This window comes from Larkinella sp., from assembly GCF_965227735.1.
Lineage (GTDB): Bacteria > Bacteroidota > Bacteroidia > Cytophagales > Spirosomataceae > Larkinella.
Window position 1 is genome coordinate 115,344 of the sequence record NZ_OZ245776.1, and the last position, 57,671, is coordinate 173,014.

General features: G+C 52.2%; 50 protein-coding genes (2 of these 50 cut by a window edge). 28 read left to right on the plus strand and 22 right to left on the minus strand.

The window, feature by feature from the left end:
- The 3 genes from ACO064_RS00415 to ACO064_RS00425 form a co-directional block, all read left to right on the plus strand.
- On the plus strand, positions 1–270 hold the 3' end of the coding sequence (locus tag ACO064_RS00415; RefSeq protein WP_421825455.1) for a hypothetical protein. It extends 384 nt beyond the left edge of the window; 270 of the gene's 654 nt are visible here — the last part of the coding sequence; its start codon lies off the left edge, out of view; it ends in the stop codon at positions 268–270.
- Positions 271–387: 117 nt separating this feature from the next.
- Entirely contained in the window at positions 388–642 is a 255-nt protein-coding gene (locus tag ACO064_RS00420; RefSeq protein ID WP_421825456.1) for a DUF2442 domain-containing protein, read from the plus strand.
- 65 nt (positions 643–707) lie between these two features.
- Complete coding sequence (locus tag ACO064_RS00425; protein ID WP_421825457.1) at positions 708–1,790, plus strand: Gfo/Idh/MocA family protein; 1,083 nt, start codon at positions 708–710, stop codon at positions 1,788–1,790.
- Positions 1,791–1,797: 7 nt separating this feature from the next.
- Here the strand turns inward: ACO064_RS00425 and ACO064_RS00430 are convergent, their stop codons facing one another.
- Positions 1,798–2,742, minus strand: coding sequence for a YihY/virulence factor BrkB family protein (locus ACO064_RS00430; protein ID WP_421825458.1), 945 nt, complete (start codon positions 2,740–2,742; stop codon positions 1,798–1,800).
- A 329-nt stretch (positions 2,743–3,071) separates the two neighbouring features.
- Between ACO064_RS00430 and ACO064_RS00435 the strand changes: the two genes are divergently transcribed.
- Both ACO064_RS00435 and ACO064_RS00440 read left to right on the plus strand, forming a co-directional pair.
- Positions 3,072–3,590 (plus strand): thioredoxin family protein, encoded by a 519-nt coding sequence (locus ACO064_RS00435; protein WP_421825459.1) that lies wholly within the window; start codon positions 3,072–3,074, stop codon positions 3,588–3,590.
- Positions 3,591–3,655: 65 nt separating this feature from the next.
- A complete protein-coding gene (locus ACO064_RS00440) occupies positions 3,656–4,444 on the plus strand; it encodes a hypothetical protein (protein ID WP_421825460.1) in 789 nt (262 codons plus the stop codon).
- Positions 4,445–4,623: 179 nt separating this feature from the next.
- Here ACO064_RS00440 and ACO064_RS00445 read toward each other — a convergent pair whose 3' ends face one another.
- On the minus strand, positions 4,624–5,853 hold the full coding sequence (locus tag ACO064_RS00445) for a DUF4374 domain-containing protein (protein ID WP_421825461.1): 1,230 nt from the start codon (positions 5,851–5,853) through the stop codon (positions 4,624–4,626).
- 239 nt (positions 5,854–6,092) lie between these two features.
- On the opposite strand from ACO064_RS00445, the gene ACO064_RS00450 reads away from it, so the two are divergent.
- Positions 6,093–6,893 carry a carboxypeptidase-like regulatory domain-containing protein gene (locus ACO064_RS00450; RefSeq protein WP_421825462.1) on the plus strand — a complete coding sequence of 267 codons (801 nt, stop codon included), beginning with the start codon at positions 6,093–6,095 and terminating at the stop codon, positions 6,891–6,893.
- A gap of 74 nt (positions 6,894–6,967) precedes the next feature.
- Here the strand turns inward: ACO064_RS00450 and ACO064_RS00455 are convergent, their stop codons facing one another.
- The 4 genes from ACO064_RS00455 to ACO064_RS00470 form a co-directional block, all read right to left on the minus strand.
- Positions 6,968–7,345, minus strand: a complete 378-nt coding sequence (locus tag ACO064_RS00455; protein WP_421825463.1) for a hypothetical protein — start codon at positions 7,343–7,345, stop codon at positions 6,968–6,970.
- Between the two features lie 147 nt (positions 7,346–7,492).
- Entirely contained in the window at positions 7,493–8,260 is a 768-nt protein-coding gene (locus ACO064_RS00460) for a LytR/AlgR family response regulator transcription factor (protein WP_421825464.1), read from the minus strand.
- Positions 8,260–9,288 carry a sensor histidine kinase gene (locus ACO064_RS00465; protein WP_421825465.1) on the minus strand — a complete coding sequence of 343 codons (1,029 nt, stop codon included), beginning with the start codon at positions 9,286–9,288 and terminating at the stop codon, positions 8,260–8,262. Before ACO064_RS00465 ends, ACO064_RS00460 begins: the two co-directional genes overlap by 1 nt.
- Before the next feature lie 96 nt (positions 9,289–9,384).
- Complete coding sequence (locus ACO064_RS00470) at positions 9,385–10,458, minus strand: endonuclease/exonuclease/phosphatase family protein (protein ID WP_421825466.1); 1,074 nt, start codon at positions 10,456–10,458, stop codon at positions 9,385–9,387.
- Between the two features lie 231 nt (positions 10,459–10,689).
- Here ACO064_RS00470 and ACO064_RS00475 point away from each other — a divergent pair, with 231 nt between their 5' ends.
- Positions 10,690–10,929: a hypothetical protein gene (locus ACO064_RS00475; protein WP_421825467.1), complete on the plus strand. Its 240-nt coding sequence runs from the start codon at positions 10,690–10,692 to the stop codon at positions 10,927–10,929.
- A 74-nt stretch (positions 10,930–11,003) separates the two neighbouring features.
- Here ACO064_RS00475 and ACO064_RS00480 read toward each other — a convergent pair whose 3' ends face one another.
- Positions 11,004–11,702 (minus strand): endonuclease III domain-containing protein, encoded by a 699-nt coding sequence (locus ACO064_RS00480; RefSeq protein WP_421825468.1) that lies wholly within the window; start codon positions 11,700–11,702, stop codon positions 11,004–11,006.
- 97 nt (positions 11,703–11,799) lie between these two features.
- Between ACO064_RS00480 and ACO064_RS00485 the strand changes: the two genes are divergently transcribed.
- Entirely contained in the window at positions 11,800–14,166 is a 2,367-nt protein-coding gene (locus tag ACO064_RS00485; RefSeq protein ID WP_421825469.1) for a TonB-dependent receptor, read from the plus strand.
- 335 nt (positions 14,167–14,501) lie between these two features.
- Positions 14,502–14,726, plus strand: coding sequence for a hypothetical protein (locus tag ACO064_RS00490; protein ID WP_421825470.1), 225 nt, complete (start codon positions 14,502–14,504; stop codon positions 14,724–14,726).
- Between the two features lie 107 nt (positions 14,727–14,833).
- Here the strand turns inward: ACO064_RS00490 and ACO064_RS00495 are convergent, their stop codons facing one another.
- A complete protein-coding gene (locus ACO064_RS00495) occupies positions 14,834–15,229 on the minus strand; it encodes a DUF983 domain-containing protein (RefSeq protein WP_421825471.1) in 396 nt (131 codons plus the stop codon).
- A gap of 220 nt (positions 15,230–15,449) precedes the next feature.
- Here ACO064_RS00495 and ACO064_RS00500 point away from each other — a divergent pair, with 220 nt between their 5' ends.
- A complete protein-coding gene (locus ACO064_RS00500) occupies positions 15,450–16,742 on the plus strand; it encodes an acetyl-CoA hydrolase/transferase family protein (protein WP_421825472.1) in 1,293 nt (430 codons plus the stop codon).
- A gap of 284 nt (positions 16,743–17,026) precedes the next feature.
- Positions 17,027–18,937 (plus strand): sensor histidine kinase, encoded by a 1,911-nt coding sequence (locus ACO064_RS00505; protein ID WP_421825473.1) that lies wholly within the window; start codon positions 17,027–17,029, stop codon positions 18,935–18,937.
- A gap of 15 nt (positions 18,938–18,952) precedes the next feature.
- Here ACO064_RS00505 and ACO064_RS00510 read toward each other — a convergent pair whose 3' ends face one another.
- From ACO064_RS00510 to ACO064_RS00520, 3 genes are all read right to left on the minus strand, one after another.
- A complete protein-coding gene (locus ACO064_RS00510; RefSeq protein WP_421825474.1) occupies positions 18,953–19,690 on the minus strand; it encodes a pseudouridine synthase in 738 nt (245 codons plus the stop codon).
- Positions 19,690–20,835 carry a cellulase family glycosylhydrolase gene (locus tag ACO064_RS00515; protein WP_421825475.1) on the minus strand — a complete coding sequence of 382 codons (1,146 nt, stop codon included), beginning with the start codon at positions 20,833–20,835 and terminating at the stop codon, positions 19,690–19,692. Before ACO064_RS00515 ends, ACO064_RS00510 begins: the two co-directional genes overlap by 1 nt.
- 75 nt (positions 20,836–20,910) lie before the next feature.
- Entirely contained in the window at positions 20,911–21,126 is a 216-nt protein-coding gene (locus ACO064_RS00520) for a DUF2945 domain-containing protein (protein ID WP_421825476.1), read from the minus strand.
- Positions 21,127–21,339: 213 nt separating this feature from the next.
- Here ACO064_RS00520 and ACO064_RS00525 point away from each other — a divergent pair, with 213 nt between their 5' ends.
- Complete coding sequence (locus ACO064_RS00525) at positions 21,340–23,922, plus strand: phosphocholine-specific phospholipase C (RefSeq protein WP_421825477.1); 2,583 nt, start codon at positions 21,340–21,342, stop codon at positions 23,920–23,922.
- Between the two features lie 101 nt (positions 23,923–24,023).
- On the opposite strand, the gene ACO064_RS00530 is transcribed toward ACO064_RS00525, so the two are convergent.
- Complete coding sequence (locus tag ACO064_RS00530; protein WP_421825478.1) at positions 24,024–25,478, minus strand: T9SS type A sorting domain-containing protein; 1,455 nt, start codon at positions 25,476–25,478, stop codon at positions 24,024–24,026.
- 21 nt (positions 25,479–25,499) lie between these two features.
- Entirely contained in the window at positions 25,500–26,117 is a 618-nt protein-coding gene (locus ACO064_RS00535; protein ID WP_421825479.1) for a hypothetical protein, read from the minus strand.
- 413 nt (positions 26,118–26,530) lie between these two features.
- Here ACO064_RS00535 and ACO064_RS00540 point away from each other — a divergent pair, with 413 nt between their 5' ends.
- The 4 genes from ACO064_RS00540 (at position 26,531) to ACO064_RS00555 (ending at position 30,266) form a co-directional block, all read left to right on the plus strand.
- The gene (locus ACO064_RS00540; protein WP_421825480.1) at positions 26,531–28,333 is read left to right on the plus strand and encodes a serine hydrolase domain-containing protein; all 1,803 of its coding nucleotides are present in this window, start codon (positions 26,531–26,533) and stop codon (positions 28,331–28,333) included.
- 141 nt (positions 28,334–28,474) lie between these two features.
- Complete coding sequence (locus tag ACO064_RS00545; protein ID WP_421825481.1) at positions 28,475–28,879, plus strand: T9SS type A sorting domain-containing protein; 405 nt, start codon at positions 28,475–28,477, stop codon at positions 28,877–28,879.
- 166 nt (positions 28,880–29,045) lie between these two features.
- The gene (locus tag ACO064_RS00550) at positions 29,046–30,005 is read left to right on the plus strand and encodes a sugar phosphate isomerase/epimerase family protein (protein WP_421825482.1); all 960 of its coding nucleotides are present in this window, start codon (positions 29,046–29,048) and stop codon (positions 30,003–30,005) included.
- Positions 30,006–30,266, plus strand: coding sequence for a hypothetical protein (locus tag ACO064_RS00555; protein WP_421825483.1), 261 nt, complete (start codon positions 30,006–30,008; stop codon positions 30,264–30,266). It begins immediately after the preceding gene.
- 25 nt (positions 30,267–30,291) lie between these two features.
- Here the strand turns inward: ACO064_RS00555 and ACO064_RS00560 are convergent, their stop codons facing one another.
- From ACO064_RS00560 to ACO064_RS00575, 4 genes are all read right to left on the minus strand, one after another.
- A complete protein-coding gene (locus ACO064_RS00560) occupies positions 30,292–30,612 on the minus strand; it encodes a cupin domain-containing protein (protein ID WP_421825484.1) in 321 nt (106 codons plus the stop codon).
- A 276-nt stretch (positions 30,613–30,888) separates the two neighbouring features.
- The gene (locus ACO064_RS00565; RefSeq protein WP_421825485.1) at positions 30,889–32,349 is read right to left on the minus strand and encodes a Gfo/Idh/MocA family protein; all 1,461 of its coding nucleotides are present in this window, start codon (positions 32,347–32,349) and stop codon (positions 30,889–30,891) included.
- 602 nt (positions 32,350–32,951) lie between these two features.
- Positions 32,952–34,376: a tetratricopeptide repeat protein gene (locus ACO064_RS00570; protein WP_421825486.1), complete on the minus strand. Its 1,425-nt coding sequence runs from the start codon at positions 34,374–34,376 to the stop codon at positions 32,952–32,954.
- Positions 34,377–34,484: 108 nt separating this feature from the next.
- Positions 34,485–34,787 (minus strand): rhodanese-like domain-containing protein, encoded by a 303-nt coding sequence (locus ACO064_RS00575; RefSeq protein ID WP_421825487.1) that lies wholly within the window; start codon positions 34,785–34,787, stop codon positions 34,485–34,487.
- A 225-nt stretch (positions 34,788–35,012) separates the two neighbouring features.
- Here ACO064_RS00575 and ACO064_RS00580 point away from each other — a divergent pair, with 225 nt between their 5' ends.
- Positions 35,013–35,843: a hypothetical protein gene (locus ACO064_RS00580; RefSeq protein WP_421825488.1), complete on the plus strand. Its 831-nt coding sequence runs from the start codon at positions 35,013–35,015 to the stop codon at positions 35,841–35,843.
- A 12-nt stretch (positions 35,844–35,855) separates the two neighbouring features.
- Here the strand turns inward: ACO064_RS00580 and ACO064_RS00585 are convergent, their stop codons facing one another.
- Together ACO064_RS00585 and ACO064_RS00590 are read right to left on the minus strand one after the other, a co-directional pair.
- Positions 35,856–37,682 carry an alpha-L-rhamnosidase C-terminal domain-containing protein gene (locus ACO064_RS00585; RefSeq protein WP_421825489.1) on the minus strand — a complete coding sequence of 609 codons (1,827 nt, stop codon included), beginning with the start codon at positions 37,680–37,682 and terminating at the stop codon, positions 35,856–35,858.
- Between the two features lie 39 nt (positions 37,683–37,721).
- Positions 37,722–38,327 carry an HAD family hydrolase gene (locus ACO064_RS00590; protein WP_421825490.1) on the minus strand — a complete coding sequence of 202 codons (606 nt, stop codon included), beginning with the start codon at positions 38,325–38,327 and terminating at the stop codon, positions 37,722–37,724.
- A gap of 428 nt (positions 38,328–38,755) precedes the next feature.
- Between ACO064_RS00590 and ACO064_RS00595 the strand changes: the two genes are divergently transcribed.
- The 7 genes from ACO064_RS00595 (at position 38,756) to ACO064_RS00625 (ending at position 44,905) form a co-directional block, all read left to right on the plus strand.
- Positions 38,756–39,124 (plus strand): MerC domain-containing protein, encoded by a 369-nt coding sequence (locus tag ACO064_RS00595; protein WP_421825491.1) that lies wholly within the window; start codon positions 38,756–38,758, stop codon positions 39,122–39,124.
- Positions 39,125–39,158: 34 nt separating this feature from the next.
- Positions 39,159–40,385, plus strand: coding sequence for a GTP-binding protein (locus ACO064_RS00600; protein ID WP_421825492.1), 1,227 nt, complete (start codon positions 39,159–39,161; stop codon positions 40,383–40,385).
- 101 nt (positions 40,386–40,486) lie between these two features.
- On the plus strand, positions 40,487–40,948 hold the full coding sequence (locus ACO064_RS00605; RefSeq protein WP_421825493.1) for a hypothetical protein: 462 nt from the start codon (positions 40,487–40,489) through the stop codon (positions 40,946–40,948).
- Between the two features lie 17 nt (positions 40,949–40,965).
- Positions 40,966–41,880 (plus strand): NAD(P)/FAD-dependent oxidoreductase, encoded by a 915-nt coding sequence (locus tag ACO064_RS00610; RefSeq protein WP_421825494.1) that lies wholly within the window; start codon positions 40,966–40,968, stop codon positions 41,878–41,880.
- A 101-nt stretch (positions 41,881–41,981) separates the two neighbouring features.
- Complete coding sequence (locus ACO064_RS00615) at positions 41,982–42,803, plus strand: hypothetical protein (RefSeq protein WP_421825495.1); 822 nt, start codon at positions 41,982–41,984, stop codon at positions 42,801–42,803.
- A 111-nt stretch (positions 42,804–42,914) separates the two neighbouring features.
- A complete protein-coding gene (locus ACO064_RS00620) occupies positions 42,915–43,586 on the plus strand; it encodes a response regulator transcription factor (protein WP_421825496.1) in 672 nt (223 codons plus the stop codon).
- The gene (locus tag ACO064_RS00625; protein ID WP_421825497.1) at positions 43,583–44,905 is read left to right on the plus strand and encodes a sensor histidine kinase; all 1,323 of its coding nucleotides are present in this window, start codon (positions 43,583–43,585) and stop codon (positions 44,903–44,905) included. Before ACO064_RS00620 ends, ACO064_RS00625 begins: the two co-directional genes overlap by 4 nt.
- On the opposite strand, the gene ACO064_RS00630 is transcribed toward ACO064_RS00625, so the two are convergent.
- Complete coding sequence (locus ACO064_RS00630) at positions 44,895–46,865, minus strand: glycoside hydrolase family 127 protein (RefSeq protein ID WP_421825498.1); 1,971 nt, start codon at positions 46,863–46,865, stop codon at positions 44,895–44,897. The two genes, ACO064_RS00625 and ACO064_RS00630, sit on opposite strands and share 11 nt — an antisense overlap.
- Positions 46,866–46,999: 134 nt before the next feature.
- Here ACO064_RS00630 and ACO064_RS00635 point away from each other — a divergent pair, with 134 nt between their 5' ends.
- Together ACO064_RS00635 and ACO064_RS00640 are read left to right on the plus strand one after the other, a co-directional pair.
- The gene (locus ACO064_RS00635; RefSeq protein ID WP_421825499.1) at positions 47,000–50,362 is read left to right on the plus strand and encodes a DEAD/DEAH box helicase; all 3,363 of its coding nucleotides are present in this window, start codon (positions 47,000–47,002) and stop codon (positions 50,360–50,362) included.
- A gap of 25 nt (positions 50,363–50,387) precedes the next feature.
- Positions 50,388–51,890: an ATP-binding cassette domain-containing protein gene (locus tag ACO064_RS00640; RefSeq protein WP_421825500.1), complete on the plus strand. Its 1,503-nt coding sequence runs from the start codon at positions 50,388–50,390 to the stop codon at positions 51,888–51,890.
- Positions 51,891–51,954: 64 nt separating this feature from the next.
- On the opposite strand, the gene ACO064_RS00645 is transcribed toward ACO064_RS00640, so the two are convergent.
- Positions 51,955–53,049 carry a glycoside hydrolase family 130 protein gene (locus ACO064_RS00645; protein WP_421825501.1) on the minus strand — a complete coding sequence of 365 codons (1,095 nt, stop codon included), beginning with the start codon at positions 53,047–53,049 and terminating at the stop codon, positions 51,955–51,957.
- A 181-nt stretch (positions 53,050–53,230) separates the two neighbouring features.
- On the opposite strand from ACO064_RS00645, the gene ACO064_RS00650 reads away from it, so the two are divergent.
- A complete protein-coding gene (locus ACO064_RS00650; protein WP_421825502.1) occupies positions 53,231–53,980 on the plus strand; it encodes a head GIN domain-containing protein in 750 nt (249 codons plus the stop codon).
- A gap of 238 nt (positions 53,981–54,218) precedes the next feature.
- Positions 54,219–55,841, plus strand: a complete 1,623-nt coding sequence (locus ACO064_RS00655; RefSeq protein ID WP_421825503.1) for an ABC-F family ATP-binding cassette domain-containing protein — start codon at positions 54,219–54,221, stop codon at positions 55,839–55,841.
- 140 nt (positions 55,842–55,981) lie between these two features.
- Here the strand turns inward: ACO064_RS00655 and ACO064_RS00660 are convergent, their stop codons facing one another.
- Positions 55,982–57,671, minus strand: the 3' portion of a protein-coding gene (locus ACO064_RS00660; protein ID WP_421825504.1) for an outer membrane beta-barrel protein. Its footprint extends 752 nt past the window's final position; the window shows 1,690 of its 2,442 coding nt (coding positions 753–2,442); its start codon lies beyond the right edge, outside the window — the gene reads right to left on this strand; it ends in the stop codon at positions 55,982–55,984.

A 57,671-nucleotide genomic window follows, 5' to 3' on the forward strand; every position in this document is an offset into this window, starting at 1 on the left:
CCCGACGGACAACCGCGAACGCGTCTCCAAACCGCCAGCGGTTTTGTGCTGGGCCTGGGCCTGACTGCCGCCCTCAACATCCGGTTTTCGTCCCGCTGGAATCTGGATCTGGGCGTTCAGAAGTTCATCGCTTTGCAAAAGCGAACAGACTATTTTCTGTTCGACAACTTCATGTCACACCAGCCGGGAATCGGCCTTACCGACTGGAAAAACTCCTTTCCCGGTTTGCAGGGGATTGTCGGCCTGAATTATCGGCTGGGGCGGTTGTAGAGCATTTGACCTGGTCATTATTTCAAGGATAGAAGTATTAGTGGCTGAAGGATTAATCGAAGAAAATGAAGATATCATAGAATTCCGCTGGAATGAGTTTTTTAAATAGCCAACGAAATGAACAACGACGATTTACTAGTCAAACGAGTTTGGTTTGATAAGGAACGGATTTTCGTAGAATTAAGTGATGGCCGAATTGTTGGAAGTCCTCTGGAATGGTTTCCACGCCTGCAACGAGCCACTATTGAGCAGCGCAATCAGTATGAACTAGTCAGTGGCGGATACGGTATTCATTGGGAGCAACTCGACGAGGATCTGCTGGCGACCGGTTTTCTACTGTATTCGAAGAAACTAGCTAAGGTAAACGGCTAAATACGGCAACTGCTTTTTTTATTCCCAAACCTGTCCCAACTTGCTGCCCTTAATTTAATCACTCCATGTCAACTCAAAATTCTCCCGTGCGGGTGCTCGTTGTCGGCTGCGGCAACATGGGCTCTTCGCACGCCATAGCGTATTCCACGAACGACGGTTTTGAAATCTGCGGCATCGTTTCCACCGGCAAAAGCAAGGAAGTTCTAAACGAGCGTCTGGGCGGTGGCTACGCCCTGTTCACCGATCTGGCCACGGCCCTGGCCGAAACCAAACCCGATGCCGTTTGTATTTCGACCTATCCCGACACCCACGAAGCGTTCGCCATAATGGCACTTGAAAACGGCTGTCATGTGTTTATCGAAAAGCCCCTCGCCGACACCGTCGAAGGATCCGAACGCGTGGTGGCAGCCGCCGAAAAAGCCGACAAGAAAGTCGTCGTCGGCTACATCCTGCGCCAGCACCCTTCCTGGGAGAAGTTCATCGAAATTGCGCACGAAATGGGCAAACCGCTCGTGATGCGCATGAACCTGAACCAGCAAAGCCACGGCGGCATGTGGACCGTTCACCGGAATCTGATGAAAAGCCTCAGCCCGATTGTTGATTGTGGCGTCCATTACATCGACGTCATGTGCCAGATGACGCGCTCGAAACCGACGCAGGTGAACGCCATCGGCGCCCGGCTGACGGAAGAAATCCCGGCGGGTAACTACAACTACGGCCAGTTGCAGATCCGGTTCGAAGATGGGTCGGTGGGCTGGTATGAAGCCGGTTGGGGACCGATGATGAGCGAAACCGCCTTTTTTGTGAAAGATGTGATCGGGCCGAAAGGCTGCGTTTCCATTGTGGCGAAAAACGCCGGAGCGGCCGGCAAATCGGACAATGTGGATTCGCACACCAAAACCGAATCACTCCGGGTTCACCACGCGCCCCTCGACCAAAACGACCAGTTTGTGCAGGAAGATACCTGGATCGACATGCAGGATGAGCCGGATCACCAGGAACTTTGCAACCGCGAGCAACGGTATTTTCTAAAAGCCATTCGGGAAAACATCGACCTGACGGATCACTTGCAGGACGCCGTCAACAGCCTCCGCATCGCCTTTGCCTGCGATGAATCGGTGCGGACCGGTCAGCCGGTGATGTTGTAAAGGCTGGTCAAGCGGGGTCGCCCGGCGATTGCAAATCTTGACCAGCATCATTCGGACTTTCCACTTCCGTAATTTGATACGCGACGGCATGGGTGCCGGGTTCGGCTTCCAGATGAATCCATTGGGCAAAGTGGCGGGTGAAACTCGCACCATAATAAAAAATCAGCGAGGAGTAAAAAACGAACAGGAGAATCAGCATGATCGACCCTGAAGCACCAAACAGGGACCGAACCGAACTGGTTATTAAAAACCGGTCCAGCACCTGCTCTCCGGCTTCAACCAGAATGCCGGTCACCAAAGCACCCACCCAAACCGCCGGCCAGCGGATTCGGATGTCGGGCAAATACTTGAAAATAACGGCAAACCAGACGGTCAGCATCAGAATCGACAGAAGATGCTGACCGACATCTGTCGACCACTCATAGATCGTGTTCAGTTCCAGCCTATCCCGCAACGGCAGGAACGTCCGGCGGATGGCCAGCGAAACCATGAATAAAAAGCCCGACAACAGGATGATCCCCAACGCCAGGACCCGATCAACCAACAGATACCAGACCTGTCTTTTGGCGACGGGTTTCACCCGCCAAAGCTGATTCAATGAATTTTTGATAATGGCAAACAGGGTGGTGGAAGCTCCCAGCAAAAGCACGACGCTTAGGCCCGTTAAGAACGGGTTGGCCCGCTCCTGCTGCAAATGCCGGGAAATATCCTGCAATTGGCGGGCACTTTGATAACCAACCCACTCAGCCAGTTTACGAATCAGCAGCACGTTTATGCGTTGGCCGTGTTCATTGAACAACCCATCATACAACTGACTCAAAATGATGACGATGGGCGGTAACGCAAACAGACTGAAAAAAGCCGTTGCTGCGGCCATGCGAATGGGGTCATTCGCTTTCAGATCCGAAAAAGCCCGAAGTGCTAATTGAAAAACAGGAATGGCTTTTTTCACAGTCGATCAGGTGACAATACCTCTCGCTAACGCTTCGTTCAGTCACATAGTTTAACAAGCTGTTTGAGTTAACTGGGAGAGCCCTGGAAGGGCGGTCTGTCAATAGTCTATGGCCGATATCAACCAGTGGTAGCTCCGGAGGAGCGGTCTGAAGATATTTTTAGACCGCTCCTCCGGAGCTACCACTGGTTGATATCGGCTATAGACTATTGACAGGACAGGCCTCCGGCCTTAATTCAAACAACTTCTAGGGATTTCACGGCTCTTTTGATGCGGTATGCTATCTGATTAGCGTCTATCTTTGCTTTTCGATCATCAGCCTGATTTCCATGAAGACCATTCTGCTTGCCTTTGCTCTTTTTTTCGGAGTATTCACTGCTGTTTATTCGCAGTCGACCGCCAAAGCCGACGCGCCCAAAATTTACGACCCGTCGGCCAATGCGAAGCAGGACATCCAAAATGCGGTGGTCAAAGCGCAAAAAGAAGGCAAACATGTTCTGCTGCAACTCGGTGGCAATTGGTGTGTGTGGTGTATCCGGTTTCATACCCTAACCACGACCGACACGACCCTCAACCGATTGCTGACCGAAAATTATGTTGTTCTGCGCGTGAACTACAGCCCGGAGAACAAGAACGAGGAAACACTTGCCCAATTGGGCTACCCGCAACGATTCGGCTTTCCGGTTTTTGTGGTGCTGGATGAAAAAGGCAACCGGCTGCACACGCAGAACTCAGCCTATCTGGAAGAGGGAAAAGGCCACAGTCCGAAGCTGGTAGCGGAATTTTTACAGAGCTGGTCACCGAAAGCGCTGGATCCGAAATCGTATGTCCCGAAAAAAACGAAGTAGCGAAGCGTACCGGTTTCCCAATGGTGTCACTCTTCCACGTAACTACATTTTGCCCATTTTGCCCCATGCGGTCTTTCGTCCTCTTACTCTCCTGTTTTTTCACCACCAACCCGGTTTTTGCCCAAAAAGCCCACGAAATCCGACGATTTCAGTTGAAGGAAGTAAAGCAGGGCGTTGCCGTCGATGCCGCTCACTTTTACGTCATCAACAATACATCCCTGTCCAAGCACACCAAGACCGACGGCAAACCGGTGGCCGCCTGGCGGGACACGACGGGTTTGTTGAAACACCTGAACAGCGGTGTGGTCCTCAACGGGAAACTCTACTGCGTTCATTCCAATTACCCGGAGGTGCCAATGGTGAGTTCCATCGAAATTTTCGATACCGAAACGCTCCGGCACATCGGTAGCCATAGCTTCGGAATGCTCCCCGGCTCGGCCACCTGGGCCGACTTTTACCAGGGCTACTGGTGGGTTGCCTTTGCCAATTATTCCGACAAAGCCTCGGCCGAAGGGCGCGACAACCGCTGGACGATGCTGGTAAAATTCAACACCAACTGGGAGCGGCTGGAATCCTGGCAGTTTCCGGCAACGGTTTTGCAGGCTTTCGCTCCCAAAAGTACGTCGGGCGGAACCTGGGGAAAAGACGGTTTGATTTACTGCACCGGTCATGACAAACCGGAACTGTATGTCCTAAAACTCCCCGACCGTGGCTCCACATTGCAACACCTAAAAACCATTCCGACCGTCAGTGAAGGGCAGGCCTTCGCCATCGACCGCAGCGTAAAATCCAAACTGATCCTGTATGGAATTACCCGAAATGATAATTTTGTGGTGGTTTCGGAGGTAAAATAATAAGCTAAATGAGGTGCAATAATGATCTAAATATGGAATACTGAATGTTGAATAACGAATATCGAATATCGAAGGCCATCCGGATTCGTTATTCATTATTCGTTATTCGTTATTCGTTATTCATTATTCATTATTCGTTATTCATTATTCAGCATTCGTTATTCGATATTAAAAACCACTTACAGCTTAAAAATCCCCGTCACATATTTGGCGTTTACCCGGGCGCCGGGTTTGGCGGTGGCGGTGGCAATGTCGATTTCCCAGATGTACGTCCCCTCGGTGTAGCTCGTCACAGGCAGGTAAGCTTTTCCGTTTTCAACGGGCACCGACAACGTAATGCCCCCTTGCCCGGCATGGGCCGGGATACCGCCTGAGACTTCTTTCACGGTTTTGGCATTCAGGTCGATGATGACCACGCTCAGGTTGACATCTTCGTAGGCCCATTGCCCGTTGATGGTCGGAAAACGGCCCATTTCAGCCAGCACCAGTCCATTGCCCAGATACTGGCAGTAGTAGATTTTCCGGTTGTTCGAAATCTCATCCAGGTTGAAAAAATACGTGGGGTCAAAAACCGTCTCACCATTTTTAATCCGCAGAAAACCAGCCGGTTTGGTTCGCTGGGAGAACGTGTACGCCGACGAAGCCACGGTGTAGAGATCGCCGTTTTCGGTTTTGATCAAGCCGTTGCTGCTGTTAGCCGAACCCGCCGGACCCGTGCGCACATCCTTGATGACTTTCTCCAGCGTGAAAGCCGGATAGCTGTAGATGGCGACATACGCCGTGTCGGTAAAGGCCGTCTGCAAAGTAGTCCGATTCTGGAGGTAATACGAAACGTAGGCTTTTCCGTCGCGCACCCGCATACCCGATGGCCACACCAGGTCGTCCCTGAACAGGGGGGCCAGCGAGTTTTTCACCTGACCCGTGAGCGTTGGCGTGGCGACGGTCGCCGTGTAAAACGTGGCACTGCGGTTATCGGCTGCCGTCCGGGGAATCTGAATACCGCCGAGCGTATTCTCGTCGATCACCGTCGGCACGTCGAAATATTTTTCAAAGGTAAAACTTCCCTTCTGAACCAGTTTGTTCGCGGCATCCAGCACAAAGCCAACCGCCGAAGGTGTTCCCTGGTTGGCCCCGCTCCCACCGATGCTGAAGATCGTTTTGCCCGCCTGCACGTACGTCCGGTTTCCCGTTTGCGCAATTCCCTGTCCGGCCACCGATAGCGTACCGCTCGTAATCGAAGTAGTTTGCAGCAGATAATCCGTTGATTGGCTGGCCCCTACATCGCGGATGGCGACGACATACCCGCCCGTAACCGCCGGTGGGTCAACCGGGTCCGGATCTTTGCTACACGAATTCAGCGACAGCCAGCAGCCTACAGCCACCAGCATCAGAATGGTTTTGTTGTACATAACGATGCATGATAATGGCTCCAATTTACTGATAATTATGGGCAAAATCCAGGATTTCACTCCTGCGATAGCGCCTATATTCTGTCTCCTCTCCGGGTTCAATCGGTTTCCGGTTTTACAAATCAGGTGTTCGATTGTACAATTCAATCGGGGGTTGTTGCCATCCATACCGGAAGGGTTTGAAGCGGGCGGGCGGGATCCGTTAGTTTTGTGTATCGAAACCAAACAACAACACGACTATGAACGCACCACAAATCCTGCGCGGATGGACCCGCGCAGCCCTTCTTCTGGCCGGAAGCCTCACGTTGCTGACGGCCTGCAAAACTGATTCGACCGAACCGGAGCCCGACTCACCCGGCAAAACAGGTGGAAAAGTGGGTTATGTTATCGGGAATGTGACCGATCCGCAGGGAAAACCGTTGCCCCGTGCCACGGTTTACATCGACAATACGGTTATCAAAGGGCGCGGGGTTGAAGTGGCCAGCAGCCAGGATGGGTCCTACCAAATTCAACTGGTGAAGGACCTGGGCCAGTGGGTAGCCAAAGGGTATATTCTGAAACAATACAATAACCGGGTCTACAAAATTCTGCTCGATCCCGAAAACCCGGACAGCTTTTCGGAAAACGAAAAACCGGTTCGTAATTTTCAATGGAAACTGACCGGTCACGTTTCCGACCTGAGTCTGGATCTGTATTATGGCGGTACGGCAGAGTTGTTTCGCGATCCCAATGTCACCGACCTGCCGGATACCGAAAACATTGAGTTTACCTTCAAACCAGTCGGCACACTCATCGACGGATCGACCGGTAAAACGCTCAAGCTCCGGGTCGCCAAACGCAGCAACGACTTTTTGAAGGACATTCCAATGGGCCGTTATGAGGTCTCGGCGGTGTATAAAACCACGGGTGAAACCTTGCTGGTGACCGATGCCTGGGGCGATGATCTGGTCTATAAACCGTCGGTTACGCTCGATTTTTTAGGCACCGATTCGGCCACCCGCTCCAACACGCTGGGAATTGGCTATACCAATCGACGGTAATGGATCGCTTTTGAGACGTGTTGCAGTTTGACTAATCGATTCGGCGACACGTCTCAAAAGCAATGTGGACGTTCTTACTTCTGCTTCCGGCGTTCCTTGAGTTCGGCTTTCATTTCTTCTTTAATGGCCTGATATTGTTGGTATTGATCAACATTCAGGACTTTTTTCAGCTCCTCATCCTTCTTTTTCATCACGGCCTGAGCCTGCCGCGCCGTGCGGAGGTTTCGACCGCCGGTTTCCATCAACGCCTGGTTTTGCTTGGCATATTTCAGGTTAATAGCCGCCACCGGGGCTTCCTGCTCAGCCGACAGATTCAGCTTCTCTTTCATCCGCGCCGTCATTCGGGCAGCGCGTTCTTCGGGCGTTCCCAACTCGCCCCGCTGGGCAAACGCCGAAGCCGAAAGCAAAAGGAGAGCGATGAAGCAGACGGTTTTTGACAGGTTGGTTCTCATGGTTTTCATGCTACTTGGCTTTTGGTTAAATCGTCTCCGCAACCGCGAAGACGCTGCAAACGTAGCCTGCGGATAGAGCAAATTCCTGAAAACCGCCGTGAAGCCGACCAATTCGACCGTCAAAGCGCCGAGGCTGCGGGTGAAAGTTCAGAACTCCTCCATCCATTTTTTGAACTGGGGCGCGCGGTCTTTGCTGATCACCACCGACCCGCCCGGCAGGGGCTGAAGCTGCAATTGCAACCGGCCGTTGAAATACAGCTCCGCTTCCTGAATGCTTTTCCGGGAAACGATGAACTGGCGATTGGCACGAAAAAACTGCTGCGGGTCCAACTGGATTTCCAGATCGTCCAGCTTCTGATCGATGGGATAACGGATTCGGGTAAACAGCGTCGCGGAAACCACGCCCCCTTCAATGTCAAAATAGGCGATGTCGCTCACTTTGACCGGCAGCAGTTTATCCCGAAACTGGATCAGAAAGCTGTTTCGGTAGGTTTTGGGCAAAAATACCCGGCCACTAAGCATTTCCTGCATCTGGCGCACCAGATCGTCGGTGGCCGGTCGGTTCAGCGAGCGGTATTTCAGCAGGCTGGCTTCCAGTGCTTCCCGTTCAATGGGTTTGAGCAGGTAATCGATGCTGTTGAGCTTGAAAGCCCGGATGGCATATTCGTCGAAAGCCGTCGTAAAAATGATCGGACATGGCACCCGAACCTGCTCCAGCAGCGAAAACGACAGCCCATCGGCCAGTTGAATATCCGAGAAAATAAGGTCGGGAGCTGGCAGACTCTCCCACCGCTCCCGGCCCTCGGCCACGCTGTCGATAACCGCCAGAACCGTGAGGGAAGGTTCGATCTCCCGCAGCAAGGCGGCCAGGTGCGTTGCCGCCAGCACTTCATCTTCGATCAGTATAACGCGCATCAGACAGCCGGAATTAAAGGTAAATGAACACTGAACTCACGCTCGGTTCGAACAATCTGAATGGTCTTCCCGGTCAGCAGCCGGTAGCGGTTTTCCAGATTGGGCAGGCCTGTTCCGGTTCCATCGGCGGGTTCGGGTTTGGGCTGGTAGCCGTTGCTGACCCGGATGAATGCGCCCGACGGATCGATGGCGAGCCGAATTGTCAACGGTTTGACGTTAGAAATAACGTTGTGTTTAACGCTATTTTCGATCAGAAGCTGCAACGACATGGGCGGAATCAACCAGGGCGCTTCGGTCGGCAACGTGTTGTTTATTTGCAAGTTAGCACCAAACCGCATCGTCAGCAGGAACGAATACGCCATCGTAAACTGCATCTCTTCGGCAAACGGCACCAGTTCCCGGTTTTGAACCTGGAGCGAATACCGCAACACCTGCGAGAGTTTGGACAGATACGGCTGCGTGTTGGCACTTCCTTCCCGAATCAGCGAACTGAGGGCATTCAGGGAATTGAACAGAAAATGAGGATTGAGCTGGGCGCGCAAGCCGTCGAGCTGGGCTTGCAGACTCTCCCGTTTCAGCCGCTCGTTTTCGGTTTGCATACGGCGGTTTTGTTGCAGAACCGTCAGAAAATTCGCCACCAGCAGGGCTGTTCCCCACACGAAAAAACCGCGAAAATAAGTGGTGACCAACACGAGGAGCGGTCGCTCGGGGTACCACGGCAAAACCAGTGCGACGAAGAGCGCACTGATGGCCAGAAACAGCAGAAAGTTGATACCGTACCAGCCGACGAGGTTGAGCCGGGGCTCGTAGCGTTTCCGAATCAGCACATACCGGTTTAGTTCAATGAAGAAGAAGGTGAACGCAATGTGAAACAGCACCCGGACAACCAGAAAAACCGTGTCCGGCAAACCGGGAATGACCGCCAGTTGGGTTTGGTTCGCCAGCCGGATCAACGGCAGATTTACCAGAACCGCCACGATCACCGATGCGATCCCGGAAATTTGCCGAAAAGAAAAGCGCGCATTCATGCTGCAAAGATGACGCCTTCGGGGCTGAATCGGGTACATATTGAACCGAAGCCGGAAAATTCGACGGTCAATCCTCCAAAAACCGCCCTGAGTTTCTTATTCCGTGGCCTTGTCAATAATTTCAGCCGCTTCTTTCATGTCATCTTTCTCGGGCGTCGGCACATCCTTCGGCACCGCGTCGGGGACGTAGGTCAGCGAAATCAGGATCGGGAAATGGTCGGACCCACAGTTCGGCAGTCGGCGGATCAACCGCAGTTTGAAATGGTGAGACACGAAAATATGATCGAGCGGCCACCGCAAAAAGAAATACTTGGCGTGAAAGGTGTTGAAAAGGCCCCGGCCAATGCGCGGATCGAGCAGGCCACTGACGCGCTGAAACAGCCGCGTGGAGTGTGACCAGGCCACGTCGTTCAGATCCCCGGCAACGATGATGGGTTCTTCCCGCCCCCGCACTTCCTTGCCCACCACCAGCAACTCGGCATCCCGCTCCGTCGAGCGGTAGTGTTCCGTGGGGCTGGGGGGCATCGGGTGAATCCCATAAAAATGAATCAGTTGTCCCGAATCCAGTTCCAACTGGGCGTAAATCGACGGAATATCGTCCTGAATCAGAAACCGTACTTCGTGGTGCTGAATGGCAAACCGGGAATAAAACAGCAGGCCGTAGGTGTTTTCGAGTGGGTGCAGAATCCGGTGTGGAAATTTTGCTTCCAGCGGCTCCAGTTCCGTTTTCCACCGCTCGTTGGCTTCCAGAATCATGACCACATCCGGCTTGTGTTTTTCCACCAGTTTCAGCACGTCGGGGCATTGGGTGTTGTCCATGAACACGTTGGCGTTCAGAATCCGGATGGTGTTGCGGTCTTCGGAACGGTCTTGGGTCGGTTTTCCGAAATATTTCACCTGCTTCCGGTGCAATTGCGTAAAGGGATAAATTAGCCAGCCTTCGTAGACCAAAGCCGCCAACAGTCCCGTCACGCCCAGCAACATCGGCCATTCCGTATTCCGGCTCAGGGCTATCCACCCCAGCAGTCCGATGGCCGCCAGCACCGTGAGTTGGAGGTGCGGAAAATCCCAGATCCGAATCCACCAGGCGTCGACCCGGATCAGGTGTATGAATGAAATGGTGGTTATGACAAATGCGTATCCAATTAGAAAAGTGTCTATCGTGCTCATTTCAGGTTCAGTGGGCCATTCGTATCATAAAACCGGAAAGCAAGTTAGAGGTTTAATCCTGAAATTAATTTTTAAGAACAGGCAAGATCGGCTGTAAGCTATTTTCTGGCTCTCAGGCTTGTAAAAAAAACGCTTTTGCGATAGTTTTGCAGCATGAGAATGGCACTAACGCTTTAATCTTCCCTCCTGCGGTCGCTCCGACCATTGGCCCTTTTTAGGCCTGTTTTCCTATTGTCTTCACAAAAAACCTGGCTGGCTCCGGCACAGCTTTCTACCTATGTCTGTTCTTTTCAATCAACGGTGTATCTCTGCCATCCTTTTCTGGCCCATGCCGCCCAGCCCCACCACGGCCGGGAACCCCGTTTTTTAGCCCAACCTCCACTTCTGCTCCGGCAAGAACTGCAGATTGAAGGATCGAAGGGGGGGTATTTTCCGGTGGAAGAAGCCATTCGGCTGGGTTTGAATTTTTAATGTTAAATAAAAAATGATGAATGTTAAATGTAAAAGTGCATGGAGTGCCCAGCTACTTTTACATTCAATATTCATCATTTTTTATTTAACATTCCTTTGTTATTCCCTTGAAAATAATCACAGTGCGTTTTCAGCACACACTGCGGGCATTTAGGGTAACTCCAGGTGCAAACCCGCTGGCCATGCCAATAAAAATGCTTATGAAAATTGAATAAAACCGTCGCATCCTGCGGCAGATAGGCCAGCAAAATGGCGTGGGCTTTCTCGGCGCTGACTTTCGGCCCCAGAATGCCCAGTCGTTGCGTTACCCGGTGAACATGCGTATCGACGGGCAAAACCGGCTTCTGAAAATTGAAAAGCAACAGCAGGGTCGAGGTTTTCGGTCCGACTCCGGGTAAAGCGTTCAACCAGCTCATGGCTTCTTCGGTGGTCATGTCCCGCAAAAAGTCGATGTTGGCTTCCCCGCGTTCGCCAATGATCCGGCTCAGAATCTGTTTAATGTACGGTGCTTTGACCTCCGGATAATTAGCGGTTTGGATTGCCGCCGTCAGCTCTTCCACCGGCGCATCCCGAATGGCCTCCCACGAACCAAACCACTCCATCATTGTGCGAAATGCCGTGACCTCATTGGCGTGGGTGGTTCGGTGTGATAAAACCGTTGCGATCAACTCGTGCAGGGGTTCAAGCCGCCCATAAATGGCCTGAATACCGTACTGTTGATTGAGGAGTTCGTGTACCAGCCGCGTTTTCTCGCTTTGATCCAAAACTGTCATCGAAAAAAATGATTTTTGTCAGAACAACCGAATGTTCATCGACTTGGTTAATTGTCGTTGTACTTTTGTGGTTGCATACTGCCATTCTGAAACCCCTATGACGACAACTTTCCTTCATAAGTCCCTTTTTCTGTGTCTGCTGACACTGATCACTCTGCCCGGTTTTTCACAAACACCCACCCAAACCATTCGCGGAACCGTCTACGACGCTATTCAGAATCGCCCGCTGGTCGGGGCTTCCGTGGTGGTTGAGAATTCAGAATCGGGTGCGATCACGGACGAACAGGGCCATTTCCGGCTGACCAACCTTCCCATCGGCCGGCATCAGCTCAGTGTTTCGTTTGTGGGCTATGAACCGTCGGTGATCAATGAAGTGCTGGTGGAATCCGGCAAGGAACAGGTGCTGGAAATTTACCTGCAACCGGGTGTAACCCAACTGGGTGAAGCCACCGCCATCGGCACCCGCACCGACCGCACCATCAGCGCCGAACACATCACCATCGAACAGGTGCTGCGGTTTCCGGCCAGCTACCTCGACCCGGCCCGGCTGGCGACGGCCTACGCGGGCGTGGTGACAACCAACGACGGCACCAACAACATTTCCGTGCGTGGCAACTCGCCCAACAGCCTGATCTGGCGGCTCGAAGGCGTCGAAATCGTGAACCCCAACCACCAGAGCAACGCCGGGACCATTGGCGACCGGCCCACGGCAAACGGTGGTGGGGTCAATATGCTGAGTGCCCAGTTGCTCGGCACAACCCGCTTTCTGACGGGGGCTTTCTCGCCCGAATACGGCAATTCGGTCGGTGGCGTCATGGACATGAGTCTGCGTCCGGGCAACAACGAACGCCATGAATTCATCGCCCAGGCGGGGTTGATCGGCCTCGATCTGGCGGCAGAAGGACCGATTTCGAAGCAGAAAGGGTCGTCCTATCTGGTCAATTACCGGTATTCGTTTACGGGGCTGCTCGGCGCAATGGGCGTCACGTTCGGGGGTGAAGACATCCGGTTTCAGGACCTGTCGTTCAACCTGACCTTCCCGACCCGCAAAGGCGGACGGTTTACGGCGTTTGGCGTTTTGGGCAACAGCAGCAACGATTTTACGGCCCTGGCCACTGAGGAACAGACGCAGGACAAAGACCGCAACACCATCTCGTTCACGACGAAAATGGCCGCCGGGGGCCTGACCCTCTCCCAGCCCATCGGAAGTCGCCTGTTGTGGAAAACCGCCCTCGTGTTGTCGGCCAACAACAGCGCCCGAAATCTGGAATCGCCGGGCGACGCACGCTTCCGGTCGAATTACGAAATGGACGATCAATCCGGCTCGCGGTATTCTTTGACCAGTTCGCTGAATTACCGGATCAATGCCCGGAACAGTTTCAAAGCCGGTTTGTATCTGACCCGTGCCTATAATTCGGTGGGTGCCTGGAAAGATGTGAACCCTTTTTTCATTGGCAGTTCGGCGAACAACTCCCTGTTCGCGGGGTCACTGGAGGGCTGGATGATTCAGCCGTATGTGAATTATCAGTGGTTGCCAGCGGCTAATGTGACGGTGAATGCCGGTTTGTTTTACAACACGTTTACCTTCAACCAGAGCCGGTCGCTCGAACCCCGGGCGTCGGTTCGCTGGGAAGTGCGGCCGGGAAAAGCCCTGACCGTGGCCTACGGTTTACACAGCCAGCCACAACTGCCGCAGGTGTATCTGGTGAAACGGAATCCGGATAACAAAATGCTGTTTAACAACGAAGACCTGGGCTTTACCAGAGCGCACCACATCGTCGCGGGGTATACGCACCAGCTCAGTCCGGATAGTTACTGGAAAATCGAAGGGTATTCCCAGATGCTGTTCGACGTACCGATCAGCACTGTTTCGGGCAGCAAGTTTTCGGCGGTGAACCTCATCGAAGCCTACGTCAGTGAGCCGCTGGTTAACGCTGGGAAAGCCCAAAACCGGGGCGTTGAGGTCACCTACCAGAAGTATTTATCGAAAAACTATTACGTGCTGGCGTCCGGTTCGGTCTACGATTCGCGGTATCAGGCCGCCGATGGCGTCTGGCGCAGCACCCGGTTCGACGGCGGTTTTACGTCGGGCCTGACTGCCGGGAAAGAGTGGACGAAAAGCCGTGAAACCCGAAGCCGGATCTGGGGCGTCAACGGCCGGATTTCGTATCTGGGCGGCTTGCGCGACCGACCCATCGATGTGGCTTTGTCGCAGCAAGCCGGCACGACGGTCTACAGCAGCGAGGAATTTAGCGTGCATTTCCCGGCGTATTTTCGCACCGATCTGCGGATTTACTGGAAGAAAAGCAAAGCCCGCTACAGCCGCACCCTCTCCCTCGATTTGCAGAACCTGACCAACGCACAAAATGCTTTTTACAGCTACTTCGATGCTTTTCAGGGAAAAGTCGTCCAGAAATACCAGTTGGGTTTGATTCCGATTCTGAATTACCGCTGGGAATTTTAATAAAGAAAACCGTGTACTCTTTATAAAACCCTATTCCGCACCGGATCAATTTGTAAATTAACGCAAACTGTGAGATTATTGACCCCGGAGGGGTCCGATGTTAATAGCAAATGAGTATGCTGAGCACTCCCGGCGTGCCGGAGGTACGCACCTAAGCCTGTATCGCGTACCTCCGGCACGCCGGGAGTGCTCAGCATATTCATTTGCTATTAACATTACGTGCCGCTGGCACTCAAACAACTGTTAGGCAAAGCCATCATCTCATAGCTGGCGTTAAATTAAAAAGCTTGATAAGAGTATGGCAGGAGAACGAATTACTTTGAAAGGGAAACAGAATGGAAACTAAAAAGCAGTTAGAGACGATTCCCCCTCTTAAACGGGGGCAATTGAATAGCTACTCACCGGCTGATATCAAGCGCTGGGGTGTTCAACGCTTCCTGGATGAAGTTTGCGAAAAAGAACCCATACAAATCCCGGATTTGGGCTTTACTAAAGAAGAAAATCAGCGAATGGATCAAATCCTACAACATGAACGAGAAGCGTCGGCCAATGGTCTTTGATACAAACTTGCTGATTGAGCACAAATGATTTTAACCATTTGCCGCCATTGGGTTTACGTCTGGTTAAATCTTAATTTGATTCCGATTCTGAATTACCGCTGGGAATTTTAACGGATTCCGTCGTTCTGGTTTTCCGAATTCGGGCGGTATTTCACGAAGATATTAATCCAGACGCGACGCGCCAACCGGAAGAAAAACGGCGTCAGGATAATCAGCGAGGGTATAAGTCCCCACAGATAAGCGATTACATCGACTTCTAACAAAACACCAACCAACACGAAGGTGGTGATGATCCAGGCCACGTAAAACGAATAACTAACGTAGAGCGAGCCGGTATAAAAACCGGGTTCCGGCTCGAAACTCCGGCCGCAGACAGCGCAGTTTTTGTGCATCTGATCGAATTTCTTCAGATTAAACGCACTTTTGGTTACAAAAAAGTCGCCCTCATGACAATACGGACACTTGTTGAACAGAATGCTGTAGAGTTTATTTCCTTTTCTCATAGTCATCAATGGTCGGGCGACGCTTCTACCTGGAAAGTCTAAAAGTAGTCGGATTTGCTGGTAATTTCATAAACCGTAGCTTTTCATCGCATTCAAATCCCAAAAGATAATACGAGCATGATTTGAAAAAAAGATGATTTTACTCACAAAATCCAACCCAATCAGGCAGTAGGTTTGTCAAAAATTCAAATCAGATCATTCGTCATTTCGTTTCCATACCATGCACAATCTGGTTCCTATCGTTAGCCCCGAGCAGGCCGTCGAAGTTATTCAATCCGGCAATCGGGTGTTTGTTCACAGCGTGGCCCAAACGCCCCACCGGCTGATTGCAGCTATGGTCGGGCGGGCTTCAGCCGCCGGGCTGCGTGACATTGAAGTGTGTCACATGCACACGGAAGGCCATCTGCCGTATTGCGAAGAGCAGTACGCCGGGATTTTTAAGCCGAACTCGTTTTTCATCGGGGCCAACATGCGCAAGCAGGTCAATGCCGGTATCGCCGATTACGTTCCGATTTTTCTGAGTGAAATTCCGTTGTTGTTCCAACGCCATATTCTGCCCCTCGATGTCGCCCTGATCCAGGTTTCGCCCCCCGATCAACACGGTTTCTGTTCGCTCGGGCCGTCGGTAGACATTTCATTAAGCGCCGTTAAATCAGCCAAATACGTAATTGCCCAGATCAATCCGAACGTTCCCCGGACCCACGGCGACGGCATTATCCACGTCAAAACAATCCACGCGGCTGTGGAATGCGACGATCCGTTGTACGAAATGCCGCTAAAACCGGCGACGGTGACCGAACAGAAAATTGGCCGCTTCGTGGCTGAACTGGTGGAAGATGGTGCCACGCTGCAAATGGGCATCGGCGGGATTCCAAACGCGGTGCTGGCCGAATTGATTTACCACCAGAAACTGGGAATTCATACCGAAATGTTCTCCGACGGCGTCATCGATCTGGTCGAGCGGGGCGTCATTACCAACGAACTCAAGAAAGCGATTCCGTATAAACTGGTTTCGTGTTTTGCGATGGGAACGCGCCGGTTGTACAATTTCATCGACGATAATCCCGCCGTGGTGATGAAGGAAGTGACTTACACCAATGACACGGCCATCATCCGTCGGAATCCGAAGGTGACGGCCATCAACAGCGCCATCGAAGTGGATCTGACGGGTCAGGTGTGTGCCGATACGATTGGAACCTATCAATATTCCGGGGTGGGTGGGCAAATGGATTTTGTGCGCGGAGCTTCGCTCTCGGAAGGTGGCAAACCGATCATCGCCCTGCCCTCGGTGACGAAATACGGCGAAAGCAAGATTGTGCCGTTCCTGAAAGAAGGCGCTGGCGTGACGACCACCCGCGCCCACGTTCACTACATCGTGACCGAGTACGGGGTGGCGTATCTGTACGGAAAAAACCTCCGCCAACGCGCCCGCGCACTCATCAACATCGCCCACCCCGACCACCGCGAATCGCTGGAACGGCAGGCGCACGAGCGGTTTAAAGTGTTTGAATAAGCGGTTTTTTTGGCGGAGAGACGAAGGCCCGTTCGGAAAAAGATTTATAAATCTTTTTCCGAACGGGCCTTTTTGCACCACTTTTTTTGCCGGGCATTGCCGTAATAATCCATTTAATGATTAGAATCCGCTTGCTCTAAACGATTTATCATCGGATAAACACGCCCCCAGCCACATCCGTTTTTTCGCTGCGATGCCCTGACAAATGGCAAAAACAAGTGAGTTGTCAGACCTGAACAAGAGGGATTCGAAAGTTAATTTGTAAATTAACCCACGATTTGTTTTTGCTTCGACTCAATCGTTTTTCAACGCCCGGAATGATCCCTTTTCAACTGCGTATACTTACTTCCTGTTTACTTTTCCTGTCTTTTTATTTCTTTCTGTTTTCTGCTTATTCTCAGACTTCCGAAATTAGAAAATTGCAAAAACAGCTTGTAAACACAACCGATAGTATCACCTACATTGACCATCTCAATACCATTGGCTTCATGATGCACATGAAAAGTGCGGATAGCTGTCTTCTCTACGGGGTAAAAGTCAAAGCGATGGCGGATCGGCACAACTACCCTAAAGGCAAAGCAGATGCCATTTGTAACATCGCAACGGCTTTTTTCTTAAAAGGACTTTATAGCCAGGCCCTGTCCTCGTATACAAAGGCACTTTTGGAATATGAAAGCGTGTCTGATACCATTGGAGTCGCTCACATGCTGATGAATTCAGCCGTCGTTTATGAAGTATTGGGTGACACGCCAAACTCCTTAAAATTTTCCAGAAAGTCGTTGAATAAAGCAGCAGGGCTCGCCCGTGATTCCGTGAAAAGTATGTTATATGCCAACTACAGTTTTCTGATGCCTAAATCGCCTTCAGACTCATCCGGTTTCTATTTAGCGAAAGCCCAGGAAATAGCAATCCGGTTTAGGGATCAGCGTTCCCAGCTTTTTATAAACCAGCTAAAAAGTGATAAATTTTTAGAAAAAGGCGAAACTCAGGAAGCATTGGCGGTTATTTTAACGGCTTTACAGATAGCCCGGCAAAACAAATGGGAATACCACGAGATCGTCGGTTTGGATTATTATGCGCGTTATTTTTTGAAATTAAATAAAATCGATAGTGCCATCGTGTGCTACAACCAAAGCTACAATTTGGCAAAAGCAAACGGTTTTATCACTTTTAAAGTCGAGATTTTGAAGTCGTTACAGAAGTGTTACCACTTAAAAGCTGACGTGCTTAATGAAGCTGCAACCAACACGCGACTCATTGAAGCTCTTGAAGAAGAAAAAAATTCCAGTAAAAATTTCATTGGTGATTATTTCACCTATTACAACACCCAACAGGAGCTAAACCAGTTGGCCCTGCAGACAAAACATAACCGCTGGATCATTGGCCTGCTGATTGGCTTTTCAATCCTTCTCATCAGCACACTTATTTTTGTCTATACGCTTTATAAAAAACTACAAAAAAGTGCTCATCTGCAGCTCAGTTTAAATGAAAAAATAACTAAGCAAAACACATTACTAACCCAGGCCGATGAGTTTAAGTCAAAATTAGTTTCGATGCTCGCACATGATTTCAGGTCTCCCCTCGCGACCACGCTAAGTATGGCGAGCTTGATGAAGGAAGATCACGTTTTTAGCAAAGAAGAATTAACTGTATTTTATAATTCACTGGAAAATGAGGTCAGTACGCTATTGCGAACGTTTGACAGTATTCTGCAATGGGTGAAAAAACAATATTCCGGCTATACAGCGATGCCGGAACAAATTGAACTACACAATTTAATCGAAGAAGCAGCCGCCATTCACTACAGTCTTTTCAATACTAAAAACTTAACCCTTGTAAACCGAATCGACCCTACCGCAACCTTACTGTCAGACAAGGAGATTATACAGTTCGTAAACAGAAACCTGATTCACAATGCAATAAAATATTCTCCGGAAGGTGGAATGATCACTGCCGCCTTTAGAAAATCGGATACTGAAATTATCGTTTCTATAACCGATGAAGGAATGGGAATGACGCCCGATCAACTCAATCAACTGTTTTCTTTTAGCAACACCACCCACAGTTCAATCGACCAGGGTGCGGGTGTAGCTTTGACAATTTGCAAAGATTTTATAACGAAAATAAACGGCAGAATATGGGCAGAAAGTGCACCCGGACAGGGAACCACTTTCTTTTATGCCCTACCCGTCTAATGCCTGCTTCTGAATTCATTTTCCGCTTTGTCTCCCAAACAAAACCGTCATCATCCGCTCAAACTCCGACTGCCACGGCGCTGAAATGATGATTTCTTCGTTTGAAACCGGGTGTTGAAACCGGATTTCCTGCGCGTGCAGCAGCATGGTTTCCATTCCGAAACGCTCCTTAAAGAGCTTGTTCTGTTTGTTGCAGCCGTGGGGCCGGTCGCCGATGATTGGGTGAAAGATGTGCGCCAGGTGTTTGCGGAGCTGGTGAAACCGGCCGGTTGTCGGTTTTAATTCCACGAGCGAATACCGGGAGGTGGCGTGTTTGCCAAACGGCAAATCCACTTCGGTGCGTTGGAGCGTTTTCAGTTTGGTAAAAGCCCCTTGAACAATTCCGTCGTCGCGCCGGAGCGGATAATCGATCTCCAGTTCATCGTCGGTATAACCGCGCACAATGGCCAGATAGGTTTTGTGCACCTTCCCCTCGGCAAACTGCTGCTGCATGGCGGAATTCAGGGTTTCAGTCAGGGCGAAGAGCAAAACGCCCCCGGTTTTCCGGTCGAGCCGGTGAACCGGATAGACCCGCTGCCCCAACTGATCGCGCAGGAGCTGAACCGCAAATTCGCTGGCATCGCTGGCGATCATCGACCGATGTACGAGTAATCCGTGTGGTTTGTTAATGGCCACCAGGTCAGCCGATTGATACAAAATTTCGAGCGGTTTTCGCTCGCGATGCACTTCCAGAACCACTTGCTCCCCGCCCATCAATACTTCGCCAGCAGGTTCAACAATTTCCGGTCCAGTTTGTGGCCTTGCCAGTCTTCATACGCCACATCGGCCCGTTTGGAATCCAGTACGCCGAAATCTCCGCTGAATTCCCAGAGCGCAAATCCGATGCCGTTGCTCGTCAGAATGTCGAGCACATCGCCAAACCAGGCCAGAAAAACGTCGTGCGGGGTCTTGTTCCAGGCACCACATTCGCCACAATGCACACCGACGCCCTTGTTGACCAGTTCAATCCACGGTTTGTAAAACGTTTCGAGCATCGCGCGGCTCAGGTATTTATCGCCCACCTGTCCCGGCCATTTCGGCATCGGCAGATTCTCAGGATCTTTGTTGGCCCAGGGAGCTTTGTAATGCGAAATGATGCCCGGATTGTAGCCCCGGCAACTCTGGGCTATGTCCAGATCGGTGATTTCGGGAATCACCGACGACCCCACATCGTTGCCATCAGCAATCACCAGGTGTTTCGGATTCTCTTTGCGAATGGCTTCCAGAGCCGCCAGCGCCACTTTTCGATAGACGGCGCCCGGCACCGAACTGCGTTTGGAAAGCTGGTCGTTCATGTCTTCCCGCATACTCGGTTCGTTCAGCAAATCGAAGCTGATTTTCTGAGAAGAGACATTTTTATAGCGTTTCGCCCAAAAGTTCCAGTGGAAATTGAAAGCGTCCTGCGCAGGCTGATCCGTCCAGAGGTTGTAGGGTTCGTGAAAACCGGCGTTGACGCAGTAGCCCGGTGCACGGTGCAAATTCAGGCTGACGTGGAGGTTGTGTTTGTGGGCCATTGCCACCAGCTTATCAATCCGATCCACGGCCTGCTCGTCAATCTGGTAGACTTCGTCGGGTGTGATGTTGCGACTCCGGTCAAATTTCAGGTAGGTCGGATAGGCCATCGGCAGCCGGACGAAATCGAATCCCCAGTCGCGCATCCACTTGAATTGTTCCTCGGCGGTCGGCTTCCGACCCTGCGCCGGATTGGGTGAAAAGAAATCCAGCAGGTTAAAGCCTTTCCATTTCGGCAGTTTGTTTTTGGCCGCCGGAGCGGAAGACGCGGCCAAAACCGCCGGGCCGGAAGCGGTTACGGCGGCTGCCAAAAGGCCGGTATTTTGGAGAAACGTTCGGCGTTGCATAAAGGATTATGGAATAGATGCAGTACAAACTTACTCAAAAACCCACCTGATTACCCCGTATCCTGGCGACATTCGTCAGTTGTGAATCTTTTCCACTTCACTTTGTAATTTCAAAACCGTCTGGTTGTCCTCCTGTTCGATCACCAGCGCCGGATTATCCTCGGAGCCGTTTCGCTTGATCTTCGACCCTTTGATGGTCTTTTCAATTTCCTCTTTGTGGACTTCTATCACCTTTCCTTCGGCATGACCGCTGGCGTATTTCCAGCGTACCTTGTCACCTTTCCTGATCATCGCTCTGTTTCGTTGGTTGAACAGGCTAGTAACCGGGTGTTCGAAATAATTGTTGTGTCGAGTCCCCTATTAAGGTATGTACAAGCCGAAATGAATAGGCCTGCGCTCTGCCGCTAAATATGGAAAAGTTATCATACTGTTAAATAGAGCGGTTTTTTATCATTTCGGAGCGAAAAAAAAGTATCTTTACTAACCCACAACTCTCAACCCGAAATGACGGACAGCAGAAGAGAATTTCTAAAAAAAGCCGCCTTGCTAGCCGGTGGCACAAGCCTGTTTCAGGTTCTCCCCGATTCGATCCAGAAAGCCATGGCCATCGACCCCCAGCCGGGCAGCACCTTTCAGGATGCCGAACACATCGTCATTCTGATGCAGGAAAACCGCTCCTTCGACCATTGCTACGGGTCGCTACGGGGCGTCCGGGGTTTCAACGACCCGCGGGCGATTACGCTGCCCAACAAAAACCCGGTCTGGCTCCAGACCAATGCCGCCGGTGAAACCTACGTGCCTTTCCGGCTGAATCTGAAAGACACCAAAGCCACCTGGATGAGCTCGCTCCCCCACTCCTGGACCAATCAGGTAGACGCCCGCAACGATGGCAAATACGACAAGTGGCTGGATTCCAAGCAATCGGGCCGAAAAGAATATGCCAAAATGCCCCTGACCATGGGCTATTACAACCGGCAGGACATTCCGTTTTACTACGCCCTGGCCGACGCCTTTACGGTTTGCGACCAGAATTTCTGTTCGTCCCTGACCGGCACCACGCCCAACCGGCTTTACCTCTGGACCGGCACCATCCGGGAAAAACCGGATCGGAATGTAAAAGCCAACGTCCGGAATGAGGACGTCGACTACGACGATCCGGCCCACTGGAAAACCTTTCCCGAGCGGCTGGAAGAAAACGGCATTTCGTGGCGGATTTACCAGAACGAACTGAGCCTGCCCGTCGGCTTTGAAGGCGAAGAAGAAGGCTGGCTGGCCAATTTTACCGACAATCCCATCGAGTGGTTCGAACAATATAACGTCGGATTTTCGGAAGCGTACCAGCGTTATCTGGCTAAAAAACTCCCCGAACTGCCGGGCGAAATTCAGGCTTTGACGTCCAAAATCAACGCGTTGCCCGAAACCGACAGCAACCTGCCCAAACTGAAGCGGGAACTGGGCCGGAAAGAACAGGAATTGAAAATCGGCCGGGAACACCAGGTCAAATTCAGCCGGGAAAACTACGCCAAATTGTCGCAACGGGAGAAAAACCTGCACGAGAAAGCCTTTACGACCAATAAAAACGACCCGCATTACCACGAACTGACGAAGCTGAAATACCACGACGGCAGCACGGAACGGGAAGTTGAAATTCCGAAAGGCGATGTGCTGCACCAGTTTCGGGCGGATGTGAAAAACCGCACGCTGCCGACGGTTTCGTGGGTGGTGGCCCCCGAAAATTACTCCGATCACCCCGGCGCGGCCTGGTACGGAGCGTGGTACATTTCTGAAATGCTCGACATCCTGACCCAAAATCCGGATGTCTGGAAAAAGACGGTTTTCATCTTGTGCTACGACGAAAACGACGGTTATTTCGACCACGTTCCGCCGTTTGTGGCACCCCATCCCGACAAGCCAGAAACCGGAAAAGTGTCCAAAGGCATCGACACCAGCGTCGAACACGTCTATATGGAGCATGAACTGCAACGCAAAAGCCCGAACGCTCAGAAAGAAGCCCGGGCTGGTGCCATCGGGCTGGGGTATCGTGTGCCGCTTGTCATTGCCTCACCCTGGAGCCGGGGCGGCAAGGTGTCGTCGGAGGTTTTCGATCACACGTCCATTCTCCAGTTTCTGGAAGTGTTTCTGAGCAAGAAAACCGGTAAGAAAATTGAAGAGTCGAACATCAGTGCGTGGCGTCGGACGGTTTGCGGGGATTTGACCTCGGTGTTCCGGCCCTACAAAGGCGAGAAAATACCGATGCCGGCTTTCGTGGAGAAAAACGAGTTTGTCGAAAGCATTCACAAAGCCCAGTTCAAGGAGTTGCCGTCGGATTTCAAGGTGCTGACGACCGACGAAATCAACAAAATCAAACAGGCACCCCAGTCGTCTCCGCTCCTGCCAAAGCAGGAGAAAGGCCTGCGGTCGTCGCTGGCGATTCCGTACGAATTATACGCCGATGGCCAGTTCGATCCGGACCAGAAAGCGTTTGACATTACCCTGCAAGCGAAAAATGACGTTTTTGGTGCGCAGTCGGCGGGCTCGCCTTTCACGGTGTATGCACTGAATAACTTCGTGTCGGAAAACGAAAACGCCGAGCGCGCTATGCAGGTTCGGAATTATGCCGTGTCCGTCGGTGACCGGCTGAGCGACCGCTGGGACATTCGGGAATTCGAGAACGAGACCTACCAGTTTCGGGTCAATGGCCCCAACGGTTTTTTCCGCGAGTTCATCGGAACCGCCAACGATCCACGGGTTGCGGTTCAGTGCGACTACCAGCGTACGGCCCCACAGGCCAACACGCTCAGCGGCTCGGTTGAACTCAACATCACCAACCTCGATCCGGCCCGGGCTTTCACCATCGAGGTGAAAGACAACGCCTACCAAACCGGCACCCAGACCCAAACCCTGGCCGCAGCCGGTTCGAAAGGGAGCCAAATCAGCCTGATTCTGGATCTGAGCCGCAGCTTCGGCTGGTACGATTTCAGCGTGAACGTGGAGGGCCATCCGGTTTTCGAGAAACGATATGCTGGTCGGGTTGAAACCGGAAAAGAAGGGTTTTCGGACCCGGTGATGGGTGGGGAGTTGGTTTGAGGGGATTCTGAATAACCATATAGAAAACCCCGTATTTATCCTTATACAAAAAAAGCCGTATCTGACAAGGATACGGCTTTTTTGTCCTTCAGGGAATGGTATTAATCCAACCGAATCCGAACTTTTTGGATTTCCTGTTTCTGTTTATCGTTGGGGTTGATGTGCAGATAATAAATTCCTCGTGGTAAGTCACTTACGCCTAATTCGATTTTATTTCCATCTCTAAATGTATTTTTCTCTGCTACATCTTTAACTGAAATTGTTTTAACCAGCCGGGTAGATGATTCAGAGTAAAGCGATATAGAAGCTGGCAAAGATTCTTTAACTTCAACCGTTTTAAATTCAATCGTAAGCACATCCTTTGTCGGATTTGGATAGGTCATAAGAAAACTACCGGCTGGCGGGATGTAATATTGGACAGCCGAAGACGTGCCACAGCCAGGAACAGACGCTGTTACTTCTACGGTTGCACCACCTGTGGTCGTAACATAACAATCATTAATATTAGGCACTAATGTTGCCGACCCTGACACTAAAGACCAGGTGAACGTTGCTCCAGGAATTCCGGCATTGGAACATTGCCACATATTGGAACCCGCATCGAATAACCATTGAATCGCATTGGTAATTTGTCCATAATTGATTTGTAATGTTTGTGAATTACTGCTTGTCGTTCCACAACCTGACGAGTAAGCATTTACAATGACATACCCCCATGCTGTTGCTGTAATGGTAACGGGGCTACTGGAAGTGACGGGAGATGTACTTCCATTTATCTTCACACCACCCCAGGGGGTATAAACATAGCTATCCGCGCTGGTTCCAGTAGCTGATAAATTTAAACTACTACTGCTGTTGCAAAGCATATATGCCCCTGTTTGACTTATACTGCTTAGGGAGGGAGCAGGACGGTTTACCGTTCTTGGACTGCTCTCTGATTCAACGTTACTTGCGTCTGAACGAGTTGCAGTTACTTTAATAGTGCCAGTTCCACCACCATTACTCTGCATTGTCAAAGTAGTAGTGCCTTGACCTGATATATAAGTCCAGCCAGAAAGGCTTGAATTCCAGTAGTAGTTAGTAGCATTCGTCACGGCAGGAACGGTGAAAGTTACCGTTTGTACACCACAGCCTATAGTAGCAGGCTCACTCAAGCTTCCATTTACACTAATCTGCCCTATTGAACCAAGGTAACGTATTGGCACCTCATATGTCATAGTTTTATTGGAGCCCGAAGAAGAGCAACCAGTTGTTTTAACCTCAATTTTAGCATTCGCATTTATATTTTTCCACCTGTAAGAAAACCCGTTTCCTGCTGGAATCCCTATCCCATCAACGGCGTTGATAGAATTCCAGGCCTTCCATTCATAAGAGCACCCTGCCGCACTCAGTGAACCCCATTCTACTATATATGGTATTACCTGATCGGGTGGTGCGGAGCTACTGTAATCGTTGTTTGGAGAATCCCTAACAGATTGAGAGAAAGAAATTGACACATTGGCAATGCTTGTTATGGCAAGCAACCAAATCAAACGATAAAATGTGAACCTTTTCATAGAGATATAGTTAAGTAATGGTTAAAAATGGTAATGAAGGTAAAGAGCATATATTGGCAACAGGGTTAATCTCCTTAAATAATTATCAGCACTTACACCTGTTGAATTTAATACAACACGGTTGTATGTATATCTCAAGTGACTTTCAATGGAGAAGGATATGCTTCTTGTTGCATAATATTTGGCGCCAATAAACCCGCTTCCTCCAATATCAAATACGGTTTGCTTAGCAATTGTAATCCCGTTTGCAGCATTTTTAATTACAGCATAAGAAGTAAATATTTCTCCACCATAGAATGGAACAAACCTTCCATAGTGTTTCTGCCATTCATACCCAATTGCTGCATAAATGGACGGGGTAGTATTATAAGGTCTCGTCAAAGAACTTGATCCATAAAAGATTCTGGGTACAATATTAAGTCTCAATGCTCTTATTCCTTTATTGGTTTGAAAGTGTCGTTTAACCATTATCCCAGATGCTACCTCTTGAGGCATTTCGAATACTGATAGAAAGTTGATCCCTACTTCCCATTTTTTTAACATTTCACTATTGTAGTTAAAAGTCGAATCTTGTGCATGACTGTTGAAAACAGATACCGCAAATAAGCAAATCATCAAAAAGAAACTGTTGATTGACATACACTGTAGGGTTAATCTTTGTTTGTAATTTGTAGACACAATTTATTACCCAAAGGTTGGAATTAATTTGTACTTTTTTATAAAAAACTTTACATATACCAACAAAAAATAAGCAAAAATACTTATTTTAAAAAGATTACTCAATAAGTACTCCGCGTCATAATATGCTAATAATCAGATATGTGTAAATGAGTTTTTCAACCTACCGTTCAATAAATCCTACTTTTACTAGGTATACCGTTTGACAATTAGACTCTATCGGCTGTCATTCAACCTGTTGATCAACCCCTGCATGTGATTAAATGGTATTCCCCGACTTGCTTTCTAATCAGGTAAGAAACCGCACTCGGACTAAACACAAGTTTAAGGTCAGTTTGTAAAATAGGCCCCAAACCCCTTACTTGCCAAAACGTATGAAACCGTCGATCTGGAATTTCCTTCTGCTGCTGTACTGTAGCACGGCTATGGCCCAACCGCTTCCCACACCCGCGAACCTGACTGCCATCCAACAGGCTGAAAAACAGGTGGTCGTGCTAAACAACCCATCGGGACTGGTGCCGGTTACCGACCTACTGAACCTAAAAACCGCCATCGTAAATGGTCGCTACGCCCAGCAGGCGGTTTTTGATAGTCTGGCGGCCAGGTACAGCCCGGTTACGGGTTTTTCACTCGGTGCAGCTCCGACCGATTCCGTTCTGTTTGACCTCCACGACCGGCTGAAACTGTTCAATCTGGTCGTCATCACCTTGTCGGATTCCTCCCCTTTTGGCCCGAAACTGCTGAATTTCATTGCCGATCAGCAGGCCATCAACCGGGTCGTGGTGGTGCTGACCGGGAGCGGAAAAAACCTCGCCGGACTGGAATCCCTGCGTTGTCCCATTATCTGGTATCCGACCAATACCGCCGAAGGTGCGTCAGCCGCAGCCCAGGTCCTTTTCGGCGGTCTGGCTTCGGCCAATCGCCTTGAAACCACGTTTAGTGCGCTCTTCAAAGCAGGCAGCGGGTATTCGACGCCCAAAATCCGGCTGGGGTATTCGGTTCCGGAATCTGTAACGGTAAGTAGTAAACGTCTGAAAGTAATTGATTCGTTGATGGCGGTGGCCATTGCCGATCACGTAACCCCCGGCGCGGTGGTGCTGCTGGCCAAAGACGGTAAAGTAATCTTTCACAAGGCCTATGGGCATCATACGTACGCGCGGGATGCCGTGACGAAAGCCGATGATCTGTTCGATCTGGCTTCGGTCACAAAGGTCAGCGCCACCACCCCGGCGGTGATGCGGCTGCTGGATCAAAAGGCGCTGGACCTTAAAACACCCATCAGCACCTACGTGGCCCGAACCCGGACGATCCCCGACAAAGCGACGGTCACCATCCGCGAGGCTCTGCTCCACGAAGCGGGGTATACGCCGTACATCAAATTCTACGAACAACTCAAACCGCTGGATATGAGTTTCGACTCATCGGCGGCCTATCCGACCAAAGTAGCCGACCGGTTTTTCCTCCGGGCCAATTATTTTGAAGAGGTCATGTGGCCCGTCACCTTGCAGTCGAAAGGCGGCACGCGGGGCAAATTCGTGTACAGCGACGTGAGTATGTACATGATGAAGGAAGTGATCGAAACGGTTTCTCACCAGAAGCTCGATGAGTTTGTGCAGAATGCGTTTTACCGGCCGCTCGGCATGACGTCGACGGGCTATTTGCCCCGAAACCGCTTTCCGCGCTCCCGGATTGTGCCGACCACCGAAAACGACAACTGGTTTCGCAACATGCGCGTGCAGGGTTACGTCAACGATCCGGGTGCGGTCATGGCGGGAGGTGTCGAAGGCCATGCCGGGCTGTTCGCCAACGCCAACGATCTGGCGATTCTCTACCAGATGTATTTGAACAAGGGTTCCTACGGCGGTCGCACCTATATCCAGCCCGCTACGGTGGATCTTTTTACGGCGGAGCAATCGAAAACCAGTGGCCGGGGGTACGGTTTTGCCAAAGCACCGAATTCGAAGCAAGGCCCCAAGGCGTATCCGTCTCCCCTGGCCTACGGACACAGTGGCTATACCGGCACCTACGTCTGGGTCGATCCGAAATACAACCTGGTCTACATTTGCCTGACCAACCGGGTGTATCCCGACGATTCCAAAACCTACGGCAAACCGACCCTGAACATCCGGGCGCTGATTCTGGACCGGTTCTACGAAGCCGTGGTGCAGGGCCAGTAAAAACGACCGCAATCGACCCGTATTCTTCTTTTTAATCATTCCCAAAAGTAGCAGGGATTGACTCATTTGTGACAGCCTTTTCAGGCGTTGAAGCGGACCTTTGATTCATTCAAACGGACCAAAACAAAATCTTCATACGCCATGAAAACGCTCTCCAAATCCCTGCTCGTTGCCTTTCTGATGACCTTGACCAGTGTCTCTTTTGCAAAGGCGGATGTCTATATGTCTTTTGTTCATCCTAAAAAACCGGTCACTTTTCAGAGTGGCATGTATACCACCACCGAAGGCAAACTCCGGATTGCGCTGAATAAACAAACCGGCGGAGCCGTCGAGGTTCGGATCGTCAACCAGGCGGGGGCCGAGGTGTTCAGCAAGCAAATCGGGAAAAACCGTCAAAACGCCCGGCTGCAACTGGACGTCCGGAATCTGCCCGACGGCGTCTATCAGGTCTCCATCACCAACGGCGTAGACACCACCACCCAGCAATTAACACTGGCCACTACACCACCGGTGACGGCCACGCCCCGACTGATTGCCTTTCAGTAAAACCGCATCGACAATCCAATGCGGTTTTACCCCAGACTGATTATATCCACCCGGAAAGGCTGGCCCCGCAAGCGGTCAGCCTTTTGATTGATCCGGGCAAAACCATGCCGATCACCAATCCTTTTGTATCTTGTGTATCTTGCTCCCCTAACCCCATTTACCGCCCATGAAACCACTTGCCTTCCCGCCCCCTCAATCAACACAGACCTCATCAAGCAGCCTAGCCGGTTTTTTCTTTCTGACGCTCTGGCTGCTGGTTTCGGCGAACCTGTCGGCTCAGGATAAAAAGAAAATAACCGGCAAATCCGCAAACCGGGGTCATTCAAAATCCGCTGCGGTCTATGCCGGGCCGAAAGACTGGAAACTGGGCGTTGCCCTGTATACGTTCAATCGGTTTCCGTTTCCCGAGCAACTCGCCAAGGCAGACAGCGCGGGCTTGAAATTTGTGGAAGGCTACACCTTTGGCCGGGCCGGGACCGATCTCAAGGATTCGCTTTTGATGAATCTGTCGTGGGCGGGCATTGCCAAACTCAAGCAGCAGGTTAGCGACAAAGGCCTGTTGATGGAATCCATTTATTTAACCGGCGGCAAAACCATCAATAAATGGACGCACGAATTTGAATTAGCCAAAAAATTGAATGTGAAATACGTCACGGCAGAACCGCCGGTAGATTTGTGGGACAGCGTGGACAGTCTGGCGGGTGTTTACGGCCTGAAAGTGGCTCTCCACAACCACTGGAAGGGCGTGAGTGCCTACTGGCATCCGGATTCGGTGCTGGCGGCCCTCAAAAACCATCCTAATTTCAAGGTTTGCGCCGACATCGGTCACTGGCCCAAGAGCGGTATCAACCCGGTCGAGGGGCTGAAAAAACTGGAAGGTCACCTGATTGCGTTGCATTTGAAAGATATTGCCGCCTACAACGACCCCAAGTTGAAAGATGTGCCGGTTGGCACGGGCGTCATCAATTTTCCGGAAGTCTTCAGGGAATTACAACGGCAGCACTTTACGGGTCATATTATTATTGAGCGGGATACGCAGGACAAACCCAGCAACTTATCTTCGGTGATTCAAACGGTCCGCTATTACAACGAGAAATTGGGCCTGACACCGGGACGGGGAAAATAAATGTTTTTATCGAAGCTAGTCAGTATTCTGACGCCACTCATGCTGATGGCGCTGATCGGGGTGGTCATGATTGTCTACGGTTTTTTGAACACCGGTCAGGACAACAACATTCTCCAATTCTTCTTCGGCATTCCCATTGCCCTGGGTTTCGCCGGAATGCATTTTTTAATTCGTCGGGTGCTGGAAAGAAACAACCTTCACATCTGGATCCTGGAGACGCTGATCGTTGCCGCTCTGTGGCTTATTTACCCTCATCTTTAGGTATTTACGGACTATGCTATAGAAGTCAGTAGAAAACTGCCAGCCAGATGGTTTCTTCGTCTTCTTTCGTCCAGTCAACCCGGTGTTTGGCGTGGGCAGGCAGGTTGATGTGTGTTCCGGCGGTCAATTCAATGGGTTCGTCAACGCCCTCAATCCGTAGCCGGGCTGCTCCCTGCAACACCAACACCCATTCATTTTCCGGCTGATCGTACCAGAAACCGTCCGGTGAAGCGTGTCCTTTGGAGATGATGCGTTCGATTTTGATGCCTTTCTCCGCCACCAGCTCCTCAAAAAGTTCGTCAGGCAGCGAGGCCGGAATGGCCGCAAACAGATTGCCAATGGTCATCGATCAAGGGTTAGGCTAGAGGATCGTTTTTAACGTGAATTCAGGATTCTTTTCAGTGTAGGGTGATTATTCACCCCGTTTTTTTGACCCGTTAGGGTCACCACAGCGCAGCGTCGGTTGATAAAACCGGTCCTGGCGTGCCCATGTGCCGTCAGGTACATAACCGTTGTGTACCTGACGGCACACGGACCCGCACACGGGAACCAATTTCTACCTGCGCTGTGGTGACCCTAACGGGTCAAAACTGTACGCATCAATCCTGAAAACCGTAAACGCTTACGATTTCTTCGCAACCGTGGTGACTTTTTGGGCCGGATTAACGGGTTTCTTTCCTGTCGACGGTTTCTTGCTTTTTGCTCCATCGGGATACTTCTGGGTCATCGTGACCGGGTCCCAATGCACGACTTTGTTTTCGAAATAACTTTCGTTGCAAGCCAGAACCGGGGCGGCTGCGCGGAACCCGAAAACCGGGTCCTCGATGGTTCCCTGGCTCCCCGCCCGCATGTTTGTAAAGAAATCCGCGAAGTGCTTGGCGTGGGCGTCGTCGTCTTTCGGGGCCTCGAATTTTACCTCCTTCACCGGTTCGGCGGTACGGGTTTCGGGCGGGTATTTGGCGTCATATTGCTCCACAAATTTCTTCTGCACATCCTCCGTGAACGTAAAAAAGCTGTCGTAGTTGCCATAGCCCGGCGCAATCGGCAGTTTTTTCCTGGTCAGAATCAGGTTGTTCTCCGAAAACTCGACCGTGCCTTCGTTGCCGATGATCCGGGTCACGTTGCTGATTTTACCGGCATTCGCAAAATTGACCCGTAACACCATCTGAAACGCTTCGTGCTGCTCCGTTTTCGGGTAGTCCATGATGCTCGTCATGATATCCGGCACATCCCGGTTTTCCTTCCAATACGCCAGGTTGCCCGACGAATAGACCCGGGTCGGCCCCAGCGTGCTGGTCACGTAATGAACGCCCGTAATCAGGTGAATGAACAGGTCACCGGCCACCCCCGTGCCGTAATCCTTGAAGTTCCGCCAGCGGAAAAACCGGATCGGGTCGAACGGACGCTTCGGCGCATCGCCCAGAAACCGGTCCCAATCGACGGTCTGCGGTGAGGCATCGGGCGGCACGGAATAATTCCAGGCCCCAATGGCGTTGAAGCGGTCACTGTTGGATTCGATGTAGTTGATCTGCCCGATATCCCCGGCCTCGATCAGTCGCTTCGCTTCCTTGAACGACGCACTGCTGATGCGCTGGCTGCCCACCTGCATGGTTTTTCCCGATTTTTTCCAGGCATCGATCACGGCTTTGCCTTCGTTGAGGTGCTGGACCATCGGTTTTTCGCAATAGACGTGTTTCCCGGCTTTCAGGGCGGCAATCGTAATGTGGTCGTGCCAATGGTCGGGCGTGACCACCAGAACGGCATCCACATCTTTGCGGGCCAAAATCTCACGGTAATCCCGCGTTGTGTAGACCTGTTGGCCGAAAGCCGTCCGCGCGTGTTCGAGCCGCCCGGAGTAGAGATCGGCCACGGCCACCAGTTCCACATCCGGGTTGCGCAGAGCCGCCTGGGTGTCGAAGTTCCCCTGAATCCCCATGCCGATGGTGGCAATCCGGATCTTGTCGTTGGGGCTGATCTTTTTCAGATCACGAATAATATTGAATGGCTTAGCGACACTCTGGGTAGCCACCAGCGCCGAAGCGGCTGACAATCCCTTGATAAAGTCGCGACGATTGGAATGCATGGGGTTTATTGGGTTTTGGCTATTCAAAAAAAAGCACATTTGCGTTTGAATATACGCAAATGTGCCGAAACAGGACTATTAAACACTCTATTTAACCACAACATTGCTCTTAGCATTGTATCCTCCAATCCCTCGAAGAGAGCTTTTTACGATCCGGATGTTGCGGCTACCCGGCTACCAAGCCCTGACGTGTCACCCGGCTTTGGGGCTCATTCAAGCCCAAGCCGGGATGATAGTACCCGAAGCCCGAATTGATTTTCGTTTTTCTGCGGGAGCCCGGTAGCGCCGATTGATTTTCGTTTCTCTACCGGAGCCGGTTGCGCCATCCGTCCCGTAGGGATGATCCATTTTGCAGGAACCGTGTGCATTGATAGAGAGGGTGAGTCCCGTAGGGGTGGTTCATTTTGTACCTACGAAATTTACGGGTTTTCTGCGGATGTAGTTGCGACAAAATGGATCATCCCTACGGGATTGGTTTTGATTTTCATGTAGGGGGCCTATTCTACAAAATGCGCCATCCCGATGGGATTCAGATTGCAATTCCGGGTTATCCATTCGCCAGTCCTGCGGGCTTCTTTTCACCTCCGACAGACAATCCGTAACTAGCGGGTATACAGCGCCCCTTTGGCAATGGTGGATTCGTATTCGCCACTGATGGTTTCCAGAAACTTTCCGGTTACCCAGCCAATGTCCGAATTTCGGATGAACACAAACCGCTTGGGAGCCGAGGGCGTCGAATAGGTTTTCATGATGGATTCGAGCCACAACGCTCCGGCAATGAGCTGTTTTTCACTCAATTGATCACGAACCACGCTGATTTCCTGCTCGGCTTTGCTGCGAAGAGTTGCGTCGGCGATGTCTTTCACATTGGGGTGTGTCAGCGCCTGGTAATCATCCATCACCAATTTTTTGAATCGCTCTACATCGTCCAGTGATATGGCAACTGCTGTCGTACCGGTTTTCTCGGGATGCAGATACGTCACCAGCGCCCAGGCCACATCGCCCCCCAGCCCCACCGTCCGGCGTTGTTGCAGTCCCGCACCGCTGGTTTTGAATCGGGGTGCCAGGGCCGTATCCGCCACGGTTTTGATCACCCGCTGGGCTTCTTTTTTAAAGGCGTCCGTGTTCAGTGAACGCTTGCTTTCAATCTGGCTCACCAGCGTGTTCATCCCCACCGGCATTTCAATCGGGTGAAACGTTTTGTCGACATCAAAATAACCGCCCACAGTCACGTCGCTGCCGATGTTGAGCGAAGAGGTGGTCGGCCACACTTTGCGGGGAATGGAACCAACGGTGAACAGTTCGGCTTCGCGGTCGATGGAAAGCGTGGTGTCGATGCGCAGATTGCCCGTCGGCAACGCCCGCGACAACTGGTCGTAGAGCATCTTTTTCGTCGCCGGGGTTTTGGCGAGTCCCTCCTTCATTTCGTTGCTGAACACAATGAAAATCCGTTCGGTCGGGATGTTGTAGCGGCTGATCGTATCGAGACAGACTTTCAGCGCATTCTGCCCGGCTTCCAGCGACTTCGAGGCATTGGCCACAAAACTGACGTTGGGAACCTCAAACCGGGTTTTGATATCTTTTTCGTAAAAATCGCTTTCGTACTTCGTCTTGAAAATCGCCAGCTTCACATCCGAAGCCCCAAACTGAATCCCGGCGTACAGGTTTTTACCGGAAATATCACGAATCAGTTCATTGACACCCCAGGCACTGGCGACATACCGCAACTTCTCGTAGCGGCTACGGGCAATTTTGAGGTAATAGTCGGCGTTTTCGCTGTTGTTGTTTTCGTAATGGGCCAGGCCCAGCAACTCGCAGGCAAAGGCTTCCCAGTACGGATTGTGGCCCCGAACGGCGGGTAATGCCCTCTCCAGCAGGTTGATGGCATCCTGCGGTTTGTCCAGCGCCCGGAGCGTGTTGGCAAGTTTGATGTAGCGAATGGCCTGAACGGTGCTGGTGGCTTTCTGGGCAAAACCGGCCTGAATCAGCAGAAAAAATAGGATGGACAGAGAAAAAAGGCGTTTCATACGTAGCTTGGGTTAACAGCAACATATATACGCAGAAACGACCCAAAGCGATTTCGGACCGCCCAAAACCGGATGGCCGGTTCGGGCGGTTTCCGTCAACGCTGGTTCCTATAAATTCCGCCAGCTACCGGCATCATGCAGATTTTCAACGCCTTTACCCCGCAGGATGGCTTTGGCGCGGGCGCTGCGCATCCCGGAAGCACAACACAGAATCAGGGGTTTCTGGTAGCCTTTGATCGTGCTGAGTTTGGATTCGAGCTGGTCGAGGGGAATGTTGACAGCCCCCGCCACATGCCCACCAGCAAACTCGCCCGGCGAGCGAACGTCGATGATCAGGGCACCCTGTGAGCGGATTTCGTCAAACTGGCTGGTGTCGGACGTGCCGAACAGACTTTTTATGAGATTCATCATGAAAATTCATTTTTAAGGTTGATGGTGTAAAACTACGGCTTTGGAAAAACCGGTTCCGTGACAAATATCACGTTCATCTTTTTTTATAACTCACCGGATCGCATCGCAAAAAAACCGCTTCAAATAGGCATCCCGTCTGTTCGTATAAACCGCGATGGCCAACCGGCATTGCCCCGATAGGTTTGTGGTGACCAAGGTCATTCACACCAAACAACTTCATTTTCCATGAAAACCGTACTGAGCGCCCTGCTGCTGGGCTTTACCCTGCTGAGTTTGACCCACTGCAAAAAATCGGAGGTCGACGCACCAGCCGAAACGCGTTGCAAACTAACGGCCATCGACCGTGGCAACGGCAACAAACACCAGTATGCTTACAACGCGGCTGGCAACGTCAGCCAGCTAACCGTCAACTTCAAGGGGCCGACCGGCGGCAGTACCGAGCACGTATATGTCTACACCTTCGCTTACAACAGCGCGAATCAGATAACCGGCGCAACGATTACCGTCGACGGAAAAACACCCGACCAACTCACCGACTGGGGCATTGGCAGTGGCCTGAAATGCCGCTGGACCGACGGAAAACTCACGGAAATTCAGGACCTCGTTGGCACCCAAACCATTCTGACCACGACCGTCCAGTACGATGCCGAGGGGCGCATTCTGCGCTTCAAGGGCGTTCCGGCCAGTAAGGACGAACCCACGTTTGAAAAAGTTTTTTCGTACGACGCCAACGGAAACAGCACCTACCAGTATCTGGAAGACGGAACGAAATATTATGCGGAAGCCCACGTCTACGATTCCTCCACCCAAAGTCCCGAATCGCTGCTGGCCAAACGGGGGTTACCGTTTGATGTTTTTAACCTCTATCCCTGGAAGAAAACCATCCTGAAAAGATTTGAAAGCGATGACTTCGATGACTCGGGAAAAATAACCGCTCACAAGACGTTCCTAATCACCAATGTGGTCAAAAACAACCACAACTATGCGGTTTCTCAGACGGTTGAAGAGGGCAATACGAAGCGGGTCAATACGTTTGGGCTGGCAGATTGTGACTGAAAGTTCGTCCCGCTACCGAATAATCCGCACTTCCTTCGGCCCGCTCACCTCCGTCTGAATTTTGCCGCCCGCCAGTTTGGTGTGCTTCACCTTCACAATCCCGTACGGCGTGGGGAAGGTTCCTTCGGCGAAGGTTAAATCCTCCAGATGCGGCTCGATTTTGATGGCTTTGCAACCCGGCTCCACCACCTTGATACCCAGCACGTGCTCCGTCAGCCAGGGCGTGGGGCCGGACGCCCAGCCGTGGGCCAGGCTGTGCCGGAACCCGACGTAGCAATAAGCCCCGCAATCGCCGTGGATGTCTTTTTGACCTTCCTTCACCAGTTCGTCGATGCGCCCGGCGTTTTTCACCCAGTCGAGGTTGAAATCTTCCCAAAACGTCGTTGCCCCGAGCTTGAGCATACCGCCCCAAAACTCGCGGATGTTAGCCAAAGCGGTTTTGTAATCACCCGCTTTGGCCTGCGCCTGGAGCATGTAATAGCCGTAAAAGGTCGAGAAGTTGCGCGCGCCGTTCACTGCCAGCACGTCCTTATTGGCTTTTTCGGCGGGCATCAACCCGGAGAGCGCAAGCAAGGCCGCCCCCTGTTTGGAGTCGTTGGGATCGGGAACGTATTGCTTCAGCCGGGCGACCGCATCGGCGCATTTTCTGGCCGTGGCCGGGTCGTTCAGAATGCGGCTCAAATCCCCGGCGGCATTCAGCGACAGCACCAGCATCGACTGCAAGCCAGCGTGAATCCCTTTCGGATTTTCGCTCGACGGCCAGTCCAGAAACCGTGTTCCGTCCAGCTTTTCGCTGTTCTTTTCGTCAATTTTCTGAATCAGCAAGTCGACCAGTTTCACCAGATAATCCTTCTGCTGTTTCAGATAGTCGAGGTTACCGTTTTGCAAATACCAGTCTTTCTGAATCAGAATCCACCACATCGAATAGGTGCTGATGCCGTTCATCCAGCCGGGCAGGGGCGTAATGTCCCGCGCCAGATCCAGGCTTTTCGGCACCACCTCGTTATAACCAAAGACGGCGTTGATGGTCGCCACTTCGGGGTGCATGTCGCCCACCCACACCAGCCGGTCGCGCTTGATGCCGTCCCAGAGGTAATCCTGCATGTTCAGGTGAACGGTGTAGGCGCCGGTCGCCCAGATTTTATTCAGCAGTTCGTCGCTGCTCCGAAATGAGCCAAGGTACGGAATATCCCGAAACACAAAAATGGCCCGCAACTCCTTCAGCAGCAGCTCGGTATTGCCATCGACGAGGTCGATCCGAACGAAGCGAAAACCGGTATTGCCGATTTCCAGTTTGCCCAGCCACGGCACCTGAACCGTCAGATCGCGGATGGCGTGGTCGTTGGTCGCATTTTGTTTGGGTTCAATGTCCGCCATTGCTTCACTGGCCGATTCGCCAAACCGAATCCGGACGTTGATGGGCTTGCTTTCCTTCCACTGCCCCGTCACGATCTGCAAACCACCGTGCAATTCCCGCCCAAAGTCGAGCAGCAGACTTGCTTTGCCGTTGGCGTCACTTTTCAGCGAACACATATCTTTCCCCGACAAATCCGCCTGCCCGTTCCCGACTTTCAACAGCCGTTCGGCGTTGCGAATGGTACCGGTTTGCCACAGAATTTTGACGGGCGACAAAAACCGCCGGACGGTGGCTTCGGTCTGGGCTTCTTTGGCGCGGGCGGTTTCAAAAACGGGCGGAAGCTGGGCCTGCGCGAAGTCGATCAATGTAAGGCAAGAGAAAAAAGTCAGAAGAGAAGCGTGTTTCATCGGGTAGCGTCGATTCACCCGGATTTGGGTCAACGAAGATAGCAGCGTCAGATGAGCGACGATGTACTTTTTCATAATTGAACAGGAAGGGTTTAGAAAACCAAAAGCCGATTGTTAAACCGGTATATTGAACGCGAGTAAGGCGTCTTTTAATTGCGTCGGATTTATGAAGTGTATGGCGTGAATCCCAAGGTCCTCAGCCGCTTTTATATTCCGCAGGTTATCATCGATGAACAGGGCTTCAGTTGGTTCAATGGCATACCGGTTCAGCAACGTCTTGTAAAAAGAAGGGAACGGTTTGCGGTCCTTTTCATCGCCGGACACCACAATCCCATCAAACCAGGACAGAAACTCGAAGCGTTCGAGGGCAATCGGAAACGTCTCCGACGACCAGTTGGTCAGCGCATACAGCTTGTAATTCCCACTGTCCCGGATCGTTTTCAGCAGTTCCACCGTCCCCGGTATTTCGCCCCGCAGCATTTCGGGCCAGCGGTCGTAGAAAAACCGGATGTTCTCCTCGTGCTCCGGAAACCGGGCAATCAATACCTGCGTGGCTTCGGCCAGCGAACGTCCCCCATCCTGCTCTTCATTCCATGCGGGGGTGCAAACCGTCGCCAGAAAATGATGCATTTCGTCTTCCTTAAAAATCTTCTCGTACAGGTAATGCGGGTTCCAGTCGATCAAAACCGCCCCCAGATCAAATACAATGGTGTTAATCATGTTGCTGAATGCAATGAGACAAATCGTTTTTCAATTTTTGCCCAATAACTTAAAAATTATCGGTTTTATATACCTAAGACTTTCGCTTTCTACCCCTAAATCCCTTCATTGAATTAATGCCGAATTACTGTTTTGGCTTATAGCCCACTGCTTTAGCAGTGGGTAAAGCAAATGTAACCCCATGCTAACCGAACCGTTTTAACGGTTTCCTCGTCCAGCAAACCGTTAAAACGGTTCCGGAATAATTCGATTTCAGGACAATTTACCCACAGCTAAAGCAGTGGGCTGATGGATTTCTTAGCTCCTCCCGGTTTCGAACTGATCATCCCAATAAAATCTCTATCAATTCATTTTTGCAACATTGTTGCATTTACGAAAAATACCGTACTTTTGTGCCGTTCATTTTCAATACCAGCCAACATAAACTTATGGCCTCGCTCTCATCAAAAGCCGATTACATCGGCATCACCGGTTCTGTGCTTTGCATCATTCACTGCCTGATCACACCCATCCTGCTCATTTCGTCCAGCCTGCTGGCGGATCGAACGTTGCGGATTGGCTTTCTAAGTCTGGATTATGTCTTCATCGGAGTCAATATCGTCGCCGTTTATTTTGCCACGCGCCGGGCCAGCCAGCGGGTGGTTAAGGTGGGCTTGTGGTTTTTCCTGGGCCTTTTCGCCGGAGCCCTGTTGCTGGAAGACGTTCACGAAGCGTTTGAATACCTGGCCTATGCGGCTTCCGCCGGGTTAATTGGCTTTCACCTGCTCAACCTGCGCGCTCACGACCACACCCATTAACCCGCCACGTTCATCCTTCTATTTGAGCACACACATGAAACGACTTCCCGTTACGGTTTTAAGCGGTTTTTTAGGGGCCGGTAAAACCACTTTACTCAACCACATTCTGCACAACAAAGCCGGTTTGAAAGTAGCCGTGATTGTCAACGACATGAGCGAAGTGAACATCGATGCACAACTGGTTCGGAATGAGAACACCCTGTCGCGGACGGAAGAAAAGCTGGTGGAGATGTCCAACGGTTGTATTTGCTGCACCCTGCGGGAAGATCTGGTGCTTGAAGTGGAACGGCTGGCCTCCGAAAACCGGTTCGATTACCTGCTCATCGAGTCGTCCGGCATTTCGGAACCGCTGCCGGTGGCCCAGACGTTTTCGTTCCAGTCCGACGATTCGGTCGATGCCCAAAACCGCGTCGACCTGTCCCGGTTTTCGCGTCTGGATACGCTGGTGACGGTGGTCGATGCCAGCCAGTTCGGGCGCGATTTTGGGAGTATCGAAACGGTTTTCGACCGCAACCTGAATGAGGACGCAACGGACACCCGCACCATCGTCAACCTGCTCACCGACCAGATCGAGTTTGCCAACGTGCTGGTTATCAACAAAACCGACCAGTTAAACCCGCACCAGGTGGGCGAACTGAAGGCCATTCTGAAAAAACTGAACCCCAAAGCCCAGCTCATCGAGAGCCAGTTTGGCCGCATCGACCCGGCCCGGATTCTGAACACCGGCCTGTTCGATTTTGAAGAAGCGTCACAGTCGGCGGGCTGGATTCAGGAACTGCAAAACCACCAATCCGGCAAAGGCCACCGCCCCGAAACGGAAGAATACGGCATTGGCTCCTTCGTTTTTCGCGACCGGCGACCATTCCACCCCGCCCGGTTTTGGGCGTATCTAAGCCAGAACTTCCCGGCGGGCATTTTCCGCAGCAAGGGGTTGTTCTGGCTGGCATCCCGGCCCGACGAAGCCCTGAATTTTAGCCAGGCCGGCGGCAGTCTGCGGGCCGAGCGGGCGGGCGTCTGGTGGGCGTCGATGCCGTTCAGCCAGCGAAGCCGCTATGCCAGTTTCATCGAAAATCAGAAAGCGATTGAAGCCCGTTGGGACAAACAATTTGGCGACCGCCAGAACGAACTGGTGATCATCGGTCAGGATCTGGATGCCGAACAGGTAACGCAGGAATTGCGAGCTTGTTTGTGTACCGAACCGGAGTTGAAGCATCTGGCAGCCGGGGGCCGGTTTAACGATCCGTTTCCGGTTTGGGAATAGGGCAGGAAACGGTCGAACGTCGGTTTTAACGAGCAACACACTTGCAACCTTGTTGCAATTTATGTAGATTTCGGCCCACTTCTCTTCTAAAAACCAGTATCATGATACGCATCCTTTCATTGATCGTTCCGTTGGGCCTCAGCCTGGGAGCCTGTTCCCGTTCAGACCAGAAAGATCCTCTGCTTGAGGAAGCCGCCAGATTTCACAACGAATCCACCCAGATTCAGGCTGTTATCGAGCCCCAAATCGAACAGATCGATTCACTCAAAACCCTGCTGGCAAACCGTACGGAACCCGTTGCACTGGCGACCGTAACGACGCTCGACAGTCTGAAAAAAGCTTTTGAACAATGGGAAGAAAACCTGGTCGAAGTGCCGGGAATGCCGCACGATCATCACCACGAACACGGCAAACACGAACATCACCACCATGCGGATGCCACGCTGAAAGATTTGCCCGCCGATAAAATGCGTGATTTACAACTGGGCATGCTCGACAACATCCGGCAGATCCAGGAACGAACCGACGCGACTTTCTCTCAGGTAACGTCAATCCTGCGCTAGTCATCAGAAATACAGTCATGAACAAACCATCAACTCCTTCCTACGACGTCATTATCATCGGCGGCAGTTACGCCGGTCTGAGCGCGGCCCTCGTTCTGGGCCGTTCCTTGTGGACGGTTCTGGTACTCGATAGCGGCCAGCCCGCCAACCGGCAAACGCCCCACTCCCACAGTTTCCTGACCCGCGACGGCGAAACACCCGCCGAACTGACGCGGATCGCCCGGGAGCAGGCCCTGGCCTACCCGACCGTCAGCCTGCAGGATACAACCGTAACCACCGTTCAGCCATCGGGATCTTCGTTTCAGGTGCAGACCGGTACCGGCGACGTATTTACGGCCAAACGGCTCATTCTGGCGACCGGTTTAACCGACCTCCTGCCTGACCTGCCCGGTTTTGCCGAATGCTGGGGCATTTCGGTTTTGCACTGCCCGTTTTGCCACGGCTACGAGGTGAAAGACCAGGTTGTTGGGGTGCTGGGCAATGGCGATGATGGGTTCGGATTGGCAAAATTGATCCACCACTGGAACCCCGGCCTGACCTTGTTCACCAACGGCCCCTCCACCCTCACCCCGGAACAAACCGCCAAACTACACCAACACGCCATTCCGATTATCGAAACCCCGCTGGTGGCCCTGCAACACCGAAACGGTCAGCTCGATGCGCTGAACCTGGCCGATCAATCGGTAAAACCTCTGCAGGCTTTGTATGCGCGACCGGCGATGCGGCAGTCGAATGATCTGGCGCTGCAATTGGGCTGTGAACTCGATGAGTTAGGAATGATCAAAGTCGATGAATTTGGCAAGACCAGCGTCGAGGGTGTGTCTGCTGCCGGGGATACCCACACGATGATGCGGCAGGTGTTGGTCGCAGCCACCAACGGACTGCGGGCGGCTGTGATGATCACGCGTGAACTGATGGAGGAAGAATTCTGAATGGGTTACGGTATGAAGAAAAATTAATTTCAGGTTCAGATTGGCCTTAGAGCGCGTCGTTAGTTTTGCTACCGTAATCAACCCGTAAAGAACATCTACGAATGAAAACCAACGCAACACTTTTGACCGGCCTCCTGCTCACGGGCAGCCTGCTTGCCCCCCAACTGTACGCCCAAACCGCTCCGGGTCAGCCCAACGGCCCCGAAGTAACCGCGCTGACGCCCGGTTTGCCGCCACCCGACTTCGATCAGCCACGACCGGAAAGACCCGGCGGACCCGGTCGGCATCCCGGCCACCGACCCGGCAGCCGGGAAGCCCGTAGCCCCCTGGGACAGCGGGACGGGTTGACGGCACTGACCACCGTGACGGGAACCGTCGGCCAGTTGACGGGCAATGACGATTTTATCTTAAACGGTTTTACGCTTAAAAGTGCGTCCGGAACCGTCACCACGGTAAAATTTCCGGCGCACCTCGGCCAGTCGGTTCAACAGGCGGTAAAGGTCGGCGGCAACGTTAGTGTTACCGGTTTTTCCGAAACCGCTCCCACGGGCGAAAACCTGTTTCGGATGACGAGCCTGACAGCGGGTAAAACGACCGTTCTCGATGCTCCGCCGACTGTATTGCCCACCCCGCCCGCCACGCCGACGATGAGTACCGTCACCGGAAAAATCGCGGATTACCAGCTCGACCGCGAAGGACGTGTCAATGGATTGATTTTATCTATTTCCGGGGATGCCAAAACGATTGTTCGCATTCCGTCGAACGTAGTCACTCAACTGTCGAATCTGGCGACCAAAGGCAGCACCATTACGGTACAGGGCTTTGCCAAAACTCCGCATGAGGGACAGGTTCAACTCGAAAAAGCGGTCATCCTCCGCGCATCGGTGTTGACCATCAACGGCCAGCAGTATCTGGTTCGGTAAGTCCCGTTTTCAAAACCGCTCCGGCTTGAAGAAAGGCCGGAGCGGTTTTGTTTTGGTTCGAATCTCTCCTACTTTTAGCGGCTACCTACATCCCTGCATTTCTGCGTTTTCATGAAAATTCTGGTTATCGAAGACGAGCGCAAACTGGGCCGGTTTATAAAACAGGGCCTGGAACAGAACGGCCACGTCGCCGACCTCACGCACTCCGGTTCTGAAGGACTCGACCAGTTGGCCGGTGGGCTGTACGACCTGGTGCTGCTCGATCTGATGTTGCCGGGCCAAACCGGTTTTGAGGTCCTGAAAAACCTCCGGGCTTTTGGGTTAACGGTGCCGGTGATGATTCTGTCGGCCCTGAGTGATCCGGCCACGGTGGTGCAGGGCCTGGACCTGGGCGCGGTCGATTACCTCCGCAAACCGTTCGATTTTGACGAGTTGCTGGCCCGAATCCGCATTCTGCAACGCCGGACGACCACCAGCGATAACGTAGTGCTGCGGGTGGCCGATCTGGAAATGCGGCTGATCTCGCACGAGGTTATCAAAGGCGGAACCGGCCTGACCCTGACCAACCGGGAATTTGCCCTGCTGGAACTGCTGCTGCGCCGGGCCGGACAACTGGTTACCAAAAACGAAATCGCCGAAAAAGTCTGGTCGGCTGACTACGATATGGGCAGCAACGTGATCGAAGTACACATTTACCAACTGCGTAAAAAGCTGGATGCAAGCGGGATAGCGGGGCTGATCGAAACGCAGGTGGGGCGCGGTTATCGACTCAAAACACCATGAGCCTTCGCAGTCGGATTGTCCTCGCGGTTCTGACGGTTTTTGCTATCATCAGTGGCTTAGCGGGTTATCTCATGCTTGCCCGCGCCGAAACCAGCCTGCAACGGGCTTTCGATCGCGCCACCCAAACCCGGGCGGCCTGGCTCCTGGCACTCGTGAGTGTCGACCCCGTTGTGATTCCGTTGCCCACCGAAACCGAGCGAATGCGGGTGGTTTACCTCAGCTACGGCCAGCGTCGCGAGTTGTTCCGCAGCCCCGGTTTTCCGGACGAAACCGCCCCTCCATCAAACCAATTCTCCCACCGGTCCATCACCATTGAAGGCACACCCGTTCAAACGCCCGATGGTCTGCTTCAACTGACGCTGGCGGTGCCGGATGAAAGCTTACGGCAGGACATCGGACGACTTCGGTGGGTATTCGGACTGAGCTGGTTGCTCAGTCTGATCCTGGCTTTCGGAGCGGGGTATGGCGTAGCGGGTTGGCTTCTGCGGCCCATTCAACGCATTGTCAATCAAGTCGATGCGATCAACAATACGAGCGCCATCGATCCGATCGAACTGCCCAAAACCCAGGATGAACTCTACCAACTCACGGCAACCTTGAACCGGATGCTGGCCCGGATTCGGGAAAGTGTCGAGGGGCAGCGGCATTTTTTCGGGGCGGCCGCGCACGAACTTCGCACGCCCCTGACGGTGATGAAAACCGGTTTGCAGGTTACGCTGAAACAGAGCTCACTCGATGCCAGAACCTCGACTTTTCTAACCGGTCAACTGGAAGAAGTGAGCCGACTGACGCGCCTGATCAATGAGTTTCTGACGCTGAGCCAGCCCGATACCGTCGCGCCGGTTCTCAAAATTTCCACCGTCGACCTTCCTGAATTACTGGACAACTGCCTGCGACAACTGGCGTCACTGACAGCCGAGTATGGCGTCACGACTGTTTTCGACCGCAACGGTTTTTCCGACGCCATTCTCCAAACGGATGCCCTCAAACTGGAACACATTCTGTTGAATCTGATCGAAAATGCCGTCAAATACGCCGTTTCGGACAGCGTGGTCACCATCCGGCTCCAAAATTCCGGGCCTTGGCGGGTTCGCATCGAAAACCGGACCATTCGTGAAAGTGGCCCGACGCTCGATCTGCGGCAAGCCTACTACCGGGCCGATCCGTTCAAAGAAGGCCACGGTCTGGGACTCTGGATTACGCACCGCTTAACTACGCTCCTGGGCGGAACCCTGCAACTGGACTGGAAAGCTCACACCTTTACCAGCGAGTTGAGTTTGCCGGTTTCGAACCCGGATTCACCAACCTTTAGTCGGTGATTTTCACCCGCTTCGCTTTGGTCGGTAGCCAGACCTGCATCGGGCTTTTGCCGCGATTGGCCCAGACGTAATACGGAATGGCCGTAATTTTCTTCTTTTCCGTTACCACACCCGCGCCATCCGCCGACGGCCCCACCACCGGCACCTCGGCCTGAATCGCCACCACCGGCTCCGTGCTGACCTGATAAGCCTGGGTTGTAAACGTCGTTTGATCAGGCACCAGCAGGTTCCAGGCCTGGCCGTTGTTGTCGGCCCCTTCTACGCAATAGACCAACGGCCCGCGCTGAATGGCCACCCGGTCATTGGCGGCCACCAGTTCTTTTTTCGCGACCACCCGTTTCACGTCCATCGGCAGCGTCAGCTCGATCACATCCCCTTTCTGCCACGTCCGGTTCACCACCACGTAGCCGTTTTCTTCCCGGTAATCGACCGGTTTTCCGTTCAGATTGACCGTAATTTTCGCCGGACGCTCTTCCTGAAACCGGTAGAGATCACCCGGCACCGGCACATTGCTAACCCAGCCCGGAATCCTCATATGCAGGGCGTAAGGCGTCTTTCTGACCGGATTCATCGTTAGTTTTACACTGCCCTCCCACGGATAATTCGTCTCCATCTGAACCGGAACGTCGCTTTTGCCAATTTTCAGCGATGTGTTGCTGCCGATATACAGATTGACCCAAAGGCCGGATTCATTTTTGCCATAAATATAGTCACCGAGCGATGCCACCAGCCGGGCAATATTCGATGGACAACAGGCCGTTCCAAACCACGCGCTCCGGGCCGTATTGCCGTTGGAAGCCAGGGGATTACCGTAGAAAAACCGGTCACCACTCAGGCTCAGGCCGTCGAGCGCCCCGTTGTACAAGCTCCGCTCCAGTACGTCGATATATTTGGCTTCGCCGGTGAGCAGGTTCATCCGTTGGTTCCAGAAAACCATCCCGACCGACGCGCAGGTTTCGCAATACGCCGTTTCGTTAGGCAGGTCATAATCCAGTGAAAAGCCTTCATTTTGACCCGACGAGCCAATGCCGCCCGTAATGTACATGTTCCGGTACACCACATCTTCCCAGACGGTTTTCATGGCGTTCATGTAACCCGCGTCACCGGTGGTAGCCGCCACATCGGCGGCCCCCGTGTAGAGGTACATCGCACGAACCGCGTGTCCGGTAATTTCCTTCTGGTCCTTCACCGGCGTGGCATCCTGGCAGTATTCCGGCGTCTTCCACTGGTCCCAGATCTTGCCGACGCCGAAGCCCCGTCCGCGCTGATCGAGAAACCAGTCGGCCAGTTTCAGATACCGGTCATTTTTAGTGAGGTGATACAACTTCATCAACGCCAGTTCGATTTCCTGATGGCCGCTCACCCAGTGGCGGTTGGGTTGCCGGAAGGTTATGTCGAGGTGGTCGGCAAAACGGATGGCGACGTCCAGTAATTTCCGTTTTCCGGTGGTGTTGTAATAGGCCACGGCGGCTTCGATGAGGTGGCCCGCGCAGTAGTCTTCGTGCTTTTCCATGTCGGTCCACCGCTGGTCTAAACCGACGAGCGAATAATACGTATTGAGGTATCCGTCAGGCTGTTGGGCGGCTGCGATCTTGTCGACCCACTCATCGGCTTTCTTTTCTAGTTCGGCGTCGGGGCGGTTTTTCAACGAATAGGCAATGGCTTCCAGCGCTTTGTAGACATCGCTGTCGTCGTAATAAACACCTTCGTGTTTTTCGTGTTTTCCACGCTGCACCTTCTCGAAATTCCGGATGCGCCCCGTCTTTTCTTCAGTCTGGAAAATACAGGCCTGTAAGGTGGCCGTGGCGACTTTATCGAGCTTCGGACGCCAGAACCGGTCGGTGATGTTGACCTGCGAAAAACTGACGGGTTCGAAGCGTTTGACCGGTATTTGCGCATTGGCGATCAGGCTCACGGTTGTGGTCAAAACCGCAGTGAAAAATCGAAATCGGGTGATCATGGGGTTCAGAAAGGCTTAGGAATACCGTGAAGGAATGCCCAAAAATAGAACTTGAATCGGATTATTTCTATGGCAAGCGCGGCTAATGGCGTAAATTGCAGAGCAGTACTCAAAACAACCTTCGTCGGTCACGCATGCTCAACCTTTCGGCTCACTCCGCGTATTGTCTGGAAACGGTGACGATCCCGACATTAACCGACGGAATCCTCTTCAAACACAGTTCCGCAGTCGCCTTTTCCACAGGGAGTTACACCGACGTCGTCGCGGTTGAACTGGCCGTCGATCAGGGCACTTTTTCCATTTCATCCCGGGATATTCAGCGTACGGAAGTAGTCGTCAGTCAGTCGAAAGAAGCACTCTGGATTTCCTGTTCGTGTTCGGCTCCGAAAGACCGCTTGTGTGAACATCAGATTCAGGTTTTATCGGCGATTGTCAGACGAAAGGAATTCCGGGTCTTTTTTGATCAGGTCCTGCGGTATGAAGCCATCAAACCGGTCGCCAGAGACTACGGCCTGGAGAATGAGAGCCAACTGGATGCGTTTTTCCAGGTAGACTTCGAGAATAAAGCCTTCACGATTAAGCCCAAACGACCGGAATTACTGCGATTCAATCAGGCCGACAAAGCGTTGCTGGTATCAACTCTGGTACCAAAACCGGATCGACCGGAACCGGTTTTGGAAGAAACGGCGTTGAAGTTGCAGCGAATTGTCGTCTTTACGAAACACCGCTATTCCGATCATTTCGGGCTGGAACTGTTCGACGCGCCAACGACGCGGGAAGGGAATATAAAAAATCCGTTAACCCCGGTGCAGCCACTGGAAGCAATCAACCGAATTGAAAACCTGAACGAATTAAAATTCTATTCGGCGCTCGCCCGATTTCAGCATACCCACCGCAGCAAAAAGACCGAATCGGACCTGGAAGCGTTGCGGTTTGTGGCCGAAAACCCCGGAAAACTGGCTTTTTATTACCATGCGATCAGCGTTTCTGAAAACATTTCTTCCCAGTCGCTCATCCCGGTAAAGCTCAAAATTCTGATGGGCGACCTGCGGTTGTGGGTTCGTCAGGTCGAGCCGTTTTACGAAATCCGGGGTTCGCTCGTGCTGGAGGGCACCACGCAGGAACTCTATAAACTCGTTCTTAAATACGACTACTTTATTCTGCTGCACGACACGCTGCACCTTGTCTACAACCCTGATTATCTGCGGGTTATTGAATTTTTTAGCAAGAAAAGTACCCGAATCGTCCTGCACCAGTCGAAGTATGGCGAGTTTCAGGAAGCGGTTTTGGCCAAACTGGAAAACCAGATTCGGATTACCTATTCGTATCTGCAACCGGCAACACCCGCGCAACTCGAAGAAAACGGCTTCAATCTGGAACGCGAACACCTCCTGTATCTGGCCGACTCCGAAGATTACGTCATCCTGACGCCGGTGATGAAATACGGAACCGTTGAGGTGCCGGTATTGTCCAAAAAACAGATTTATTCGGTCGACAGCCGGGGAAAACCGTTCACGGTGGAGCGCGACGACAAAGCGGAAATTCAGTTCACGATGGCGATTGCCAGCCAGCACCCTGATTTTCAGAGCCAGCTCGGTCGACACGAATTTTATCTGCATAAAAGCCAGGTGCTGGATGAAAACTGGTTTCTGGATGCTTTCGACGCCTGGAACAGCCAGAACATCCGGGTTCTCGGTTTCAATTCCCTGAAAAACAACCGCCTGAATCCCCACAAGGCCAAGGTGTCGGTGGTTGTCAACAGCGGCCTGAACTGGTTCGAAACGCAACTGGGATTATCGTACGGCAAGCAGCAGGTTTCTTTAAAACACCTGCACAAAGCGATCAAAAACAAGAGCCGGTTTGTGCCGCTCGACGACGGAACGCAGGGGCTGCTGCCTGCCGAATGGCTCGAACGGTTTTCGGCCTATTTTCAGGCGGGTGAGGTCGTGAATGACGTGATTCGGACACCCCGGATTCGTTTTTCGGACCTGCGAAAGGTGTACGACGACGGGCAACTCAGCAGCGGGGTTTCGGACGAGATCAAGACGCTGGCCGCCCGATTTGCCGACTCGCCCTCCATTCCGCCCGTTGCCGTCCCTGCCGAGTTGCGTGCTACGCTTCGGGATTACCAGAAAGAGGGCGTTTACTGGCTGAACTTCCTGGACGAACTGGGTTTTGGCGGCTGCCTGGCCGACGACATGGGCCTCGGAAAAACGCTCCAGATCCTGGCTTTTTTGCTGGTACAGAAAGCCAAAAACCGCCCCCGAGCCAACCTGATTGTGGTGCCGACCTCACTCCTGTTTAACTGGCAGGCCGAGGCAGCGAAGTTTGCGCCTTCGCTCCGGCTGTACACGCTCTATGGAAATAACCGCAACCTGAAGAAGAAAGACATTGACCAGTATGACATCATCCTGACCTCCTACGGCACGCTGTTGTCAGACATCCGTTTTTTAAAAGACCATGGCTTCAATTGCATCGTACTGGACGAGTCGCAGGCCATCAAAAACCCGGAATCGCAACGCTATCAGGCGGTTATGCGGTTGCAATCGCGCACCAGGTTTGTCCTGACCGGAACGCCCATTGAAAACCATACCTTCGATCTGTTCGGGCAACTTTCGTTTGCCTGTCCGGGCTTGTTGGGCAATTACCACTATTTTCGGGCGCATTATTCCACGCCCATCGACAAATTCGATGACCGGAAACGCGCCCGCGAGCTTCAGCAGAAAATCAGTCCGTTCATTTTGCGCCGGACCAAAGCGCAGGTCGCCACCGAATTGCCCGACAAGACGGAGATGATTCTGCACTGCGAAATGGGGCCGGAGCAACGGAAAGTCTACGACGCTTACGAACGTGAGTTCCGCAGTTTTCTGCTGACGACGCAGGACGGCGACATTCCCCGGGAGCGCCTGCACGTGTTGCAGGGACTCACCAAACTGCGGCAGATTTGCAACTCGCCGGTTTTGCTCAACGACGACGAATTTTACGGCGAAGCGTCGGCGAAAATCGACATGCTGATCGAGCAAATTGAGACCAAGTCACCGCAGCACAAAATTTTGGTTTTCTCACAATTCGTCACCATGCTCGACCTGATCCGGAACGAACTGAAGACCAGACAGATCAACTTCGAATACCTCACCGGCCAAACCACCAACCGGGAAGCCTGCGTCAACCGGTTTCAGACCGACGAAACCGTCCGGGTGTTTCTCATTAGCCTGAAAGCGGGCGGAACGGGCCTCAATTTAACCCAGGCGGACTACGTCTATCTGGTCGATCCGTGGTGGAACCCCGCCGTCGAAAACCAGGCCATCGACCGGAGTTACCGCATGGGTCAGAAGAAAAATGTGGTGGCCGTGCGTCTGATTTGCCCGGATACCATCGAAGACAAAATTCTTCAGCTTCAGGAATCCAAAAAAGACCTGGCCGATCACCTCATCAAAACCGACTCGGCCATTTTGAAATCGCTGAATCGCACAGATCTGCTGAGTCTGTTGCATTGATTTTTTTATCGTTAATTCCATTGAAATGTCTATCAGTCCACTGCTTAGTTTACAAAATGCCACCGTCCGCCGACCTACCGGCCTTGTTTTACAGAACCTGAGTTGGACCCTGAAACCCGGTGAACACTGGGCGATTCTGGGGCCTACGAGTTCGGGAAAAAGCTCGTTTCTCGATGCCCTGAGCGGGCGGTTGCCCGTGGCGGGTGGCACCTATTCACACCCGGTGGGTGTTTTGCGGGAAGTAGTGGAACAGGTGGCGAATGATTACCGGTTCGACCGGCAGGTGGCTTCTTCGGCCCGCTATTACCAGCAGCGGTTCAATGCGGATTCGGCGAAAGAATCGCCGACGGTTTGGGAGGTTTTGCAACACCGGATCAAGCCCACCGGAACCGTCAATGAACAGTCTGTCGAATTGCCGCCACCGGCTTTTCCGGAACACTGGCTGACCGAAGTGGCTGACTGGGTGCATATTACGCACTTGTTTGACCGGCACCTTACCTCCCTTTCCAACGGCGAAACCCGCCGGACGCTGCTGGCCCGCTCACTCCTGCGCCGTCCCGAAATTCTGCTGCTCGACAACCCGTTTGGTGGTCTGGACGTCAGCAGCCGCGAACGGCTGCACGGGATTCTGAACCGGATTGCCGCCGAAGGAACGACATTGGTGCTGGTGACAACACCCCGCGAAATTCCGGATTGTATTACCCACGTCGTTGAATTAACAGACGGCCAGATCAGTTGGCAGGGCCCCAAATCAGAAATGCCTGCACTGCCCGAATCCGCCCCCGAAACCCTGACCGACCCGACCCTGCTCCCCCGCTGGCTGAACACCGCTGCCATTTCGTTCAGGAATGCCATCGGAATGCGGAATGTGATGGTGAGTTACGGCGAGAAAGTGGTGTTGAACGCGATCAACTGGGAAGTTCGACGGGGTGAAAAATGGGCGGTTTTGGGACCCAACGGTTCGGGCAAATCGACCTTGCTGAGTTTGATCACTGCCGACAATCCGCAGAGTTACCGCAATGATTATGAACTGTTTGACCGAAAACGCGGCACCGGCGAAAGCATCTGGGACATCAAACGCAACATCGGTTTTGTGTCGCCGGAACTCCACCTGTATTTTCCACGCGAGCAACCGGTCTGGAAAGTAGTGTCTTCGGGCCTGTTCGACACGGCGGGGCTGTTCCGCAAACTGACCCCGGACCAAACTGAACAGGTCGAATTTATGCTGGACTTACTGCGCATCCAGCCCCTGCGCGACAAGCGGCTGTCCCAACTCTCTACGGGCGAACAACGCTGGGTGTTGCTGGCCCGCGCCCTGGTGAAAAACCCGCCCCTGCTCGTGCTGGACGAACCCTGCCAAAACCTCGATCCGGCCCACATCGCCCGGTTCCGGGATTTAGTCGATGAACTATGCCAGTCGCCCGAACGGACGCTGCTGTATGTGTCGCACTACGCCGAGGAAATTCCGACCTGCGTAACGAAGGTGCTGCGGCTGGATGCCGGGAAAGGAATAATTGATCACCTGTAATACACCCCCGGATTGCATCCGGGGCTAATGATGTCAGCCCGTTGGGCTGGTGTGTGGACGAGTTTCAGGGTTTTTCGGGGGCGGTGGCGACGGCAATTTTGGAATCGGCGGTGCCGTAATACAAAAACCACTGGCCTTTGTAGGGGACTAATCCTTCGATAAAACAAACGTTGTTGATCTGGCCAACAATCTCATACGGCTGATCCGGTTTCATGAAATACGTTTCGGAACGGTCGATGAGTTTGGTGGGCTCGCTGGCATCGAACAGCAACTGACCGGCCGCGTAGGTTCCGTCCGGTAAATCCCGGTCGCCGTCTTTCCCGTGGTTCATGCCGTTGTATAACAGCACAATACCGTTGGGAGTCAACAGGGCGGGTGGGCCGGGTTCGAGCAGGCGGTAATCGTGCTTGTCTTTCCGCCGTTCGGCCACCGCAAAGAGCTTGCCGTTGGGGGTTTCGACGGGCGTCCAGTGAATGAGGTCGGGCGACGATGCGCAATACAGTTGCGGCTGATCACCCCAGTACATCCAGTATTTTCCGTTGATTTTCTCGGCCACCAATCGGCTCCCGATGCGTTTGCACACAATCGAACCCGACTTCGACCATTCGTTGCGGTATTTCAAATCATCGAAGGCCAGCCCCTGTTTTTTCCAGTTGATCAGGTTTTTGGAGGTTGCCACGCAAAGCCGGGCCTTGTCGCCGTCGTAGGCCGTATAGGTCATGACATACACCCGGTTCGGGCTTTCCACAATCCGCGGATCTTCACAGCCGCCCTCCCACTCGTACAACTTCATGGGATCGTTGTCGGGGTAGAAAACCGGTTTGGGCCGTCGCTTGAAATGGATGCCGTCGGTGCTGGTCGCCAGCCCCAGCCGCGAGGTTCCGGCGTGTTTGCCGACGGTATCTTCGGCCCGGTAAATCATGCAGATTTTGCCTTTTCGCACCACCACCGCCGGGTTAAAGACGTCTTTTTCCTCCCAGCGCACGGTTTCGCCCCGCAACGGGCAATCGAACGTGGTGTTTTTTTGGGCGTCCAAAACCGGGTTGGCGGCATGTTGCTTCGTGAATTCCCCAATCATCCACGGTTTATAGGGCGACTGGGCGTAGGACGCGACGTGGACTAAAATTACGACAAACGATAAAAAGGAACGATATAACATGAGTGCAGGGCTAAAAGGAAATCCGGTATTCAAAGCGAACTATTCAATCCCAACATACGGTAATTTAGGTTAACAACCGCAATCAGCCGGTTCAGGTTATAAAAAACGCAGTTGATCCACCTAAAACTTGAACCGTGACCCGATTCCCGCCAATTTTGATTGAAATAAACAACAACGACCAATGAAACGATTATTTTTATTTGCAACGCTACTGGCGGTTTTCGCCAGCGTTCTGTCCGGCTGTAACCGTGAAGACATCGGGCCACTTCAGGAAGGCGAGAAAGCCTTTTTGCTGACGGGTTTCGACCGCCTGGAAATGGGCAGCGGTTTTGAGGTTACACTGGAGAACGGTCCGGGTTTTAAGATCATGGCCAAAGGCGATCAGCGCAACCTGGATGAGCTGGATGTGGAGGTTCGTAACGGCACCCTGTTCGCCGGTTACCGCACTAACAAAAGCCGGAAATATACAACTGCTTTCACGATCACCATGCCGAACCTGCGGGGTGCCAACTTCTCGGGCGGAGTCCATGCGAGCGTGAAAGGTTTTGCAAATCTGACCGACCTGGACATTGAGCTCTCCGGCGGTGCGCACGGAACCTGGGAAGTGATCGCCACCCGTACCAGGGCAGTGGTGTCCGGCGGTTCGAAGCTGCAACTGATCGAATCCAGAATCACGACAGGCGGAGATGATTCCATCACCAGTTTGATCAATCAGCTTACCGTCGATGCCTCCGGTGGCTCCCACGTCGAAGCCTTCGACTACGCGGCCAAGTCCGTAGACGTGAAATCGACGGGGGCCAGCCATGCCGACATTACCGCCACCCAGTCGCTGACGGCAGAAGCCAGTGGGGCCAGCAAAATCCGATACAAAGGCAATCCGGCCAACGTCAACCAGAATGCCAGTGGGGCCAGCAAAATAGAGAAATACTAAACCCTGACAGCGACCAACGGCCCTGTCAGCGGTTAAAAGCCCTGTCAGCAATTAAAAGCCTCCCCAACTATACACACTACTTGATCACGTAATTTTGAAAAAAGCGAAAACCGCTGACAGGGCCGCTGGCCGCTGCCGGGGTTTTCGCGGCATTTTGAGATTCATTTGCTGGTAAAATGGCAAAAAAGGGCAAATTTCCGTACCTTTGCACCTTCATTTCAACAAGGAGAGCAATCGAATGATTTCAGTACAAAACGTCTCACTCCGCTACGGCAAGCGGGTTTTATTCGACGACGTCAACATAAAATTCACCGCGGGCAACTGCTACGGGGTGATCGGCGCCAACGGAGCGGGCAAATCAACGTTTTTGAAAATCCTGTCGGGCGAAATTGAACCCCAGACGGGTTCGGTCGTCATCACGCCGGGCGAGCGGCTCTCGGTGTTGAACCAGAACCAGTTTGCCTACGATGACTTTCCGGTTCTGCAAACCGTCATCATGGGCAACAAACGCCTGTATGACATCATGCAGGAAAAAGACGCCCTCTACGCCAAAACCGACTTTACGGATGCCGACGGCGAGCGGGCGGCCAACCTCGAAGGCGAATTTGCGGAGATGAACGGCTGGGATGCCGAGTCGGACGCGGCTTCACTGCTGAGCGGTTTGGGCATCAAAGAAGACCTTCACTACAGCCAGATGGCCGACCTGAACGGTTCCGAAAAAGTGCGGGTGCTGCTGGCCCAGGCATTGTTTGGTAATCCGGACATTCTGCTGCTGGATGAACCGACCAACAACCTCGACGTCGAATCGAGCCTTTGGCTGGAAAACTACCTGGCCAATTTCAAGAATACCGTGATTGTGGTTTCCCACGACCGCCACTTCCTGGATCAGGTTTGTACGCAAGTCGTTGATATTGACTTCTCTAAAGTTCGGCTTTTTACCGGCAACTATTCGTTCTGGTATGAATCGAGCCAACTGGCCCTGAAACAACGCCAGGATCAGAACAAACGGACGGAAGACAAACGCAAGGAACTGGAGGAGTTTATCCGGCGGTTTTCGGCCAACGCTTCCAAGTCGAAACAGGCGACCAGCCGGGCTAAATTGCTCGAAAAACTGACCCTCGACGACATTGCACCCTCATCCCGGAAATATCCCTACATCAATTTCAAACCGGAACGCGAACCCGGCGACCAGATTCTGAACGTCGAAAACCTGACGTATACGAGCGAAGACGGCGCCCGGCTGTTCACGAACCTGTCGTTTACGATGCGGAAGGGCGACAAGGTGTTCCTGTTCAGCCGCGACGGTCTGGCCGTCACGGCTCTGTTCGATATTCTGGCCGGCGAACGCAAAGCCGACTCCGGCGAGTTCAAATGGGGCGTTACCATCACGCCTTCGTACTTTCCGAATGACACTGGTCGCGATAAATATTTCCAGAATGACCTGAACCTGGTGGACTGGCTGCGGCAATTCTCCGTGGAAAAAGACGAAAGTTTCATCCGCGGTTTTCTGGGCCGGATGCTGTTTTCGGGTGAGGAGTCGCTGAAGAAATCGACGGTTTTGTCCGGGGGCGAAAAAGTGCGGTGTATGCTTTCCAAAGTGATGCTTTCGGGGGCCAACCTGCTGCTGCTGGACGAACCGACCAACCACCTCGACCTCGAATCTATTACGGCCCTCAACAACGGCCTGATCGACTTCAAAGGTCCGATTTTGTTCACCTCGCATGACCACCAGTTCGGCGAAACCATCGCCACCCGCATCATCGAAATCGCTCCGAACGGCCACCTGGATAAACTGATGACCTACGACGAGTACCTGACCGACGAGAATGTGAAAAAACAACGCGAAGCGCTTTATAAGTAAGGTATACGGTTTTCAGTTGCTGAGGCATTCTGTTCTGCCCCCAACCCCCTGAAGGGGGCTTTATGCATCCGGATTGAAAAGCCCCCTTCAGGGGGTTGGGGGCAGAACAGAATGCCTCAACGAGTTTCTATCTCTACCCCTCAATCCACTCTTCCTTTCTCCGCATCGGCGGCATTGTCGTTGTGCCGGCGTTTCCGGGCGAAGGTTTCTTTGCCAAACCGGTACGAGAACGCCACCCCAATCCGGCGCGTATCGTTGACCTGGGTATGAAATGCATCGGCCTGTTTCAGACTGACCGTTCGGTCTTTTAGTTTCCATGAATGAAACAGATCTTCAGCTAACAAGCGAACACTTCCTTTGTCTTTTAAAACTTTCTTTTGCACCGCCAGATTGATCCGATAACGCGGATCCGTTATCCTTTGCCCATTCAAATCTTTGGTGACAAAAAAACCGGTTATTTCGCCATTCCAGCCTTTTTCAAATTTTAATTGATTGACAAGATTCATTCTGGCCTGGTAGATTTCCGGGTTAAGTTTTTCAGAATAAGCCATCCCATTTAATGCCATGTGGGCGATGGTTAAGTTGGCACTTAACGTCCACCATTTTGTGAGTGATTGGGTTAAATTGGTTGCCATGGCCAGAATACGACCGCTTGCCACGTTGTTCGGACTGGTGATAAAAATATCATCGATGGCTTGTATCGTCTGAAAAATCACATCGGTAAACTGATTGTATTGCAACGCAATGCCGAAGTTACTTTTATGCTGGTACTTCAATTCATATTGAAAATGGTATTGCGGTTTTAACATCGGATTTCCTACCATATAAGTATACGTATCCCGGTAGAATAAAAACGGATTCAGCAGTTGGTAATTCGGGCGACTAATCCGACGGGCTATGCTCATTGTCAGGGTGTTACTACCCAGGCTATCCAGCTTATACCGTAAAAAAGCCGTAGGAAACAAGCGCATGTACTTCATATCAAACGCGGTTTCTTTTACCTCCGCATTTCCCAACTGACGGCCATTTACCAGCGTATTTTCCAGTCGAAAACCGAGTTGGGCCGCCATCCGTTTCCACTCTTTGCGGCTGTTGAGGTAAGCCGCCTGGATGGTTTCCCGGTAGATGAAATGATTGGATTTGCCGTAATCCGGGGTTTGGGAAGTACCTGAAACGGAATAATAACGGGAATCCGTATCATTGGTTACAAAACTGGATTTAAAACCAGCTTCCACAACGGCCTTATTTTTTAAGGGATGCACGTAATCGGTTTTGGCCGTATAAATGGCGGTTTCCGAAGGCAGATTATACAAAAAATCACTACGGTTTGTATTGGAATAGTCCGCGTTGCTGATCATCGTAGTGAGTCGTTGATCACCCATTGTCTGGTGGATACTGTAGTTGACATCGGCCGTGAGTTCCCGACCCTCCGGGTTGAATTTATGCTGAAAATTGCCATTTATTCCCAGATTTCGCCAGTTGAAAGTACCCTTGGTATACCCTTTTCCAAGCGAGTCTAAAACTGAATCGGCCCCACTATTTTTACTGAAATAATCGAGCCTTTCCTGCTTGGTACGGTTCTGATAATTAACCACAAAACCGTAAGTTGTTCTGGACGAAACGGCATAATCCATGCCCAGCCGAGTCATGATTCCGGGAACGGTATACGTAAGATTATTCTGTAAAACGACCGAGGAGATACTGGAAGAATTCTCATTGTAAAGCGTTCGGTTATACGAATCATCTGCGTAATCAGCATCCCGGCTATATCCCAAACTCCCAAACAGGTTTATCTTTTTACGGTTGAAATTAACGTTGATTACATTATTG

Excerpts from the sequence above, each read along its gene's own strand:
- ACO064_RS00420 (WP_421825456.1), top strand. The coding sequence starts at position 388 with ATGAACAACGACGATTTACTAGTCAAACGAGTTTGGTTTGATAAGGAA.
- ACO064_RS00425 (WP_421825457.1), top strand. The coding sequence starts at position 708 with ATGTCAACTCAAAATTCTCCCGTGCGGGTGCTCGTTGTCGGCTGCGGC.
- ACO064_RS00435 (WP_421825459.1), top strand. The coding sequence starts at position 3,072 with ATGAAGACCATTCTGCTTGCCTTTGCTCTTTTTTTCGGAGTATTCACT.
- ACO064_RS00440 (WP_421825460.1), top strand. The coding sequence starts at position 3,656 with ATGCGGTCTTTCGTCCTCTTACTCTCCTGTTTTTTCACCACCAACCCG.
- ACO064_RS00445 (WP_421825461.1), bottom strand. The coding sequence starts at position 5,853 with ATGTACAACAAAACCATTCTGATGCTGGTGGCTGTAGGCTGCTGGCTG.
- ACO064_RS00450 (WP_421825462.1), top strand. The coding sequence starts at position 6,093 with ATGAACGCACCACAAATCCTGCGCGGATGGACCCGCGCAGCCCTTCTT.
- ACO064_RS00455 (WP_421825463.1), bottom strand. The coding sequence starts at position 7,345 with ATGAGAACCAACCTGTCAAAAACCGTCTGCTTCATCGCTCTCCTTTTG.
- ACO064_RS00460 (WP_421825464.1), bottom strand. The coding sequence starts at position 8,260 with ATGCGCGTTATACTGATCGAAGATGAAGTGCTGGCGGCAACGCACCTG.
- ACO064_RS00465 (WP_421825465.1), bottom strand. The coding sequence starts at position 9,288 with ATGAATGCGCGCTTTTCTTTTCGGCAAATTTCCGGGATCGCATCGGTG.
- ACO064_RS00470 (WP_421825466.1), bottom strand. The coding sequence starts at position 10,458 with ATGAGCACGATAGACACTTTTCTAATTGGATACGCATTTGTCATAACC.
- ACO064_RS00480 (WP_421825468.1), bottom strand. The coding sequence starts at position 11,702 with ATGACAGTTTTGGATCAAAGCGAGAAAACGCGGCTGGTACACGAACTC.
- ACO064_RS00485 (WP_421825469.1), top strand. The coding sequence starts at position 11,800 with ATGACGACAACTTTCCTTCATAAGTCCCTTTTTCTGTGTCTGCTGACA.
- ACO064_RS00490 (WP_421825470.1), top strand. The coding sequence starts at position 14,502 with ATGGAAACTAAAAAGCAGTTAGAGACGATTCCCCCTCTTAAACGGGGG.
- ACO064_RS00495 (WP_421825471.1), bottom strand. The coding sequence starts at position 15,229 with ATGAGAAAAGGAAATAAACTCTACAGCATTCTGTTCAACAAGTGTCCG.
- ACO064_RS00500 (WP_421825472.1), top strand. The coding sequence starts at position 15,450 with ATGCACAATCTGGTTCCTATCGTTAGCCCCGAGCAGGCCGTCGAAGTT.
- ACO064_RS00510 (WP_421825474.1), bottom strand. The coding sequence starts at position 19,690 with ATGGGCGGGGAGCAAGTGGTTCTGGAAGTGCATCGCGAGCGAAAACCG.
- ACO064_RS00515 (WP_421825475.1), bottom strand. The coding sequence starts at position 20,835 with ATGCAACGCCGAACGTTTCTCCAAAATACCGGCCTTTTGGCAGCCGCC.
- ACO064_RS00520 (WP_421825476.1), bottom strand. The coding sequence starts at position 21,126 with ATGATCAGGAAAGGTGACAAGGTACGCTGGAAATACGCCAGCGGTCAT.
- ACO064_RS00525 (WP_421825477.1), top strand. The coding sequence starts at position 21,340 with ATGACGGACAGCAGAAGAGAATTTCTAAAAAAAGCCGCCTTGCTAGCC.
- ACO064_RS00530 (WP_421825478.1), bottom strand. The coding sequence starts at position 25,478 with ATGAAAAGGTTCACATTTTATCGTTTGATTTGGTTGCTTGCCATAACA.
- ACO064_RS00535 (WP_421825479.1), bottom strand. The coding sequence starts at position 26,117 with ATGTCAATCAACAGTTTCTTTTTGATGATTTGCTTATTTGCGGTATCT.
- ACO064_RS00540 (WP_421825480.1), top strand. The coding sequence starts at position 26,531 with ATGAAACCGTCGATCTGGAATTTCCTTCTGCTGCTGTACTGTAGCACG.
- ACO064_RS00545 (WP_421825481.1), top strand. The coding sequence starts at position 28,475 with ATGAAAACGCTCTCCAAATCCCTGCTCGTTGCCTTTCTGATGACCTTG.
- ACO064_RS00550 (WP_421825482.1), top strand. The coding sequence starts at position 29,046 with ATGAAACCACTTGCCTTCCCGCCCCCTCAATCAACACAGACCTCATCA.
- ACO064_RS00555 (WP_421825483.1), top strand. The coding sequence starts at position 30,006 with ATGTTTTTATCGAAGCTAGTCAGTATTCTGACGCCACTCATGCTGATG.
- ACO064_RS00560 (WP_421825484.1), bottom strand. The coding sequence starts at position 30,612 with ATGACCATTGGCAATCTGTTTGCGGCCATTCCGGCCTCGCTGCCTGAC.
- ACO064_RS00565 (WP_421825485.1), bottom strand. The coding sequence starts at position 32,349 with ATGCATTCCAATCGTCGCGACTTTATCAAGGGATTGTCAGCCGCTTCG.
- ACO064_RS00570 (WP_421825486.1), bottom strand. The coding sequence starts at position 34,376 with ATGAAACGCCTTTTTTCTCTGTCCATCCTATTTTTTCTGCTGATTCAG.
- ACO064_RS00575 (WP_421825487.1), bottom strand. The coding sequence starts at position 34,787 with ATGATGAATCTCATAAAAAGTCTGTTCGGCACGTCCGACACCAGCCAG.
- ACO064_RS00580 (WP_421825488.1), top strand. The coding sequence starts at position 35,013 with ATGAAAACCGTACTGAGCGCCCTGCTGCTGGGCTTTACCCTGCTGAGT.
- ACO064_RS00585 (WP_421825489.1), bottom strand. The coding sequence starts at position 37,682 with ATGAAAAAGTACATCGTCGCTCATCTGACGCTGCTATCTTCGTTGACC.
- ACO064_RS00590 (WP_421825490.1), bottom strand. The coding sequence starts at position 38,327 with ATGATTAACACCATTGTATTTGATCTGGGGGCGGTTTTGATCGACTGG.
- ACO064_RS00595 (WP_421825491.1), top strand. The coding sequence starts at position 38,756 with ATGGCCTCGCTCTCATCAAAAGCCGATTACATCGGCATCACCGGTTCT.
- ACO064_RS00600 (WP_421825492.1), top strand. The coding sequence starts at position 39,159 with ATGAAACGACTTCCCGTTACGGTTTTAAGCGGTTTTTTAGGGGCCGGT.
- ACO064_RS00605 (WP_421825493.1), top strand. The coding sequence starts at position 40,487 with ATGATACGCATCCTTTCATTGATCGTTCCGTTGGGCCTCAGCCTGGGA.
- ACO064_RS00610 (WP_421825494.1), top strand. The coding sequence starts at position 40,966 with ATGAACAAACCATCAACTCCTTCCTACGACGTCATTATCATCGGCGGC.
- ACO064_RS00615 (WP_421825495.1), top strand. The coding sequence starts at position 41,982 with ATGAAAACCAACGCAACACTTTTGACCGGCCTCCTGCTCACGGGCAGC.
- ACO064_RS00620 (WP_421825496.1), top strand. The coding sequence starts at position 42,915 with ATGAAAATTCTGGTTATCGAAGACGAGCGCAAACTGGGCCGGTTTATA.
- ACO064_RS00625 (WP_421825497.1), top strand. The coding sequence starts at position 43,583 with ATGAGCCTTCGCAGTCGGATTGTCCTCGCGGTTCTGACGGTTTTTGCT.
- ACO064_RS00630 (WP_421825498.1), bottom strand. The coding sequence starts at position 46,865 with ATGATCACCCGATTTCGATTTTTCACTGCGGTTTTGACCACAACCGTG.
- ACO064_RS00635 (WP_421825499.1), top strand. The coding sequence starts at position 47,000 with ATGCTCAACCTTTCGGCTCACTCCGCGTATTGTCTGGAAACGGTGACG.
- ACO064_RS00640 (WP_421825500.1), top strand. The coding sequence starts at position 50,388 with ATGTCTATCAGTCCACTGCTTAGTTTACAAAATGCCACCGTCCGCCGA.
- ACO064_RS00645 (WP_421825501.1), bottom strand. The coding sequence starts at position 53,049 with ATGTTATATCGTTCCTTTTTATCGTTTGTCGTAATTTTAGTCCACGTC.
- ACO064_RS00650 (WP_421825502.1), top strand. The coding sequence starts at position 53,231 with ATGAAACGATTATTTTTATTTGCAACGCTACTGGCGGTTTTCGCCAGC.
- ACO064_RS00655 (WP_421825503.1), top strand. The coding sequence starts at position 54,219 with ATGATTTCAGTACAAAACGTCTCACTCCGCTACGGCAAGCGGGTTTTA.